Source organism: Streptomyces sp. NBRC 109706 (genome assembly GCF_000974485.1).
Lineage (GTDB): Bacteria > Actinomycetota > Actinomycetes > Streptomycetales > Streptomycetaceae > Streptomyces.
The window spans coordinates 1139962-1197632 of the sequence record NZ_BBOM01000004.1; the positions used below are offsets into that span (position 1 = coordinate 1139962).

Genomic DNA, 57671 nt, shown 5'->3' on the forward strand with positions numbered 1-57671 from the left:
CGGCAGTCCGGCCGGCGCCGGCATCGCGGTCACCGTCGCGCCGCGCAGCCCGAGCGCGGAAGCGCCGGCCGCCGTCGCCGGGGCCACCGCCAGCAGCGTCAACGCGGCCCCCAGCGGCAGCGAACCGCCACCGTTCAACGGACCGGTCGCGGCCCCGTCGAACGGCAACCCGGACAGATCGCCGCGCAGATGCAGAAAGAGCAGCAGGGCCAACGCGCTGCCCAACAGCCCGGCCACCGCCGTGGAGATCGCGGCCAGCACCGGGGTGCGCGCCGGGCCGAGGCCCGCGCTGTCCAGGCCCGACCGGGGCCGTGCCGTCGGATCGGCCCTCGCCACGGCCACCGCCAACTGCGCCGTGGCGGCCAGCGGCACCAGACACCACAGCAGCCGCAGCCCGGCGAGCCGGCCGTCCTCGGGATGAGCCGCGGCCCGCGCCAGGGCGCTGAGCAGCAGAAACCCCACGCCGGCCGCCGCCGAGGCGAGCAGCAGCCGACGGGCGAGCGCCGCCGGGTCGGAACCTCGGGCTAGCCGGAGAGCGAGCATGTGACGTCATCCTCGACGGCTTCGGGGGCGGCGGTGGTGTGGCCGTCGACCAGGCTGAGCGTGCGATCCGCCAGGGTCGCGACCTCCGGGTCGTGGGTGGCCAGCACCACCGTGATGGCATGGGTGCGGCCCGCCGTGGTCAGGGTGCGCAGCACCTGCGCCCGGTCCGCCCGGTGCAGCGGGGCGGTGGGCTCGTCGGCGAAAAGCACCTCCGGCTTGTGCGCCAACGCCCGGGCCAGCGCGACCCGTTGGCGCTGCGCCTGGCGCAGCCCGGCGGGCCGGATCCTGGCGCAGTCGGCGATATCGAGGCGGTCGAGCCATTCGGTGACCGTCTTACGGGCCTGGCGTCCCGGCACGCCCGCCAGCAGCAGCGGCAGCGCGGCGTTCTCCCAGGCGGTCAGCTCGGGCACCAGCTGTGGGCTCTCCCCGACCCAGCCGAAGCGCTCCCGGCGCAGCCGGTCCCGCGAGGTCGGGGACAGCTCGTGCACCGGGACCCCGTTGAACCACACCTCCCCACCCTGTGGGCGGAGTTGGCCGCTCAGGCAGGACAGCAGGGTGGTCTTCCCCGCCCCGCGCGGGCCGGCGACGGCAAGGATCTCGCCCTGGCGCACCCCCAGGGACACGCCGAGCAGGGCGGGTGAGCCACGGTGGGCGTACTCCAGATCGCGCGCCCAGAGCACGTGGTCGTCGGGTGGGGCCATGGATGGGGCACCTTCCGCTGGACTGGCCGGCCGTCGCCCCGCCCGCCGAACGGGAGGGCGTCCGGCCGTTCACGGCACCCCTGCACGCTGACACACCCCCTTCCCCGAAGCCGAACGCGACGCGACCACCGGTGCGAAGAATCCTCCGGACGGTGTACGGGCCGGGGGAGCGGGTGCAAGAAGTTCCTCCGGGGCCATGTTTCGGTGGCGATTTTCCTGGATTGGGCCGCACATGGCGTCGGATCTATGGCCAGTGGCGGTGTTGTACCCGGGGGCCCTGGGCATAGGGTGAGCGTTCCAATCCATCGGACCGGGAAGGCAGGAGGGCTCCGTGAGCACCGAGCCGCGCCGCGTGCGCAACTACATCGACGGGGAGTTCCGGGAGGCTGCCGACGGGCGGGTCAGCGAGGTGGTCGACCCGACCACGGGCACCCCGTACACCACGGCGCCGCTCTCCGGCACCGCCGACGTGGACGCGGCGATGGCCGCGGCCGAGGCGGCCTTCCCCGCCTGGCGGGACGCCACCCCGGCGGACCGCCAGCTGGCACTGCTGCGCATCGCCGACGCGCTGGAGCGGAACGCCGACGAACTGCTGGCCGTCGAATGCCGCGACACCGGCAAGCCCCTGGAGCTGACCAGGGGCGAGGAACTGCCGCAGATGCTGGAGCAGATCCGCTTCTTCGCCGGCGCGGCCCGGATGCTGGAGGGCAAGTCCGCCGGCGAGTACCTGGCGGGTTTCACCTCCTTCGTGCGACGGGAGCCCGTCGGGGTCTGCGCCCAGGTGGTGCCGTGGAACTACCCGCTGCTGATGGCCGTCTGGAAGTTCGCCCCCGCGCTGGCCGCCGGCAACACCGTCGTCCTCAAGCCGTCCGACACCACCCCCGCGTCCCTCTCCTATGTGGCGGGCCTGCTCGGCGAGATCCTGCCCAAGGGCGTCTTCAACGTGGTCTGCGGCGACCGGGACACCGGCCGGCTGATGGTGGAGCACCCCACCCCGGCCATGGTCTCCATCACCGGCTCGGTCCGCGCCGGCACCGAGGTCGCCACCAGCGCGGCGGCCGACCTCAAGCGGGTCCACCTGGAGCTGGGCGGCAAGGCGCCCTGCGTGGTCTTCGGGGACGCCGACCTGTCGGCGGCCGTCGAGGGCATCAGGGACGCCGGCTTCTTCAACGCCGGCCAGGACTGTACGGCCGCCACCCGGGTCCTGGTGCACGCCTCCCGCTACGACGCCTTCGTCCAGGCGCTCACCGAGGCCGCCGCCGTGGTGCGCACCGGCGACGTCGCCGACCCCGACTGCGCCTACGGCCCGCTCAACAACGCCGACCATCTGGCGAAGGTCAGCGGCTTCGTCGAGCGGCTGCCCGCCCACGCCAAGGTGACCACCGGCGGCCACCGGGTGGGCGAGCGCGGCTACTTCTACGCGCCCACGGTCGTCGTCAACTGCGCCCAGGACGACGAGATCGTGCAGAACGAGGTCTTCGGCCCGGTGATCACGGTGCAGTCCTTCACCGACGAGGCCCAGGCGGTGGAGTTCGCCAACGGGGTCGAGTACGGACTGGCCTCGTCGGTCTGGACCAGGGACCACGCGCGGGCCATGCGGATGTCCAAGGCGCTGGACTTCGGCTGCGTCTGGATCAACACGCATATCCCGCTGGTCGGTGAGATGCCGCACGGCGGCTTCAAGAAGTCCGGCTATGGCAAGGACCTCTCCGCGTACGGGCTGGAGGACTACACGCGGGTCAAGCATGTGATGACCTCGCTGTAGCCTTGGCGGCTCGCCTTGAGCCACCGCGGCCGGCCCGGGGGCCTGCGGCCCCCGGGGCCGCCCGCGGACCGGCGCCCTGGGCGGGCGGCCTTGGGCGGTCTTGGGCGGCGTTGCCGGGTTACAGAGTTGCGGAGTTGTGAGCTTGCGGGGTTGCGGAGTTGCGACTCCGGAGCGTTGCCTTTCCGGTGGCCCGGTGGCCCGGTGGCCCGGTGGCCCGGTGGCCCGGTGGCCCGGTGGCCCGGTGGCCCGGTGGCCCGGTGGCCCGGTGGCCCGGTGGCCCGGTGGCCCGGTGGCCCGGTGGCCCGGTGGCCCGGTGGCCCGGTGGCCCGGTGGCCCGGTGGCCCGGTGGCCCGGTGGCCCGGTGGCCCGGTGGCCCGGTGGCCCGGTGGCCCGGTGGCCCGGTGGTGTTCGGACGGGGCGGCGGGTGGGTTCGGGGGCGATCGTGGGGTGCGTGGGCCCGGGGGGAGTCGCCCCGCCCCCGGGCCGGGGGGCGGGGTCAGCGGCGTCGGTGGGGTTCGTCGGCGACGGCGCGCAGGGTGCCGATGCGGTTGGTCATGATCACGGCGACGTCCAGATCGCGGAGTCGGCGCATGGTCCGGCGGCTGTCGACCGTCCAGGCGGCGACCTGGTAGCCGGCGTCCTGGGTCCAGCGGACCCGGGCCTGGTTCACCTGCCCCAGCGGGTAGTTGAGCCAGCGCGGCCGGACCTCGGCGAGCAGCGAGGGGCGCGGCGCGCCCGTCCGCTTCCAGGTGAGGGCGATCTCCGCGTCCGGCTCCGCGCGGCGCACCGCGCGCAGCGCGCCCGGATCGCCGCAGTACCAGACCCGGGCGGTCGAACCGGTGGCCCGCACCTCGTCGACCACCCCACGCGCCTGCTCGGGGGAACGTTCCGGCAGGTCCAGCAGGACCCGCACGCCGAGATCGGCGCAGTGCGCCAACGCCTCGGCCAGCGTGGGCACTCCGCCGCCGGTGAGCCGGCGGACCTCGGCGGCGGACAGCGCCGCGACCGGCGCGTCATGCCCCCACAGCCGGCGGAGCGTCGCGTCGTGCAGCACCACCGGCACACCGTCCGCCGTCGTCCGCACGTCCAACTCGACGGAGTCCGCGCCCGCTTCGGCGGCCGAGGTGAAGGAGGGCAGGGTGTTCTCCCTGACCCGGTAGGGGTCGCCCCGGTGGGCGACCGTGATCACCCCGCCCATGTGGCGAGGTGGTCGTCGATCTCGGCGGTCAGCCGGGCCTTGCCGGCCGGGTCGAGGAACGAGGCGGCCACCGCGTTCCTGGCCAGGTCGGCGACGCCGGCCTCGTCCAGGTCCAACAGCCGCGCCGCGACCAGGTACTCCCGGCACAGGTCGGTGCCGAACATCGGCGGGTCGTCGGAGTTGATCGTCACCGGCACGCCCGCCTCGACCAGACGCGGCAGCGGGTGCTCGGCCAGGGACGAGACGGCGCCCGTCGCCACGTTGGAAGTGGGGCAGACCTCCAACGGGATTTGTTCGCGCGCCAGATGGGCCAGCAGCTCCGGGTCCTGGGCGGAGTTGATGCCGTGTCCGATCCGCTCGGCGCGCAGCGAGGTCAGGGCGTCCCACACGGTCTCGGGCCCTGTCGTCTCGCCGGCGTGCGGCACGCTGCGCAGGCCCGCGGCGATCGCCTGGTCGAAGACCGGCTTGAAGAGGGCGCGCGGCCACCCCTGCTCGGGGCCGCCGAGGCCGAACGAGACCAGGCCGTCCGGCTGTTGGCCCAGCGCACACGCCAGGGTGCCGTCGGCGGCCGGCAGGCCCAGCTCGCCGGGGATGTCGAAGCACCAGCGGAGCACCAGGCCCAGATCCCGCTCCGCCGTCACCCTGGCGTCCTCGATCGCTTCCACGATCGCCTCGTCGGGGATGCCGCGCAGCGCCAACGTGTAGGGCGTGACGGTCAGTTCGGCGTAGCGGATGCGCTGCCTGGCCATGTCCCTGGCCACCTCGTAGGTCAACAGCCGCACATCCTCCGGGGTCTTGATCAGGTTGACCACGGAGATATAGACCTCGATGAAGTGCGCGAAGTCGCGGAAGGTGAAGAACTCGGCCAGTCGCTCCGGGTCCTTGGGCACCGGCGAGTCCGGGTGCCGGGCGGCCAGCTCGGCGACGATCCGGGGCGAGGCGGAGCCCACATGGTGCACATGCAGCTCGGCCTTGGGCAGCCCGGCGACAAACGCGGCGAGATCACCGCCGGTGGCGGGGGGTTCCGGCAGCTGGGACAAGACGCCTCCTCGGATTCGACCTGCGCTCATGGTAGGCGGGGCTTACGGAGCGCCCGCGGGCCCGTAGGGTTAGGGCTCGCAGAATGTGGAGGTGCCGTGCCCGAGGAACAGCATGCCTATCCGACTCGGCCAGCGGCGGAAGAGCCTCCGGCGACCCCGCCGCCCGGCGGACCGACGACCGCCCCCGGCACGCCGGTGCCGGGACAGTTCGCCGGCTGGTCCTCCGGCGCCACCCCGCCGCCCGGCGGCTACCCGGCGCCCCCGGTTTACCCGTCGCCGCCGTACCCCGGCTTCGTGCCGCCGCCACCGGCGCCGATCCGCAACGGGACGGGGCTGGCCGCGCTGATCCTGGGCGTCGTCGCCGCCTCCGTCAGCTGGACCGTGTTCCTCAGCCCGTTGGCCGTCTTCCTCGGCGTTCTCGCCGTGGCCTTCGGCCTGATAGGCGCCGGACGGGTCAAGCGCGGCGCCGCCACCAACCGCCCGGCCGCGCTCGGCGGGCTGTGGACGGGCGTCGGCGGCGCGGTCATAGGCATCGCGCTCACCGTGGTCCTGGTGCTCCGGGTCCTCGTGCCGACCGGGGTGGAGTCCGCGGCCGGCTCCGACTACCTCGCGGAGGCGGGCGACGAGGTCGTCTTCGAGGACGGCCTCATCGTCCGGATCGACCAGCCCCGACGGGAGGACCACGGCTCCGTCGAGCTGACCGTCAACCTGACCAACGGCTCGGACGGGTCCGTCGAGGTCTTCGACGACTCGATCCGGGCCCTGGTGGACGGCACCCGGCTGGAGTCGCATCTGGTGTACCGGATCACCGCCGACGGGGGCGATCTGCCCCCCGGCGAGCAACGCAGCGTCGTCTTCCGGGTCGACGTCGGCAACGACGTCAGGGAACTGGGCATCGACTACGCGCCGGGCGCCGACTACGAGTACGCCTACTGGCAGTTGGCCCTTCCGGCCGACGGCGAGCCGGACGGGCCGCCGGGAGACGACCGGAACACGGACGAGGACCCGCCCGGCACCAGCCTCGACGTCTGAGAACCGCCCGCCCGCCGACCGCCCGCGCCAGAACCTCGCCGAAGTGGCGTAACGATCCACCCGCGCCGCCCTCTCAGCCGGAGAGGGAGAGGACCGGCCCCTCCGGGGCCGGCGGGCAGAAGGGACGCGGGATGCGAGACGAGAACGGCTCCAGGACGGCGCTGGAGTGGCTGGCCGCCGCGGCGCCCAGGCCGGCGACCTGTCGCTGGGAGTGGGAGCGCCAACCGCAGGGAGTGGCGCTGCTACCCGCCGGGCGGCTGTGGGACGTGCTGATCCTGCCGCCGGTGTTGGGCCTGGTCACCCTGGAGGTGCTGGGCCGGATCATCGACCGCCCCGGGCCGGTGCTGACGGACGGACGGCACGGGCGGGTCGGCTTCTTCGTCCCCGCCGGCACCGCGGGACGCTGGCTCGGCACCGGGGTGCGGGCGGCGGGACGCGGCTCCTGGATCGTGGTGCCACGCCCCGACCGGATCGTCCCCGCCGCCCACTGGCTGGTGCCGCCGGACGGCTCCGGGGTGCTGACGGACCCCGCCGTCCTCGAACTGGCGATGCACGAGGCCGCCGCCACCGTGGCCGGGCCCCGCCGCCCCGACCTCGGCGGGTGACCGGGCGACGGGTGACCGGCGGGCGGGGCACGCGGCGGCGCTCAGCTTCCGGCCAGTGCGCTCTCCAGGATGTCCAGGCCCTCGGCGAGCAGATCCTCGCCGATCACCAGGGGCGGCAGGAAACGCACCACATTGCCGTAGGTGCCGGTGGTCAGGACCAGCAGGCCCGCCCGGTGGCAGCGCGCCGCCACGGCGGCGGTGGTCGCCGGGTCGGGCTCCTTGCCGCCGGGCCGCACCAACTCGATCGCCACCATGGCGCCCCGGCCCCTGACATCGCCGATCACCGGGAACCGCTCGGCCAGCGCGCGCAGGCGCGGCAGCATGATCTCCTCGATCCGCCGCGCCCTGGCCGGCAGATCAAGCTCCCGCATGGTCTCGATCGCGCCCAGCGCCGCCGCGCAGGCCACCGGGTTGCCGCCGTAGGTGCCGCCAAGACCGCCCACATGGGCGGCGTCCATGATCTCGGCGCGGCCGGTGACCGCCGCCAGCGGCAGCCCGCCGGCGATGCCCTTGGCCGTGGTGATCAGATCGGGCACCAGACCCTCGTCCTCGGAGGCGAACCACTGTCCGGTGCGACAGAAACCGGACTGGATCTCGTCCGCGACCAGCACGATCCCGTGCTCTCGGGCGAACTCGGCGATCCGCGGCAGGAAGCCACGGGCCGGCACGATGAAACCGCCCTCGCCGAGGATCGGCTCCACCACGACGGCCGCCGTGTTGTCGGCGCCGACCTGCTTGGTGATCTGCTCGATCACCTGCGCCGCCGCCTCCTCCGCGCACCGCTCGGGCCCGGTCAGCCAGCGGTAGGGATAGGCCATCGGCACCCGGTAGATCTCCGGCGCGAACGGGCCGAAGCCGTGCTTGTACGGCATGTCCTTGGCGGTCAGCGCCATGGTGAGGTTGGTGCGGCCGTGGTAGCCGTGCTCGAAGACCACCACCGCCTGCCGCTTGGTGTGGTACCGGGCGATCTTGACCGCGTTCTCCACCGCCTCGGCGCCGGAGTTCAGCAGGATCGACTTCTTGGCGTGGTCGCCCGGGGTGAGCCGGGCCAGCTCCTCGCAGACCTCGACATAGCCCTCGTAGGGCGTGACCATCGCGCAGGTGTGGGTGAACCGCCCCAGCTGTTCGGTGGCGCGCCGCACCACGGCCTCGGCGCTGTTGCCCACCGAGGTGACGGCGATCCCCGAGCCGAAGTCGATCAGCCGGTTGCCGTCCACGTCCTCGACGATCCCGCCGCCGGCCCTGGCGGCGAAGACCGGCATCACGGTGCCGACACCCGCGGCCACCGTGGCCAGCTTCCGCGCCATCAACTCCTGGGACCTGGGCCCCGGGATCTCGGTGACCAGCCTGCGCTCCTGGGGGAGAGCGGGACCTCCGGCCCTTCCGTTCGTGTCGCTCATGAGTGGACTCCTCGTCGCGAAGGGGGTGCGTCGGGCACTTCCTCGCAGGCTAGGGCCGGACCAGCGCCCCGGGCACGCGCCACCACGGAGTCAACGGGGCACGGTTTTGGCCACTTCGGCACCTGGTGTGCCGCCACCCCGACGGCCGGGCACGCGGGGTGCGCTCAGGGCCGCGACACGGTGTCGTGCGGCGGGGCGGGGCAGATCCGCCGGCCGTCCTCGTCGAAGACGTACATCTGGTTCAGATCGACCAGCAGCGGCACCCGCTCGCCCAGCCGGGGCTGCGCCTCGGCGGGGATGCGCACCACCAGACCGTCCGTGATCCGGCCGGCGGCGGTGGCCGGCGGTCCCTCCGCCTCCTGCTGACCGGCCCCGGCCGGCTCCCGGGGGCTGCCGGCCGGTATGCGCCGCCGGCCCAGCAGCCGCCCGAGACCGCCGGCGCCGCCGAGCCGCGAACGGCGCCCGACCCGGGACCGCTTGGCCGGCGGGCGCGGCGACTCAAGCCCCTCGACGCGCGCCGGACGCGCCCCCGTCGACACATGCACCAGCGACTCGTGCCCCTGGAACTCCACATGCTGCACCACGCCGTTGAGCAGCGCCTCGGTGGGCCGCATCTCCTGCGGGGAGGCGATCCTGGCCGCCTCCGAGCGCAGCCCCACCGTGATCTCCCGCCCCATCTGCACCCGCAGCATCTGGTGGTCCACGGACAACGGCTGCGGCAACTCGATACGTTGGGTGCCGAAGTCGATGCCCATCCGGCCGCCGAGCGGCGCGTGCACCGTGGCCCGCAGCAGATTGATCCGCGGCGTGCCGACGAACGCCGCCACGAAGACGTTCTCCGGACGCTGGTAGACCGCCCTGGCGCTGTCCATCTGCTGGATCACGCCGTCGCGCATCACGGCCACCCGGTCGCCGAGCGACATCGCCTCGGCCTGGTCGTGCGTCACATAGACCGTGGTCACCCCGAGATGCCGGGTCAGCGTCGCGATCTCGGCCCGCAGCCGGGTGCGGAGCTTCGCGTCGAGGTTGGAGAGCGGCTCGTCCAACAGGAACGCGGAGGGCCGGCGGACGATGGCACGCCCCATCGCCACCCGCTGGCGCTCGCCGCCGGAGAGCTGCCCGGGATAGCGGTCCAGCAGGTCCTCGATGCCCAGCAGCCGGGCCGCCTCCCGCACCCGGGAGGTGGTGTCCTGCGACGGCGACTCGATGCGCAGCGGGAAGTCGATGTTCTGGCGGCCTGTCATGTTCGGGTAGAGGGCGTAGTGCTGGAAGACCATCGCCAACCGACGTTCACCCGGCGGTACCGCGTTGGACAGCTCGCCGTCGAAGAGCAGTTCCCCCGAGGTGATGTCCTCCAGACCCGCGATCATCCGCAACACCGTTGTCTTGCCGCAGCCGGAGGGACCGAGCAGCACCACGAACTCGCCGGGACGGATGTCCATGGACAGGCGATCCACGGCGACCACGTCCCGTGGGTAGATCTTGGTCACGTCTCGCAGGGAGATGGCGCGTGTCATGGCGTTCCGCCCGTGGATTTCCTTGACTCGGGGATGAGCCAGGAACGTAGCGCACCAGATGTCCCAGGGGAACGCTTTCGTACAACTTGCCCCGCCGCATATTCGAGGACCTGTTCGCGCACCTCACACCGTCCGTTCGACGGGCGGCGCGGGAGGGTGACGGCTGCACTAGATTTGGCCGTGGACGAACGGTCGCCGAATCGGTCGGGCCCCTCCGACGTGACGACAACCGACGTTCGAGGCACGGCGGTTGGCATCATGGGGGACCAATGAACAGCGACGGTACAGCGAAGCCGAGGCGCATGCCCCACGAGACGGCGGACCAGACCCCCGTGGTTCCCCCGCCCCCCGGTGCGCCACCGGCGATCCAGCAGCCACCGGCGGCCGAAGTACCGCCGCTGACCCGCTGGTTGCGCCTGCCCCGACCCGCCACCCGCCCCGGCGTCTGGCGCGCCGGCCATATCGTCAAACCACCCCACGACCCCGACCAACCCAGCGACCGCGAACTCCACGGCGGCGCCCTCCTGGCGTTTCTGACGGGGTTGTTGGTCTGGTCGTTGTGCTGGTACGGGTATATCGACCTGTGGATGTGGCCCCTGGACCGGATCCGGTGGAGCCGCCCCATCCAGCTCGACTCCCGGGCCGGTGCGACGGTGGTCGAGACCGTCATCTGGGCCTACTACGTCCTGTTCGACGTGATGTTGGTCTGGATCTTCGGTCGTCTGGGCAACTTCTCCCAGGTGTGGTACCGCTGGCGGCCGGTATTCCTGCGGTACTGGAGCGGGCGTGCTGATCTCCAGCCGCAGCCGTCCGGGAAGACGCGCCGTGCGGTGGCGGCGCTGGTCGGCTTCGGCTGGGTGTTCGGGCTCAGCTTCGGGCTCTGGACATCCTGGCTCGGCCCCCTCAACGCCGTGGTGCCGGATGCGATGTGGGAGGACGGGGACACCACGGCGTATGTGGTGGTCTACAACCTCTACTACGTGCTGTACACCGTCCTGTTGCTGCTGCTCTTCGGCTGGCTCGGCGGGTGGTGGGCCGTTCTGCGGCGGTATCCGTTGGCGTTGTTGTCGCGTGACCGTGCGCCGGGGAGTGCCGAGGAGCGGGCCGCGATCGCGCGGTTGACGGACTTCACCGAACTGCGCGACGCGGGCGCCGACGCGGCGGCCGAGCGGCTGTTGGCCGAGGTGCGGGAGGGGGCGATGAGCGATCTGGACTACGCCAGGATCGCGCACGCGTGGAGCACGGTGCGGGCCAGGCCGACGGAGCTGCCGGTGTTCGACGAGGCGGTGCGGCGGCACGGTGCCGGCGCGTTCCCGCATCCGTCGGGCGAGCGGGACCTGCCGGTCCGCGCCGCCCGGCACGATCTGCTCACCCGTCAGGTGCGGATCGGTTCGGGCGTGGACGAGGAGCGCAACCCCTACGAGTACCGGGGCGTGGACATCGCGCTCGATCCGGCCGTGCTCGGCACCTCGTTGCTGGCCGTCGGTCCGCCGGGCGCCGGCAAGACGGGGCGGGTGGTGCGCCCGGTGGTGGAGGCGCTGTGCCTGCACGCGCTGACCGGGCAGGCCGCCGTGGTGGCGGTGGGCACGGCGGCCAGCGGCCTCGGCCCCGACCACGCCTTCGACGTGCTGGTGCGGGTGGGAGATCCGTCCAGCACCCACCAGTTGGCGCTCTACGGCGGCGCCGCCGACACCGACGAGGCGGCCGGGCTGCTCGCCGAGGCGCTGCTCGGCGGCACCCAGGCGGAGACCAGGGAGGCCGCCGCGGTGCTGATCCAGCTGATCGGCCCGTACCACGCGGCCTATGGCCGGCTGCCCGGGGTGCCCGAGCTGCGGGCCATGCTGGACGGCGCGCCGGCGTTGCTGGCGACGCTGCGCGACGACCTGGCGCTGGCCGGGGCGCACGACCAGCAGCGGGAGTTGGACTCCCGGCAGCGGCAGGCGCGTCGTCCCGACGACCTCGGCCGGCGGCTCGCCGACCGGTTGGCGGTGCTGGACCGGGCGGGCTTCTCGAACGAGGCCCCGGCGGAGCCCTTCTCGTTGGCCGCGCTCATCCATCCGCTGCGGGTGCGGATCGACCTTCCGGCCGCCGGGCACGCGGAGGCCGGCCGGATCATCACCCGGCTGCTGCTCGCCCAGTTCGCCGCCTCGGTCACCAGCCGCCCCGACCGTTCGCTCTTCGCCGTGCTGGTGCTGGACGACGCGACGGCCGCCGTCACCCCGGGCACGGTGCGCGGGCTCACCCAGCTGCGCGGCGCCAACGCCGGCGCGGTGCTGGCGCTGCGCACCCTGGACGACGTACCGGCCGAGCTGCGCGCCGGGCTGCTGGGCGCGGTCGGCTGTCGGATGGCGTTCTCCGGGCTCACCACCTGGGACGCCGAGCACTTCGCCCGCGCCTGGGGCACGGCCTGGACGGAGGATCAGGACATCACCAGGACGCCCGACCGCACCGGCGGCATCGTGCGGAAGACGGTGCGCGGCGTGCGGAAGCTGTTCACCGGTCGGGAGACCACCACGGACTCGGTGACGGTGCGTCGGGTGGAGCGGGAGCGCTGGTCCGCGTCGGAGCTGGCGCATCGGGTGCCGCCCCGGCACGCGGTGCTGTCGATGACCTCGGTGGACGGGGAGCCCACCCCGCCGGTGCTGCTCCGGCTCGGCTGAGGCCGCCGCCGGGAGGTGGCCGATACCGGCCGTTCCGGTCGCGGGGGCCGCTGGGACGCCATGACCGGCCACGATACGGTTCCTTGGACGTCGATCCCGCTGCCCTAGGTGATATATGCGACCCACTCTCGCCGCCCTCACGCAGCACAGCGCGCTCCGGCTCAGGGTCAGGGCCGGGGAGGATCGGTTGGACGCCGAGGTGCGGTGGGCGCACACCAGTGAGATGACCGATCCGACGCCCTTTCTGGACGGCGGCGAGCTGTTGTTGACCATCGGGCTCAATCTTCCGGTGGACGATCTGGCGGCGATGCGCGGCTATGTGGCGCGGCTGGCCGCCGCCGGGGTGGTGGGGCTCGGCTTCGGTGTCGGGGTCAACCACCCCGAGGTGACCCCCGAGTTGCTGCGGGCGGTGCGCGAGGTGGGGCTGCCGCTGCTGGAGGTGCCGCGGCCCACCCCGTTCATCGCGATCAGCAAGGCGGTCTCCGCCGCGATCGCCGCCGAGCAGTACCGCACGGTGACGGCCGGGTTCGCCGCGCAGCGGGAGTTGACCAGAGCGGCGCTCTCGCCCGAGGGGCCGCAGGCGCTGCTGGCGCGGCTGGCGGCCCAGGTGGACGGCTGGGCCGCGCTCTGCGACCGCTCCGGCGCCGTCACGGCCGTCGCTCCCGGATGGGCGGCCCGCCGGGCGGGGCGGTTGGCCGACGAGGTGCGGCGGTTGGGCGACCGTCCCGCGCCGGCCAGTACCGTCTGTTCGGTGCCGGTCGAGGACGGCGGTCCGGCCGGCGCCGACCGGGTCGAGCTGCAACTGGTCGGCACCGGGCAGCGGGACCGCGCGGTGCTGGCGATCGGCACCGCCGCGCCGCTCGGCACCGCGGCCCGCTACGCGGTGCAGGCGGCGGTGGCGCTGCTCACGCTGGTGACGGAGCGTTCGCTGGCCTACCAGCTGGCGGAGTCCCGGCTGGGCGGCGCCGTGCTGCGGATGTTGCTGAGCGGTGAGCCGGACCATGCCAGGGCGGTGGCGGGACAGCTGTACGGCGGTCTGCTGGACGCGCCGCTGCGGGTGGTGGCGGTCGAGGGCGCCGAGCCGGCGGCGCTGACCGCGTTGGGGCAGGCGATAGAGGGCGCGGCGGCCCGCGCCGGCGAGTCGGTGCTGGCCGCGCCGGACGGCGAGGGGCTGGTGCTGCTGCTGGCCGACGGCGGCGGCGCGGTCGCGGCCTGCCTGGACCACGCGGCGACGGCGGGCGACGGGGTGGTGGTCGGCCTGTCGGCGCCGACCGGCCTGGCCGGCGTCGACGCCGCCTACCAACAGGCCAGGGAGGCGCTGCTGGTGGCCAGGCGGCGGGGCAGATCGCTGGTGGAGCACGACGATGTGGCGGTCGGTTCGGTGCTGCCCCTGCTGGGCGACGACGCGGTACGGGCCTTCGCCGACGGGATGCTGCGTTCGCTGCGCGAGCACGACAAGAGCGGGCGCGGCGATCTGTTGGCCTCGTTGCGCGCCTGGCTCTCCCGGCACGGACAGTGGGACGCGGCGGCGGCCGATCTGGGCGTGCACCGGCACACGTTGCGCTACCGGATGCGGCGGGTGGAGGAGATCCTGGGCCGCTCCCTGGACGATCCGGATCTGCGGATGGAGCTGTGGCTGGCGCTCAAGGCCAGCGGGGTGGCCGCCCGGCGCTACCCCAGGGGCTGAGGCCGGCCGCCGGTTCCCGCCAAAGGGGAGTGTCGGCGCGCCGCGCCGCTACAAACCGGACAAGAAGTCGGGGCGGCCGAGCGCCTACGGTGGGTGCGGGCGAGGGGCGTGCCGCCCCGTTCGCCGCTGGTTTCCCGAGCTTTGGAAGGGCGGACCGCGATGACGACAACGACATCCCCGCAGGCGTTCTGGCTGGCCGGACGCGCGGCGCACGGCGAGCACACCCTGGAGGTCACCTCGCCGTGGGACGGCCGCACCGTGGGGGTGGTGTCGGTGCCCACGGCCGCGCAGACCGAGGAGGCGGTGGCCGCCGCCGCCGCGGTCGCCGAGGAGTTCGCCGCCACCCCGGCCCATATCAGGGCCGCGGCCCTGGACCGGGTTCGGGCCGCCCTTGAGGCGCGCTCGGAAGAGGTGGCGCGGCTGATCTCGGCGGAGAACGGCAAGCCGATCAAATGGGCCAGGGTCGAGGTGGCCCGCTGTCTCTCGGTCTTCCGCTGGGCGTCCGACGAGGCGCGCCGGTTCAACGGCGGCGTCGCGCAGCGGCTGGACGCCGACGCCGGCGGCACCGGCCGGCTGGCGCTGACCCGGCGGGTGCCCTACGGCCCGGTGCTGGGCATCGCCCCGTTCAACTTCCCGCTCAACCTCTGCGCCCACAAGGTGGCCCCGGCGATCGCCGCCGGCGCGCCGATCGTGCTCAAGCCGGCGCCGGCCACCCCGCTCTCCGGGCTGCTGCTGGGCGAGTTGCTGGCCGAGACGGAGCTGCCGGCCGGCGCGGTCAGCGTGCTGCCGGTGGCCAACGACGCGATGCCGGAGCTGGTGGCCGATCCGAGGCTGCCGGTGATCTCGTTCACCGGCTCGGTGCCGGTCGGTTGGTCGATCAGGGACTCGGTGCCGCGCAAGCGGGTCACCCTGGAGCTGGGCGGGAACGGCGCCGCCGTGGTGTTGGCGGACTGGGCCGGTGACGCCGATCTGGACTGGGCGGCCGAGCGGATCGCGACCTTCTCCAACTACCAGGGCGGGCAGTCCTGCATCTCGGTGCAGCGGGTGATCGCGGACGCCTCGGTCTACGACCGGCTGCTGCCCCGGCTGGTCGCCGCAGTCGACGGACTGGTCACCGGTGACCCGTCGGATCCGGCCACCGAGGTCGGCCCGCTGGTCAGCGAGGACGCCGCCCGCCGGGTCGAGGAGTGGGTGAACGAGGCGGTCGCCGGCGGCGCCTCGGTGCTGGCCGGCGGCACCAGGGACGGCGCCGCCTTCGCCCCCACCGTGCTGGCGGACGTCCCCGGCGACGCCCGGATCTCCTGCGACGAGGTCTTCGGCCCGGTGCTCTCGGTGACCCGGGTGGACGGCGAGGCCGCCGCCTTCGCCGCCGCCAACGACTCCACCTTCGGCCTCCAGGCCGGCGTCTTCACCCATGACCTGCGGGCCGCCTTCCGCGCCCACCGGGCGTTGGAGGTGGGCGGCGTGGTGATCGGCGACGTCCCGTCCTACCGGGCCGACCAGATGCCCTACGGCGGCGTCAAGCAGTCGGGGGTGGGCCGGGAGGGCGTCCAGTACGCCATGGAGGACTACACCTACGAGCGGGTGATGGTCCTCACCGGACTCGACCTGTAGGGCCCGGCCGACAGGGCGCCCGAAGGGCAATACAGCTAGACGCCCCGGGCGCCCGTCGGCTTCACGGCCACCACCAGATCACGGACGATCGCCTGGTCGACCCGGTGTTCGAAGCCCAGATAGGGCTCGCTGTCCCGCACCACGAGCCCCTGCGCGGCGAGCACCGCCGTCAGCTCCTCGCGGGCGGCCACCTGAGTGTTCCAGGAGATGCCGATCGCCCCGCCCGGCCGCAGCAGCCGGTTCCACACCGGCAGCGCCTCGGTGAGCAGCGGCAGCGGGCTGCGCGACAGCGCGGGGCCCGCGGTGTCGCGCGCGCGGCTGCCGTGCTGCACCCCGTAGGGGGTGTCGGTGACGATCAGGTCGAAGGAGGCGGCGCGGAAGAAGTCCCCGCTGGCCACGGTGTCCGCCTGCACGGCGTCGACCTCGATGGTCTCGCCCCTGCGGTAGCTCTCCTTGTCGGCGCCCAGGGTCACCGTCAGCCGCCGGCCCACCGTGCGGTGGTTGCGGCGCACCGGGCCGCTCTCGGCGCGGTGCTTGATCCTGGTGTTGCGCAGCCACTGCCGGAAGAAGTTCTGGTACGCGTCGAAGCTCTTGCCGTCCCGCTCCACACCGGCCGCGTCCAGGCCGTACATCACCGCCTGGTTGAGGGTGGTGCCCCGGCCGCAGAGCGGGTCGAGCACCCTCAGCCGGCCGGTCAGCAGCCGCTCCGGACGGGCACAGGACAGCGCGGTGACGTTCAACAGCAGCTTGGTGAAGTCCTCGTTGGTCTTGCCCACGTACTTCTGGATGGTGAGCAGATCGTCGGGGAACCGGTCGAGCCGGCGCACCTCCACCGGGGTCAGGGTGTCGCCGACCCGCTCGAAGAGGGCGTAGAGCCCGGAGAGGTTGGCGAGGTGGGCGAGATCCTCCTCGGTCGGTCGGGGGGCGCGGAACGTCAGATACGGCACGCCGCCCAGCGTGCTCTCCGCGATGTCGGCGAGCCGCCCCCCGAGCACCGTGTCGTTCATCACCAGCAGTTCGGCGCGGGCGAGCCGCGCCGACTGCTGGGCGTAGACCCGGTTGTGCGAGGGCAGCAGCAGAAAGGCGTATGTGTGCGTGGCGTCCATCGCGCCGGATCCTAGACGGTGGCGGGCCCGCGCCCGCAATCCACGCCGTCCGCTCAGTCGAACGCGATCCGCGTCACCCGCACCCCGCCGCGCAGCGTCAGCCGCAACTCCCGCACCCCGGCGACGGGATGGGCCAGATCGACGGTGACCGGCGCGTAGCGGTAGCGGTCGCCGGTGTCCGGCACCGTCCAGGTGGCCAGGACGCCGGCCTCGGCGTCCGCCAGCTCCACGGTGGCCGCCGCGCCGCCGACGCCGGCCACGTGCACCGTGCCGGAGGTGACGCCGGCGCCCAGATCGCAGGCGCGGAAGTGGAGCACCGCCGGACGCGCCGGGTCGGCCGGGGCCACCGCGTCGCCCGAGACGCGGCCGGCGTCGACCAGCTCGGCCCCGGCGATCTCGTCGAAGTCGGCCGCGAGCAGCCCCCGTTCCCGCACCGGTCGAGGCGCCGGCGGTTCCCCCGCGACCCGCCACGGGGCGCGCCGGCGAAGGTCCCGGCTGGAGGCGCCGACGGCCAGCTCGTAGTCGCCCGGCGGCACCGTCCACCGGGAGTGCGCCACGTCCCACATGCCCAGCGCCTCGTCCAGCGGGGCGGTCAGCCGCACCCGGCGCCGTTCGCCGGCGGCCAGGGTCAGCCGCTGGTGTCCGACCAGCCAGCGGTGCGGCCGGGGCAGCGCCGGATCGACGGCCGTCGCGTAGAGCTGCACCACCTCGTCGCCGTCCCTGGGCCCGGTGTTGCTCAACGTCACCTCGGCGACCAGCGTCTCGCCCTCCGCGCGCACCGCGAGCCCGTGGTACTCGAACGAGGTGTAGCCGAGGCCGTGGCCGAACGGGTAGAGCGGATCGCCGTCGTGGTAGAGGTAGGTGGCGCGCGCGGTGATGAGGTCGTAGTCGCGGATGGGCGGCAGTTCGGCGTCGTCGGCGTACCACGTCTGGGGCAGCCGGCCGGCCGGCGAGACATCCCCGCACAGCACCCTGGCCAGCGCGGTGCCCGCCTCCTGTCCGCCGTGCGCGGTCCACAGCAGCGCCGGCAGCGCGGCGTCCGCCTCCGGCACCGCGTACGGATAGGACGAGGAGAGCACCAGCACCGTCGCGGGGTTGGCCTCGTGGGCCGCGCGCCAGAGCGCCTCCTGCCGCTCCGGCAGCCGCAGCGTGGCGCGGTCCTCCGTCTCCCGCCCGTTGATATGCGGGTCGTTGCCCAGCACCAGCACCACGACATCGGCGGCCCGCGCCGCCTCGGCGACCGCGGCGCGCCCGTCGCGGACCGTCTCCACCGTGAAGACCGTGCCGGGTTCGCCCTCGGCGGCAACCTCCAGGCCGTCGGCGGCGACCGACACCGGACGACCGCTCGCCCGATGGACCAGGAGGTGACCAGCCCCGTGCGGTGCCAGCTCGAACACCTCCCGCACCACCCAGCCGCCGGGACGCTCCGCCGAGGCCCGCACCAGGCCGTCGTCGGCGACCGACAGATAGCGCCCGTCCGCCGCCCGCAGGGTCAGCGCGCCGGCGCCCCAGTCGATCAGCCGCAGGACGCCGGCGGAGGCGTCGTCGCCCACCGTCAGCGGCGGCAGATCGGTGCGCCCGGCCAGCAGCGCCGGGTCCAACGCGGCCTGTTCGTCAGGCCCTTCGGCGTCGCCGGCGGCGGCCGGCACGGCGACCCAGCCCGCCTCGGTGCGCAGCCGCACCAGATCGGCGCCGTCGTCGAAGGTGACCGCGCCGACCGCCGGATGGGCGCGCAGCCCGTCCACCGGGCTGACCCGGTAGGGCGGCGAGCCGCTGTACCAGTCGAGCTTGACCTCGTCGGCCAGCGGGCCGAGCACCGCGACCGAACGGCCCGCCGGCAGCGGCAGCAGCCCGTCGTTCTTCAGCAGCACCACGGCCTGTTCGGCGGCCAGCCTCGCCAACTCCCGGTGCTCGGGCGTGTCATGGGCCGCCTCCCGGTCGAACGGGTGCGCCTCGGGATCGAACTCGCCCAGCCGGAAGCGCATGGTCAGCAGCCGCGTCGCCGCGCGGTCGATGTCCGCCTCGGTCAGCAGGCCGCGCTCCAGCGCCTCGGTCAGCGCGGTCACGGTGGGGACCGCGTCCTCGCCGTGGTCGGTGAAGCTGTCGACCCCGGCGCGCAGCGAAGCGGCCAACCCGCTGGCGTGGTCCGGGAGATAGCCCTGCGAGCCGGCGATATTGGACGGCGCGCCCGCGTCGGAGCAGACCACCAGCGGGAGGTCGGTCAGCTCGCGCAACAGGTCGAGCAGCGGCGAGAGATGGTTGGGCCGGCCGTTGACCAGGTTGTACGCCGGCATCACCCCGGCCGCCGCACCGGCCCGCACCGGGCCCGCGAAGGCCGGCAGCTCGTACTCGCGCAGCACCCGGGCGCGCAGCGAGGTGCTGGCCGTGTCCCGGTCCACCTCGTGGTTGTGCGCCAGCCAGTGCTTGAGGACGGGGGCGGTGCGCCAGTACCGCGGATGGTCGCCGACCAGCCCCCGGGTGTAGGCGGCGGCCAGCGTCCCGGTGAGCCCGGCGTCCTCCGCGTAGCCCTCCTCGTTGCGGCCCCACAGCGGATGCCGCAGCGGATTGACGGTGGGGGACCAGACGTTGAGGCCGACCCTCGGATCCCTGGCGCGCATCGCCCGCACCTCGCGCCCGGCTGCCTCGCCGACCCGCCGGACCAGCTCCGGGTTCCAGGTCGCGCCCAGGCCCACGGCCTGGGGGAAGACGGTGGCCCTGCCCATCCAGGCCACCCCGTGCAGCGCCTCCTGCCCGGTGCGGAACGCGGCCAGGCCGAGCCGGGGCACGGCGGGCGCGAACTGGTGCAGCAGGGCGATCCGTTCGTCGAGGGTCAGCCGACCCAGCAGATCGGCGACGCGCTCGGGGACGGTCAGCCCGGGGGCACGGAACGGCGGTGGCTCGACAGTCACGGGAGGCTCCCCAGACGGTGATGGTGGCGGATGCCCCGAGGGTGCGCGGGCAGCCCGGCGACCTGGTTTTTCGAAGCGCTTCGATGCTCGGTTTTCCGTCGGTCCCCTGTCAAGTCCCAGACGGGCGCCGCCGTCCGGGATCATGTGTCTCCATGCTTTCCTGGGCGCCGCCCACGGCCTCAACTTTCTCTGAACCAGGGCTTGTGCACCCCGCTGGTGGGTCTTAACCTCGGCGCAACATCGAAGCGCTTCGACCAGACAGTCCTCCACGGGGTCCCGAAGCGGCCGAACCTTGGAAGGGTTTCCCGCCATGCCGAACTCCCCCTCCGCACCCAGCAGAAGACGGTTCCTCGCCTCCACCGCGGTGGCCGCCGCGGCCACGGCCGGCGGGGTCCCGCTGCTGACCGCCTGCTCATCGGACGGCGCCTCGGGCGGCGGCGGGGGCGAGGGCCGGATCGCGGAGACCGAGTTGGAGAGCATCCTCCCGACGTACCAGGCCTCCGAGGTGGCCTTCGAGCCGGACATCCCGGCGGAGAACGGTTCGAGCCCCGGCTACACCAGCTTCATCGGCACCGACGAGATGGGCGTCACCGTTCCCCAGCCCAAGGGCTCCGGCGGCGAGTTCCGGGTGATGACCCCGCTGTGGGGCACCCCGCCCTCGTCCGGGAACGACTACTGGACGGCGATGGACGAGGCCATCGGGGTGCGGATCAACTGGCAGACCCAGGACGGCAACACCTATGGCGAGAAGTTGGGCGCGGTGCTCGCCGGCAGCGACATCCCCGACCTGGTCTGCGTGCCGGGCTGGGAGCTGCAGGGCCAGATACCGCGCGCCATCAGCAGCCGCTTCGCCGACCTCGGCCCCTTCCTCTCCGGCGACCGGGTGCTGGACTACCCCAACCTCGCGGCCGTGCCGACCGCGGCCTGGGAGTCGTCGATCTTCGGCGGCGCGTTGCGCGGCCTGCCGATGCCGGCCCCGCCCATCGGCGGCGTGATCCCCTTCTACCGCCAGGACATCTTCGAGGCCAACGGCTGGGCACCGCCCACCAGCGCCGAGGACTTCCTCTCCTTCTGCCAGGACATCACCTCCGCCCGCAACCGCGTCTGGGCCTGCGAGGACATGAAGTGGTCCTCGTTCATCATCCACGGCGTGCTCCCCGACAAGCCGCAGTACTGGGAGGAGGTGGACGGCCGCCTGGTCAACCGCTTCGAGACCGATGCCTATCTGGAGGCCCTGGACTGGACCAGACGCCTCTTCGACGCCGGCGTGGTGCACCCGGACGGGGTGGCCAACCAGGGCGACGCGCTGGTCCGCTTCACCTCGGGCGAGTCGCTGATGTTCAACCAGGGCCAGGGCGTCTGGCACAACACCCTCACCGAACAGCGCTCGGCCAACCCGGACTTCCGGATGAACGCCTTCGACTACTTCGGCGTCGGCGGCGAGGACCCGATCCTCTACGCGGGCAACGGCTCCAGCCTGTGGACCTTCGTCAACAAGAACCTCCCCGAGGAACGCGTCCGCGAGGCCCTGGAGATCGCCAACTTCTGCGCCGCGCCCTACGGCACCCGCGAGAACCTGCTGCGCACCTTCGGCGTCGAGGGGGTCCACCACACCGTCGAGGGCGACCAGCGGATCCGCACCCCGCAGGGCGAGGAGGAGGTCGTCCCCGACACCTATGTCTTCATCGCCTCGCCCGGCCACTTCGTCGCCGCCTCCGACGTGCCCACCCTGGTCGAGGACTGGACGGGCTGGATGAAGCGGCAGATGCCGTACGTCAGGGAGACGATCTTCTACGGCCGGCAGATCCAGGAGCCCGACCAGTTCACCAACCTCAACGACCAGTTCGAGGACCTGGAGGACGACGTGGTCCGGGGCCGCCGCTCGATCGGCGACGTCCAGGACGCGGTCGCGGAGTGGCGCCGCAACGGCGGCGACGAACTGCGCGACTGGTACCAGCGGTTGCGCGACGACCAGTCCGCCTGAGGCGCCCGCCACCGCCGACAGCCCCCACCCGGCCGAACAGTCCCCGGCCGGGTGGGTGTCCGGCGTCGAGAACCAAGGAGAAGATCCCCGTGTCCAACAGCACGGTGCCCCGGGCGGCCACCGAACCGGATCGGGAGCCCGAACCGGAACAGGCCCCCGTTCGCGGACGTGGGCCCCGCGCGCGTTCCCGTTCCCGCCGTGGCGATCCGCGGCTGAGGGGCGGCATCACCTTCCGCCATCGGCTGCGGCGGGACCGTGTCCTCATCCTGATGACGCTGCCCTGCGTGGCCGGACTGCTGGTCTTCGCGTACATCCCGATCGCCGGGAACGTCATCGCCTTCCAGTACTTCAGTCCCTACGCGGGCGACGGCTTCTTCGAAAGCATGGCCAACAGCGCCTGGGTGGGCCTGGAACAGTTCGAACGGATGGTCAACGACAGCTACTTCTGGGACGCGCTCCAGAACACGCTGGTCTTCTCCGCGCTCCAACTGGTCTTCTTCTTTCCCGTCCCCATCGCGCTCGCCATCCTGATCAACAGCATCCTGCACAGCAAGGTCAGAGCCTGGGCGCAGGCCGTGCTCTACCTGCCGCACTTCTTCTCCTGGGTGCTGGTCATCACCGTCTTCCAGCAGATCCTCGGCGGCGCGGGGCTGGTCGCCCAGTCGATGCGGGACAACGGCTGGGACGACGGCTTCGACCTGATGACCGACCCCGGCTTCTTCAAGTTCCTGATCACCTTCCAGGTCATCTGGAAGGACGCCGGCTGGGGCATCATCGTCTTCCTCGCCGCGCTCTCCACCATCAACCAGGAGCTGTACGAGTCGGCCGCCGTGGACGGCGCCGGCCGGTGGCGCCGCATCTGGCACATCACCCTGCCCGCGCTCCGCCCGGTGATCGCGCTGCTGCTGGTCCTCCAGGTGGGCAGCATGCTGACCGTCGGCATGGAGCAGTTCATGATCCAACGAACGGCCGTCGGCCCGGGCGCCGCCGAGGTGCTGGACACCTATGTGTGGAACACCGGCATCCAGAACGGCCAGTTCAGCTACGCGGCGGCCATCGGCATCGTCAAGGGCGTCTTCAGCCTGCTCCTGGTCTTCGCCGCCAACCGAGTCGCCCACGCGATGGGTGAGCAGGGGGTGTACAAGCGCGCATGAGCGACACCAGTGTGCTCGTCGAGGACGACGAAGAGATCGGGAAGCGCCGCAGGCCGCCGTGGGAGGAGCAGCCCACCAAGGTGGGGCTCACCGCCAAGGGCGTCATCCTGGGCATCGCGCTGCTGGCGATCCTCTTCCCCCTGTGGATCGTGGTGGTCACCAGCCTCTCGGACGCGGAGACCATCTCCCGCGCCGGCGGCCTGGTGATCTGGCCGGACGGCTTCAGCCTGGCCGCCTACCGGGAGTTGCTGAGCGGCGGACAGGTGGCCCGTTCCATGGTCATCGCCGTCGGCATCACCGTGGTCGGCACGCTCTTCAGCATGACCATCTCGGTGCTGGCCGCCTACGGCCTCTCCCGGATGGGCTCGCTCTGGCACCGGCCGCTGCTGATGACCCTGCTGGCCACCATGTTCTTCGGCGGCGCCGGGCTGATCCCCTCCTATCTGCTGATCCAGACCCTCGGCATGATGAACAGCTATTCCGCGCTGATCCTGCCGATGGCGGTCAACGTCTTCAACATCCTGGTGCTGCGGGCGTTCTTCATGAACGTCGGCCAGGAGATCGTGGACAGCGCCAGGATCGACGGGGCGGGGGAGTTCCGCATCCTCTGGCAGATGGTGCTGCCGCTCTCCCGCGCGGTGCTCGCGGTGATCTCGCTCTTCTACGCGGTGGGCTACTGGAGCAACTGGTTCAACGGCTTCATCTACATCCAGGACCAGGAGAAGCTCCCGCTGCAGAACGTCCTCCAGCAGATCGTGATCGAGGGCGAACGGCCGGCCGGCATGGCCCAGGTGATCGGCACCGGGGCGATCCCCAGCCTGGCGGTGCAGACCGCCGTGATGGTGCTGGCGCTGCTGCCGGTCGCCGTGCTCTCGCCGTTCGTCCAACGGCACTTCAAGAAGGGCATGTTGATCGGCGCGGTGAAGGGCTGACCGAGGCCGCGCCCCCGTCCCCCCTGACTTTCTCCGACCGGCTCACCCCCCACCGAGTGAAGGAGCTACCCATGAGAACCCGAACCCTGCTGCTGGCCCCCGCCATCGCGCTGACCACCGTTGTCGGCCTCTCCGCCGGCACGGCCAACGCCGCCGTCTGGGAGACCTGCGAACAGTGGGGCAACTGGACGACGGACGACGGCTACATCGTCTACAACAACATCTGGGGCGAGGGCGCCGGCACCCAGTGCGTCGAGGCCGACTCCGGCAGCAGCTGGACGGTGACCGCCGACCACCCGAACACCGGCGGCATCAAGTCCTACCCCAACGCGAAGTGGATCGTGAACCAGCCGATCGCCGAGATCGACTCGCTCACCAGCAGCTACGACGTGACCGTCCCCGCCGCCGGCGCCTACAACACGGCGTACGACGTGTGGGACGAGAACTACGACCACGAGATCATGCTGTGGATGAACTGGTACGGCCCGGTGGGCCCGTTGGGCTCCCCGGTCGGCCAGGCCACCCTGGGCGGCCACACCTGGGACGTCTACCACGGCAGCAACGGACACAACAACGTGTACTCGTTCCTGCGCCAGAACGGGAACTCCAGCTCGGGACAGGTCGATCTGCTGCCGATCCTGGACTGGATCACCGAACAGGGCTGGATGAGCCAGGACGAGGTCATCGGCGATGTGCAGTTCGGCTACGAGATCACCTCGTCCGCCGGCGGACTCACCTTCGTCACCAACGACTTCACGGTCAGCGGCGGCTGAGCGGCCCCCCGGGAGCAGCCGACCGACCCGGCGCCCGTGGCTCAGCGAGCCGCGGGCGCCGGGCCCGTGCTGGCCCGGACGGTGAGCGCCGGGGGCAGCAGCTCGATGCGCGGCGGCACGGCGGACGGCCCCTGCCCGGCGGCGCCCGCCCTGGCCATCACCAGCTCCACGGCCAGCCGACCCATCTCCTGGGCCGGGATCGCCACCGAGGTCAGCGCCACCGAGGTGCCGGCGGCGACCTGTTCGGGGCAGACGGCGACCACCGAGATGTCCTCCGGCACCGCCCGGCCCTGCTGCCGCAGCAGGCTGAGCAGCGGCTCGATCGCCGCCTCGTTCTGCACCACGATGCCGCTGGTGGCGGGCCGTTCGTCGAAGATCCTGGCCAGGGTGCCGGCGACCGACTCGTAGGAGCCGTCGCACGGCCGGTGCAGCACCCGCATGCCCAGCTCGTCGGCGCGCTGACGCACGCCCCGCACCGTCCGCTCGGCGAACCCCGTGCGCCGCTCGTAGACGGCCGCGGCCTCGCCCACCACGGCGATGTCCCGATGGCCCAGGGTGGCGAGATGGTCGACGCAGAGCCGGCCGGTGGCCTCGAAGTCCAGGTCCACACAGGTGAGATCGGTGGTGTCGGACGGCAGGCCGATCAGCACGGCGGGGCGGGGCGTCACCCGCACCAGCGGCAGCCGCTGGTCCTCCAGCTCCACGTCCATCAGGATCATGGCGTCCGCGAGGCCGCTGCCGACCACGCGACGGGCCGCGTCCGGGCCCTCCTGGCCGGTGAGCAACAGCACGTCGTGCGCGTGCTCACGCGCGGTGGTCGCCACCGCGATCGCGATCTCCATCATCACCGGCAGGTACATGTCAGTCCGAAGCGGCATCATCAGGGCGATGATGTTGGACCTGCTGCTGGCCAGCGCCCTGGCGCCGGCGTTGGGGTGGTAGCCCAACTCCCTGATGCTGCGCTCCACCCGCTCCCTGGTCGGCAGGGAGATGGTCCGCTTGCCGCTGAGGACGTAGCTCACCGTGCTGGCAGAGACGCCCGCGTGCCGGGCGACCTCGGCGAGGGTGACCATATTCTCTCCAGGAACCGTAGGCGGGGGCGGTGGGGTACGGCGGCGGGGTTTGAAGCGCTTCGACGGCGCCCCTGCGGGCCCACCGCACGTCATGCCGATGACCTTAAACCCGCCACGGAGGGGTGTCCAGGGATCTGTTGAAGCGCTTCAACTCCCGGAACCGCCCCAGGAAATCCCACCGCGAACGGGTGCGATTCACCGCGCAACGGGTACATACGCTCCAGTAGTCCCCCCGCGGTTCCTCCAGCGGCGATCGGCCGCCCTCCGGCGCGTTCCGCCGTGGCCCCGTTCGACCCCGGCGCCCCAGCGGCGCCCACGGGGGTGCGCGACGCCCGACCCCCGATCTCGACGGTGAGGTGACCAGAGGATGACCACCGAACGAGAGGCCCGCCGGATCGCCGAGGCGGCCCGCGACCCGGAGTGGCGCAGGCCGAGCTTCGCCAAGGAGCTGTTCCTCGGTCGGCTGCGCCTCGATCTGATCCACCCCCGTCCCGAGCCCGAGCCGGCGGACGCGGCCGAGGGCGAGCGTTTCCTGGCCCGGCTCGGCGCCTTCGTCGCCGAGCGGGTCGACGGCGCCGCCATCGAACGCGAGGCCCGCGTCCCCGACGAGCTGATCCAGGGGCTGCGCGAGCTCGGCGCCTTCGGCATGCGGATCGCCCCCGAGTACGGCGGCCTCGGCCTGAGCCATCTCGCCTACGGCCGAGCGCTGGCCCTGGTCGGCACCGCCAGCCCCGCGCTGGGCGCGCTGCTCTCCGCGCACCAGTCCATCGGCGTCCCCCAACCCCTCGACCTCTTCGGCACCGAGGAGCAGCGCCGCGCCTATTTGCCCCGCTGCGCCGCCGGCGCCGTCTCCGCCTTCCTGCTGACCGAGCCCGACGTCGGCTCCGACCCGGCCAGGCTGGGCGCCACCGCCACCCCCGACGGCGACGACTACCTGCTGGACGGCGTCAAGCTCTGGACGACCAACGGGGTCATCGCCGAACTGCTGGTGGTGCTGGCCTCGGTGCCCGAGCGGCCCGGGCATCCGGGTGGCATCAGCGCCTTCGTGGTGGAGGCCGACTCGCCGGGCATCACGGTCGAGGCCCGCAACGCCTTCATGGGCCTGCGCGGCATCGAGAACGGCGTGACGCGGCTGCACCGGGTCAGGGTCCCCGCCGCGCAGCGGATCGGCGAGGAGGGGCAGGGGCTGCGGATCGCCCTGACCACGCTCAACACCGGCCGCCTCGCGCTGCCCGCGATGTGCGTCGGCGCGGGGAAGTGGAGCCTGAAGGTGGCGCGCGAATGGTCCACGGCCCGGGTCCAGTGGGGGCGGCCGATCGCCCGACACGAGGCGATCGGCGCCAAGATCGCGTTCATCGCCGCCACCACCTTCGCCCTGGAGGCCATGGTCGAGCTGTCCGGCGAGCTGGCCGACGAGGAGCGCACCGACATCAGGATCGAGGCCGCCGTCGCCAAGCTCTACGGCAGCGAGATGGCCTGGCGGATCGCCGACGAGCTGGTGCAGATCCGTGGCGGGCGCGGCTACGAGACGGCGGACTCGCTGGCCGCCAGGGGCGAACGCGCCGTCCCCGTCGAGCAGTTGCTGCGCGACACCCGGATCAACCGCATCTTCGAGGGCTCCAGCGAGATCATGCGGCTGCTGATCGCCAGGGAGGCGGTGGACGCCCATCTGAAGGTCGCCGGCGCCCTGGTCGACCCCGACGCCAACCTCACCCGCAAGCGCAAGGCGGCCTGGGCCGCCGGCGGCTTCTACGCCCGCTGGCTCCCCTCGCTGGCCACGGGGCGCGGCCATCTCCCCCTCTCCTACGGCGACTTCCGGGTCTCCGACCACCCCGACCTCTCGTCCCATCTGCGGTACGCCGAACGCACCGCCCGCCGGCTGGCCCGCGCCGTGTTCTACGGGATGTCCCGCTGGCAGGGCCGGCTGGAGAGCAAGCAGAGCTTCCTCGGCCGGGTGGTGGACATCGGCGCCGAGCTGTTCGCCATCACCGCCGCCTGTGTGCACGCCGAGCGGCTGCGCGCCAGGGGCGAGAGCGGCGCCGAGGCGTACCAGCTGGCCGACGCCTTCTGCCGGCAGGCGCATCTGCGGATCGAGGAGCTGTTCCCCCGGCTCTGGCACAACTCGGACGGCTCCGACGCGCGGCTGGCCCGGGCCGTGGCCGACGGCCGGCACACCTGGCTGGAGGCCGGCGTCGCGGAGCCGTCCGACGACGGGCCCTGGATCGCCGAGACCCCGAGCGGCCCCTCCCCGCACCCCGATCTGCACCGGCCCGTGCCCCGCGCCCCGTAGCCGCCCGCGCCGGGCGGCCGGAACCGACCCCCGCGCCCCTGGCCGGACCGGGACCCGGCGCGGGGGCGCGGCGCGGCAAGGTGACAATAGGCAGATGACCGAGAGTCCCGACTGTCTCGCCCACCCGCGTCTGAGGTATCAGGACCAGCCGCCGTCCGAGGGCCCGCGCGAGGTGACCATCCTCGGTTCCACCGGGTCCATCGGCACCCAGGCCGTCGACGTGGTGCTGCGCAACCCCGGACTGTTCCGGGTCACCGGGCTGTCCGCCGGCGGCGACCGGCTGGATCTGCTGGCCGGCCAGGCCCACCGGCTCCAGGTGAGCACGGTGGCCGTCGCCCGCCCGGAGCTGGCCACCGAGCTGCGGGAGACACTGCGCGCGCAGTACGGGGTGGGCGAGCCGCTGCCCGAGGTGCTGGCCGGGCCGGACGCCGCCGCCGAGCTGGCGTCCCGCCCCTGCCACACCGTGCTCAACGGCATCACCGGTTCGATCGGGCTGGCCCCCACCCTGGCGGCGCTGAGCGCGGGGCACGTGCTGGCGCTGGCCAACAAGGAGTCGCTGATCGTCGGCGGTCCGCTGGTGCGGGCGGTGGCCGCGCCCGGCCAGATCATCCCGGTGGACTCCGAGCACTCGGCGCTCTTCCAGGCCCTGCTCGGCGGCACGGTGCCCGAGGTCAGGCGGCTGCTGGTGACGGCCAGCGGCGGCCCGTTCCGCGGCCGGACCAGGGCCGAGCTGGCCGAGGTGACGCCGAAGGACGCCCTGGCCCATCCCACCTGGCGGATGGGGCCGGTGATCACCATCAACTCGGCGACCCTGGTCAACAAGGGCCTTGAGGTGATCGAGGCGCATCTGCTCTACGGGATCCCGTTCGAGCGGATCGAGGTGGTCGTCCACCCCCAGTCCTATGTGCACTCGATGGTCGAGTTCGTCGACGGGTCGACGCTGGTCCAGGCCAGCCCGCCGGACATGCGGCTGCCGATCGCCCTGGCGCTCGGCTGGCCGCGGCGGGTGCCGGACGCCACCGCGGGCTGCGACTGGACCACGGCCAGCACCTGGGAGTTCTTCCCGCTGGACCCGGATGCCTTCCCCTCGGTGCCGCTCGCCTGCCGGGTCGGTAGCCTCGGCGGTGTCGCGCCCGCGGTGTTCAACGCGGCCAACGAGGAGTGCGTGGACGCGTTCCTCGCCGGCCGGCTGCCGTTCACCGGGATCGTGGACACCGTCGCGCGGGTGGTCGACGAACGGGGTTCGGAGGCCAGGGGAACCTCCCTCACCCTCTCGGACGTCCTCGAAGCGGAGCGCGCGGCACGGCTGCGCACACGTGAGCTGGTCGGGGCGCACCCGGTCCGGGCCACGGGGGCCGGCCGGTGAGCGAGGCGAGCGCCGCGCGGAGCGGCCGAGGCGGAACGGCGATCCAGGAGATGACGGTATGACGGCCCTGATGTTCATCCTCGGCATACTCATTTTCGTCTTCGGACTGCTGTTCTCCATCGCCTGGCATGAATTCGGCCACTTCTCCACGGCCCGGATGTTCGGCGTGCGCGTTCCGCAGTTCATGGTCGGATTCGGGCCGACGATCTTCTCCCGGCGGCGCGGCGAGACCGAGTTCGGGGTCAAGGCCGTGCCGCTCGGCGGCTATATCCGAATGATCGGCATGTTTCCCCCGGGCCCCGACGGCGCCATCAGGCAGCGTTCCACCTCCCCGTTCCGGGGCATGATCGAGGACGCCAGGGCGGCGGCCTTCGAGGAGTTGCAGCCGGGCGACGAGAAGCGGCTGTTCTACACCCGCAAGCCGTGGAAGCGCGTCATCGTGATGTTCGCCGGGCCGGCGATGAACCTGGTGCTCGCCGTGGCGATCTTCCTCGGCGTGCTGATGGGCTTCGGCATCAACACCCAGACCACCACCGTCGCCACCGTCTCCGAATGCGTGATCGCGCAGAACGAGGAGCCCCGCGAGTGTGCCGCCGGTGACATGCCGGCGCCGGCCGCCGAGGCGGGACTGCTCCCCGGCGACGAGATCGTGGCCTTCCAGGGCCAGCCGGTGGACGAGTGGGGCGACCTCCAGCAGCGCATCAGGGACACCGTCGGCGCCGCCACCATCACGGTGGACCGGGACGGGACGCGGATGGAGCTGCGGGCGAACCTCATCGAGAACCAGGTGGGCAAGACCGACGGCAACGGCGGTCTCGTCGAGGGCGAGTTCATCACCGCCGGCTTCCTCGGCTTCTCCCCGGCCAGCGGCGTGGTCAGGCAGGACTTCCCCCAGGCCGTGGACCGGATGGGCGAGATCATGAGCACCGGCGTGGACGCCATGCTCGCCCTGCCTTCCAAGATCCCCAACCTCTGGCACTCGATCACCGGCCAGGAGGAGCGTGACCAGAACGGGCCGATGGGCGTGGTGGGCGCTGCCAGGGTCGGCGGCGAGATCTTCACCCTGGACATCCCGGCCAGCCAGCAGCTCGCCACCGCCCTCTTCCTGGTCGCCGGCTTCAACCTCTCCCTCTTCCTCTTCAACATGCTGCCGCTGCTGCCGCTGGACGGCGGCCATATCGCGGGCGCCCTCTGGGAGTCGGTGCGCAGGAAGGCGGCCAGGGTCGCCAGGCGGCCCGACCCGGGTCCGTTCGACGTGGCCAAGCTGATGCCGTTGGCCTATGTCGTCGCCGGGGTATTCGTCTGTTTCACCCTGCTGGTGCTGGCCGCGGATATCGTCAGCCCCGTACGGCTGGCCGGGTGAGTGCCGTAGGCTCTGTGGCCGGAGTACGCCCAATTCCGGGACCCGATTCGCACCGGGGGTTGCACACATCCATGACAGCCATCTCGCTGGGAATGCCGTCAGTACCGGCCAAACTGGCCGAACGCCGCGTCAGCCGTCAGATCCAGGTCGGATCCGTCGCGGTAGGGGGTGACGCCCCGGTCTCCGTGCAGTCGATGACCACGACTCGTACCTCGGACATCGGCTCCACCCTGCAACAGATCGCTGAACTCACCGCATCCGGCTGCCAGATCGTCCGCGTGGCGGTCCCCACGCAGGACGACGCCGACGCCCTGGCGACCATCGCCCGCAAGTCGCAGATCCCGGTGATCGCCGACATCCACTTCCAGCCCAAGTACGTCTTCGCCGCCATCGAGGCGGGCTGCGCCGCGGTCCGGGTCAACCCGGGCAACATCAAGCAGTTCGACGACAAGGTCAAGGAGATCGCCAGGGTCGCCGGCGACGCCGGCACCCCGATCCGGATCGGGGTCAACGCCGGCTCCCTGGACAAGCGGTTGCTCGCCAAGTACGGCAAGGCGACCCCCGAGGCTTTGGTGGAGTCCGCGCTCTGGGAGTGTTCGCTCTTCGAGGAGCACGGCTTCCGGGACATCAAGATCTCCGTCAAGCACAACGACCCCGTGGTGATGGTCAACGCGTACCGGCAGCTGGCCGCCCAGTGCGACTACCCGCTGCACCTGGGTGTCACCGAGGCGGGGCCCGCGTTCCAGGGCACCATCAAGTCCGCCGTCGCCTTCGGCGCTCTGCTCAGCGAGGGCATCGGGGACACCATCCGGGTCTCCCTCTCCGCGCCGCCGGCCGAGGAGGTCAAGGTCGGCGCGCAGATCCTGGAATCCCTCGGCCTGCGGCAACGCCGCCTGGAGATCGTCTCCTGCCCGTCCTGCGGTCGGGCCCAGGTCGACGTCTACAAGCTGGCCGAGGAGGTCACCGCCGGTCTCGACGGCATGGAGGTGCCGCTCCGCGTCGCCGTCATGGGCTGTGTCGTCAACGGCCCGGGCGAGGCCAGGGAGGCCGACCTCGGCGTCGCCTCCGGCAACGGCAAGGGGCAGATCTTCGTCAAGGGCGAGGTCATCAAGACCGTGCCCGAGTCCAAGATCGTGGAGACCCTGATCGACGAGGCCATGAAGATCGCCGAGCAGATGGAGCGCGACGGCGTCGCCGCCGGCGAGCCCGAGGTCGCCGTCGGCTGAGCCGCACACGCGTTCCCGCGCTGGCCCCTCCCCGAGGGGCCGGCGCGCGGTACAGTGCCGGCGTCCCGTCGACCCCCATCGAACACTCAACACCGAAGACCGCGACCGCGAGGCCGTCCCGTGCTGATCACTCCCTCTGTCCGGGTCATCGCGCCCGAGGAGCTGAGCCCGGTGCTCGCCCTGCTCGACGAGGACCCGGTGGCCAACGCCTTCGTCACCGCCCGGGTGCTCGACTCCCGCCTCGAACCACCCTTCCTGGGCGGCGAGATGTGGGGGCACTACCGGCGCGGCCGGCTCACCGCCCTCTGCTACGCGGGCGCCAACCTGGTCCCCATCCAGGCCGACGACGAAGCCGTCCGGGCCTTCGCCGCCCGCGCCAGGGCCCAGGGCCGACGCTGCTCCTCCATCGTCGGCCCGGTCCCGGCCACCGCCAGGCTCTGGAGCCTGCTGGAGCCGCACTGGGGCCCCGCCAGGGAGGTACGCGCCCGCCAGCCGCTGCTCGCCACCCGCACCGTCCCCACCGAGGTCGCCCCCGACCCCCGGGTGCGGCGGATGCGCAAGGACGAGATGCCGCTGGTGCTGCCAGCCGCCGTGGACATGTTCACCGAGGAGGTCGGCATCTCCCCGCTGGACGCCGAGGACGGCGGGCTGACCTACCAGGCCAGGGTCGCCGAGATCGTCGGCGCCGGCCGGTGCTTCGCCCGGGTGGAGGACGGCCGGATCGTCTTCAAGGCCGAGATCGGCGCCGTCACCCCCCAGTGCTGCCAGCTCCAGGGCGTCTGGACGGCACCCGACCGCCGCGGCGAGGGCCTGGCCACCCGGGGCCTCGCCACCGTGCTGCGGCACGCCCTGGCCGAGACCGCCCCGCTGGTCAGCCTCTACGCCAACGACTTCAACGCCCCGGCGCTCGCCGTCTACCGGCGGCTCGGTTTCACCGAGGTGGGCGCCCTGATGAGCGTCCTCTTCTGAGGGCGGGCCCCGCGCATGCGGGCCACCGGACGCGACGGGCGTCCGCGCGGCGCGTTAGCCTCCCGGCATGACACGTTCTCCTGGTGAGGCAGCGGTGGACGCCTCCGACGAGGTCACCGTTGGACCGCTCGACCTGGCCGCCCGGGTGGACGAGGCGCTGGCCGTCCAGGCCGAGGCGTTCGGGCTCAGCCGGGAGGAGGTGGAGGTGCGCCGCCATATCGTGCTGCGCCATCTGGCCACCCCGGGCGCCCGCGCCCTCGGCGCCACCCGGCGCGCCGACGACCGCCTGGTCGGCTTCGTCTACGGCATGCCCAACGACCGGGTGCAGTGGTGGTCGACCGTCGTGGAGCCCTATCTGCGCCGCGAGGGCAACGAGGGCTGGCTGGAGGGCTCGTTCACCATCACCGAACTCCATGTGCTGTCGGCCTACCAGCACCGGGGCATAGGCCGCCGCCTGATCACCACGCTCACCGACCAGGCCAGCGAGCCCCGGTCGATCCTCTCCGCGATCGACACCGAGTCACCCGCCCGGGAGCTCTACCGCAAGCTCGGCTACCGCGACCTCGCCCGCCGGGTGCTCTTCCCCGCCGCGCCCAGCCCCTACGCCGTGATGGGCGCGCCCCTGCCGCTGCTGCGTCCCTGACCGGGAACGGGCGCCGCGCCGAGCGGAGTTCACCGCCAGCTGGCTCACAACCAGCTGGCGAACTCGAAAAGAGCCTCGCCGTCCGCCCGCCGCCCGGCGGCCGACTGCCGCACCCCCGAGGCCACCCCCCGGTACAGCGCCCAGCGGCGCAGCCGCTCCGGATCGGCCTCGACCGAATCCGCCAGCCGGTTCACCCGCCGCCGCGCGATGGCGGCGGCACCGGGCGACGCCATCAGATCGTGCAGCCGGTCCCGCACCAGCCGCGCCAGATCGAAGGCCCGCTCACCCACCACCGGACGCGGCCCCACCGTCAGCCACCGGGCGCGCTCCTCGTCCGACGCCAACACCGCGCCCTGCCGGAAGTCCCCGTGCAGCAGCAGCTCCTCGGGCGGCTCGGCCAGCAGCTCGTCCCTGGCCGCCAGCGCCGCCTCGACCAGCGGCCCCACCTCCGAGCCCGCCACCGCCCGCAGCGCCGGCAGCTCCCCGGCCGTGTGCTCGGCCACCGAGGGGAACGGATGCCCCTCGCCCGGCGCCACCCACAGCCGCCGCACCGTCGAGACGGCCTCCAACGTCGCCTTGGCGTCCGGCAGCGAACGCAGCGACGTCTCGCCGTGCAGCCGCTCCAACAGCAGCGCGCCCGCCTCGGGCGCCGCGTCCAGCGCCCGCACAGCGCCCAGACCGTCCCAGCGGCGCAGCGCCGCCAACTCAAGGACGGCCGGCGGGGGTTGCCCGGGAGCGCCGGGGGCGAGCAGCTTCAACGCGGCCCGGGAACCGTCCGCACGGCGCACCAGCACCGCCACGCTGTCGCGCCCACCGGGCTCCACCACCCGCTCGGGCGTCACCCCGAACCGCGCGCACATCTCCTCCACCAGCGCCGGCAGCCCCGCCAACCAGCCGGCCCCGCCCGGGCCCAACGCCTCCGCCAGCCGCCTCGGCGGCGCCAGTCCCCGTGCCGACTCCATGACCTCAGCCATCCCCCTGGCTCTCCTCGCGATACTCCGTCAGACCGGGAAAGGCCTCCACCCGGCCGCCCCAACGGGCCGCCAGCACCGCCGCGTCACGCAGCGCGCCGGCCGCCTCGCGGCGCGCCTTCCCCTCGGCGACCAGCACCAGATCGGCATAGGCGCCCGCCAGCCCGGTCTCCAGCTCGACGGCCAACCGCACCGCCCCCGCCTCGTCGGCGACCTCGAACGGCAGCGCGTAGCCGGCGGCCGAGGCCACCGGGCTCGCGCCCAGCTCCCGCACCGTCCCCTGGAGCGCGTCCCGCCGCGCGCGATGCGCCTCGTACGCCTCCCGCGCCTCGCCGCCGCGCTCCTCGCCGAGCAGCGCGCCGACCACCCCGTAGCCGTAGACGGCGGCGTGTTCGGCGGCCAGCGCGGCCTGCGTCGCCTCCAGCGCCGGCGCCGCCTCCTCGTCGGCGGTCCTCATGCCCGCACCCCTTCCAACAGCTGTGCCTGGGCGGCGCCGGCCGCCGCCAACGAGGCCAGCAGCCTGGCCAGTTCGGGCGGTGCCTCGTCGAGCGCCGCCAACCGTTCGTCCGAGGTCCGCCGCTCGTCCTCGATCAGCGCGCCCACCGCGTCGGCCGGCTCGGCCGGCACCTCGGGGGGCGCCCCGGCCGGGCCGGTCGCCGAACCGTCGCTGAGCGCCCGCAGATGGGCCACGGCCACATCGCGGAACGGCGCCAGCGCCTCGGCCAGCGCCGGATGCGCCTCGGCCGTCGCGTCGTAGCGGGAGACCAGCGCCGTGCTCCGGCGAGCGGTCCTTCGCCGCAGCCCCTGCACGCTGACCGCAGACACCGACTGCCCGCCGGGACGCGCCCCCGCGTCCGTGGAACAGCCGGCGACCGCGCCGGTCAGGGTGAGGGCCGCGCCGGCGGCCAGGAACGAACGTCTGGGCAGGCCCATGGGCATGGTTTCCCCGTTTTCCCGTTTTCCCGCAGTTTTCCGTGTCGGAGTGCCTCGTTGGGGCGGGCCGGCGTCCTCCGGCCCCGGCCGGGAAGATCACCGCCCCGTGAGCGTACCCGTGCCCTCCCGGTAACCCGGTGCCACCCCACCTCCCGGCGTGCCAGGCCCCAGGCCAAGGCGGTCGGCGATCCATCCGGCAGGCGATAGGCTGCTGGGACGAGACCGCCAACACGAGGGCCGTCCCACAACAGCAGACGCGGCCGAGGAGTCACCCGGATGAGCACCCAGATCGACAGGCTGCGGGAGTTGGTCCAGCCGCTGGCCACCCGGCACGAGATGGATCTTGAGGAAGTGAAGATCACCACGGCTGGGCGGCGCCGGGTCCTCGCTGTGGTGGTGGACACCGACGACGGCGTGGGGCTCGACGCCTGCGCCGAGCTGAGCCGCGAGGTGTCGGAGGCGCTGGACACCACCGACATCATGGGCGGCGCCCCCTATGTGCTGGAGGTCACCTCGCCCGGCGCCGAGCGTCCGCTCACGGAGTCCCGGCACTACCGCCGCTCCGTCGGCCGGCTGCTGTGGCTGCGCCCGCACCAGGGCGCGGACCTCACGGCCCGGCTGACCGAGGTGGACGACGAGGGCGTGGTGGTCGAGGTGCCGGGGGAGAAGGGGCGCAAGCCCACGGTCCGCCGGCTCGCCTTCGCCGAGATCGCGAAGGCGCGGGTCGAGCTGGAGTTCAACCGCAAGGCGGACGACAAGCAGTCGGCCGCGTCCGCTGACGAGAGCCTGAAGGAGGCGTAACCGTGGATATCGACATGAGTGCCCTCCGGGGGCTCGTCCGGGAGAAGGAGATCTCCTTCGACCTGCTGGTGGAGGCGATCGAGTCGGCGCTGCTGATCGCCTACCACCGCAGCGAGGGCGGCAGCCGCTCGGCGCGGGTGGTGCTGGACCGCAGGACCGGGCATGTGACGGTCTGGGCCAAGGAGGATCCGGAGGACCTGCCGGAAGGCGACGCCGAGGCGGAGCCCAAGGAGTTCGACGACACCCCGCAGGGCTTTGGCCGGATCGCGGCGACCACGGCCAAGCAGGTCATCCTGCAGCGGCTGCGGGACGCCGAGGAGGACGTCACCTTCGGCGAGTACGCGGGCCGCGAGGGCGATGTGGTGGCCGGCGTCGTGCAGCAGGGCCGGGACCCCAAGAGCGTGCTGGTGGACATCGGCCGTCTGGAGGCCATCCTGCCGCCGCAGGAGCAGGTGCCGGGCGAGGAGTACACCCACGGCGCGCGGGTGCGTTGCTATGTGGTGCGGGTGGTCAAGGGGGCGCGCGGCCCGTCCGTCACGCTCTCCCGCACGCATCCCAGCCTGGTGAAGAAGCTCTTCGAGCTTGAGGTGCCGGAGATCGCCGACGGTTCGGTCGAGATCGCCGCCATCGCCAGGGAGGCCGGCCACCGCACCAAGATCGCGGTGCGCTCGCTGCGTCCCGGGCTCAACGCCAAGGGCGCCTGCATCGGCCCGATGGGCGGCCGGGTGCGCGCCGTGATGGCCGAGCTGCACGGCGAGAAGATCGACATCGTGGACTGGTCGGACGATCCGGCCCAGCTGGTGGCCAACGCGCTCTCGCCGGCCCGCGTCAACAAGGTCGACGTGGTGGACGAGGCGGCCAGGTCCGCCCGGGTCACCGTGCCCGACTACCAGCTCTCGCTGGCCATCGGCAAGGAGGGCCAGAACGCGCGGCTGGCCGCCCGGCTGACCGGCTGGCGGATCGATATCCGACCGGACACCGAACCGGGCGAGAACGCCCGTTAGTCGACCGGCCCGTGGCCCCGGCGGAAGCGCCGGGGCCACGTCCGGAGTCGAGCCGATCGTCGGTGCCCGGCCCGTTCGTTGGGCGGGAGCACGGGGAGGTAGAATCCTTAGTGTCTGGCCGGAGCCATGCACCAGCCTGCCCTGAGCGCACCTGTGTCGGGTGCCGGCAGCGTCTCTTCCGGGACGGACTGCTGCGTGTGGTGGTGATCGAGGATCGTTGTGTCCCCGATCTTCGCGGTACGCTGCCCGGTCGGGGTGCGTATCTGCACCCCACGCCGGCCTGTCTTGAGCAGGCGGTGCGCCGCCGGGCGTTCCCCCGGGCCTTCCGGCTCCAGGGACCGCTCGACGTCGAACCCCTGCGATCGGCGGTCGGCCAGGCGACACCGCAGGAAACGCAAGAACCGTAAGACCGTAATAAGCGCCGTGCGGGTGGTCCGCACGGTAGGTACCTCGCGAGTTGGAAGTAGGTCGAGATTGCGATGAGCACTCGATGAGTACGCGATGAGTACGCCCGTGAAGTAGCGAAGGTCCGGCGGACGACCGACCCCCGGACCGTATAAGGAGCGAAGTGGCTAAGGTCCGGGTATACGAGCTCGCCAAGGAGCTTGGAGTTGAGAGCAAGGTCGTCATGGCCAAACTCCAGGAGCTGGGTGAGTTCGTCCGTTCGGCGTCCTCGACGATCGAGGCGCCGGTTGTACGCAAACTGACTGACGCACTGAGTGCGGGCAACGGCGGCGCCAGCCGTCGGCCCGCGAAGCCGGGAGCCCCCAAGCCGGGTGGCCCCGCCCCCAAGCCGGGCGCGCCCAGGCCGGGTGCCCCGAAGCCGGGCGCGCCGCGCCCCGGCGCCAGCGCCCCCAAGCCGGCCGGCACCGCCCCGAAGCCGGGCGGTCCCGCCCCCAAGCCGGGCCCCGCGGCCCCCGCCGCGCCGCAGCCGCCGGCCCCGTCCACGCCGGCCGCCCCGGCGAACCCCGAGTTCACCGCCCCGCAGGGCGAGGCCGCGCCGGCCAGGCCGGCCGGTCCGCGCCCGGGGCAGCAGTCCCCCAAGCCGGCGCAGCGGCCCACCGGCCCCAAGCCCGGTGGCCAGCAGAAGCCCGCCGGCGGCAAGCCGGCCGGCCCCAAGCCGGGCGGCGGCCGCCCGGCCGGCCCGCGCCCGGGCAACAACCCCTTCTCCACCGGTGGTTCCACCGGCATGGCGCGCCCCCAGCAGGCGCCGCGTCCCGGGCCGCGCCCGGCCGGCCCCGCGCAGGGCGGCGCCCCGCGTCCCGGCGGCCCGTCCCAGGGCGGTCCGCGTCCGCAGGCGCCGGGTGGCGGCCGTGCCACCCCCGGCAATATGCCGCGCCCGCAGGGCGGCAACGCCGGTCCCCGTCCGGGCCCCGGCGGTAACCGTCCCAACCCGGGCATGATGCCGCAGCGGCCCTCGGCCGGCGGTCGTCCCGGCGGCGGCGGTCCCGGCGGTCGCCCCGGTGGCGGCGGCGGTCCCGGTGCCCGTCCCGGTGGCGGTGGCGGCGGCTTCGCCGGTCGGGGCGGCAACCGCCCGGGTGGCGGCGGCGGTGGCGGCGGCTTCGGTGGTCGTCCCGGTGGCGGCGGCGGTCCCGGCGCGCGTCCCGGTGGTGGCGGCGGTTTCGCCGGCCGTCCCGGTGGCTTCGGCGGCCGTCCCGGTGGTCCGGGTGGCCGTGGTGGCACGCAGGGCGCCTTCGGCCGCCCCGGCGGCCCGGCGCGCCGTGGTCGCAAGTCGAAGCGGCAGCGTCGCCAGGAGTACGAGGCCATGCAGGCCCCGTCGATCGGTGGCGTGATGCTGCCGCGCGGCAAGGGCGAGGTCATCCGCCTCTCCCGTGGCGCCTCGCTGACGGACTTCGCCGAGAAGATCAACGCCAACCCGGCGTCCCTGGTCCAGGTGCTGTTCAACCTGGGCGAGATGGTCACGGCGACGCAGTCGGTCTCCGACGCGACGCTGCAGCTCCTCGCCGACGAGATGAACTACACGGTTCAGATCGTCAGCCCCGAGGAGGAGGACCGCGAGCTGCTGGAGTCCTTCGACATCGAGTTCGGCGAGGACGAGGGCGGCGAGGAGGCCCTGACCTCCAGGCCCCCGGTGGTCACCGTCATGGGCCACGTCGACCACGGTAAGACCCGCCTGCTGGACGCGATCCGCAAGACCAACGTCATCGAGGGCGAGGCCGGCGGCATCACCCAGCACATCGGTGCCTACCAGGTCTCCACCGAGGTCAACGGCGAGGACCGGCGGATCACCTTCATCGACACCCCGGGCCACGAGGCGTTCACCGCCATGCGGGCCCGTGGTGCGAAGTCGACCGACATCGCCATCCTGGTGGTCGCGGCCAACGACGGCGTGATGCCGCAGACGGTCGAGGCGCTCAACCACGCCAAGGCCGCCGATGTGCCGATCGTGGTCGCGGTCAACAAGATCGACGTCGAGGGCGCCGACCCGGCGAAGGTGCGCGGTCAGCTCACCGAGTTCGGTCTGGTGGCCGAGGAGTACGGCGGCGACACGATGTTCGTCGACATCTCCGCCAAGCAGGGCGACAACATCGAGGGTCTGCTCGAAGCGGTGATCCTCACCGCGGACGCCACCCTCGACCTGCGGGCCAACCCCCACCAGGCGGCCCAGGGCATCGCGATCGAGGCCCATCTGGACCGTGGCCGGGGCGCCGTGGCGACCGTGCTGGTGCAGCGCGGCACGCTGCGGGTCGGCGACACCATGGTCGCGGGCGACGCGCACGGCCGGGTCCGGGCGATGCTCGACGACGCCGGGCGGAACGTCCAGGAGGCGGGACCGGCCATGCCGGTGCTGGTGCAGGGTCTGACCAACGTGCCGGGCGCCGGGGACAACTTCCTGGTGGTCGGCGAGGACCGCACCGCGCGGCAGATCGCCGAGAAGCGTGCCGCCCGCGAGCGGAACGCGGCCTTCGCCAAGCGCACCCGCAGGGTCTCCCTGGAGGACCTGGACAAGGTGCTCGCGGCCGGTGAGATCCAGCAGCTCAACCTCATCATCAAGGGTGACGCCTCCGGTTCGGTCGAGGCCCTGGAGGCCTCGCTGCTCCAGCTGGACGTCGGCGAGGGTGTCGACCTGCGGATCCTGCACCGGGGGGTCGGCGCGGTCACCGAGACCGACATCGACCTGGCGGCCGGCTCCGACGCGATCGTGATCGGCTTCAACGTCCGCGCCGAGGGGCGGGCCACCCAGGCCGCCGAGCGCGAGGGCGTGGACGTCCGGTACTACTCGGTCATCTACCAGGCGATCGAGGAGATCGAGTCGGCCCTGAAGGGCATGCTCAAGCCGGAGTACGAGGAGGTCGAGCTGGGCACCGCGGAGATCCGCGAGGTCTTCCGCTCCTCCAAGCTGGGCAATATCGCGGGTGTGCTCATCCGCTCCGGCGAGGTCAGGCGGAACACCAAGGCCCGCCTGGTCCGCGACGGCAAGGTGATCGCGGAGAACCTCAACATCGAGGGGCTGCGCCGCTTCAAGGACGATGTGACGGAGATCAGGGAAGGCTTCGAGGGCGGTATCAACCTCGGAAACTTCAACGACATCAAGATCGACGACGTCATCGCCACCTACGAGATGCGCGAGAAGCCGCGCGCCTGACGGGTGGAGGGCCGGGGCCGGCCGACGGGGGAAACCTCGTCGAGCCGCCCCGGCCCTGCCCGTTACGATCTTCGGCATGTATACCGGGACACTGTCCTTCGACCTGCTGCTGGGCGACGTTCACTCGCTCAAGCAGAAGCGTGCGGTGATACGGCCGATCGTGGCCGAACTGCACCGGAGATTCCGAGTGAGCGTCGCCGAGGTGGGCGACCAGGACCTGCACCGCCGGGCGACCATCGGGCTCGCCGCCGTGTCCGGGGAGGCCGGGCATCTGTCCGGCCTGCTGGACGAGTGCGAACGGCTGGTCGCGGGCCGCCCCGAGGTGGAACTGCTGTCCGTGCGGCGGCGGTTCCACGGCGATGACGACGAGTAGCGGCCACCGCACGGCGGTCGCGCAACGAAAGAGCAAGAGCGAGGAGAGGGACCGTGGCGGACAGGGCGCGGGCGAAGCGGCTGGCTGACCTCATCCGGGAGGTGGTGGCCGAGAAGCTGCAACGAGGCATCAAGGACCCCCGCCTCGGCACCCGGGTCACCATCACCGACACCCGGGTCACCGGGGACCTGCGGGAGGCGACCGTCTTCTACACGGTCTACGGCGACGAAGCGGACCGCGAGGAGGTGGCCGCCGGGCTGCGCAGCGCCAAGGGGGCGCTGCGTTCGGCGGTGGGCGCGGCGGCCGGGGTGAAGCACACGCCGAGCCTCACCTTCGTCCCGGACGCGCTCCCCGAGACAGCCCGCAACCTGGACGACCTCTTCGACCGCGCCCGCGAGCGCGACGAGCGGCTGCGCCAGGAGGCCGCCGGCGCCTCCTACGCGGCGGGCGCCGACCCGTATGTCAAGGACGACGAACGGGAGGCCCTTGACGCAGACGCCGACGCGGACGCGCCGGAGACGGAGTCCGGGTCGGTGTCCGGGTCCGACGGCGAAACCGACCGATGAGTCGACGCGGGGCGGCCGAGGGCCCCGACGGGCTGGTCGTCGTCGACAAGCCCGCCGGGTTCACCTCGCACGATGTCGTCGCGGTGGTGCGCGGTATCGCCCACACCCGCCGCGTCGGCCACGCCGGCACGCTCGATCCGATGGCCACCGGCGTGCTGCTGCTCGGCCTGGGACGCGCCACCCGACTGCTGGGGCATCTGGCGCTCCGCGAGAAGGAGTACGAGGCCACCATCCGTCTCGGCCAGTCCACGGTGACCGACGACGCCGAGGGCGAGACCACCGAGGCGCCGGGCGCCACGGGGCTCGACGAGGCGGCGGTGGCCGAGGAGGTCGCCGCGCTCACCGGCGCGCTGATGCAGGTCCCGGCCAAGGTCAGCGCCGTCAAGGTCGACGGAAAGCGCTCCTACCAGCGGATGCGCGAGGGCGAGGACGTCACCCTGCCGCCCCGACCGGTCACCGTGCACGCCTTCGAGACCGGCCCGCCGCGGGAACTGACCGCTTCGGACGGCACCCCCGTCACCGATCTGACCGCACGGGTGGTCTGCTCCTCCGGCACCTATGTCCGCGCGTTGGCGCGGGATCTCGGCGCCGCGCTCGGCTGCGGCGGCCATCTCACCGCGCTGCGGCGCACCCGGGTCGGCCCCTACGAGCTGACGGACGCCCGCACCCTGGACCAACTCCGCGCCGAGCTGGCCGTGTTGCCGCTGGCCGAGGCGGCCGCCGCCGCGTTCCCCCGGTGGGACGTGGACCAGCGGCAGGCCACCCTGCTGGGCAACGGCGCCAGGATCGCGACCCCCGAGCTGCCCCCGGGACCGGTCGCGGTCTTCGACCCGGACGGCCGTTTCCTGGCCCTGGTCGAGACCGACGGGGAGCGCAGCAGAAGCCTCGCGGTCTTCGTCTGACGCCCCGCTCCGGGGCCCGGGCGGACGGGGTGAGGCGGACGTCCCCCGCAACAACGGTCCGGGTACCGTGGACAGGCAGGACACACAAGAGGCGGCGAGGAGCGAAACGGTGCAGCGCTGGCGTGACATGGCGGATGTCCCCGGGGACTGGGGGCGCAGCGTCGTCACCATCGGTTCGTACGACGGTGTGCACCGAGGACATCAGTTGATCATCGGACAGGCGGTGGAACAGGCCCGGAAGTTGGGGCTGCCCAACGTGGTCGTGACGTTCAGCCCGCACCCCAAGGAAGTCACCCGGCCCGGCACCCATCCGCCGCTGCTCGCCCCGCACGACCGGCGCGCCGAGCTGATGGCGGGGCTCGGCGTTGACGCGGTGCTGGTGCTCCCGTTCACCAAGGAGTTCTCCCAGCTGTCGCCCGCCGAGTTCGTGGTGAAGGTGCTGGTGGAGCGGCTGCGGGCACGGCTGGTCGTCGAGGGGCCCAACTTCCGTTTCGGCCATCGTGCCGCCGGCACCGTGGACACCCTCGCGGAGCTGGGGGAGACCTATGGCTTCGAGGTGCAGGTCGTCGACCTCTTCGCCCGTGGCTCGGCCGGCGGCGGCGAGCCGTTCTCCTCCTCCCTCGCCCGGCGGTTGATCGCCGAGGGCGAGGTGGCCAGCGCGGCCGAGGTGCTCGGCCGCCCGCACCGGGTCGAGGGCGAGGTGGTGCACGGCGCCCGGCGCGGCCGTGACCTGGGCATCCCCACCGCCAACCTGGACCTGGTACCGCATTCGGCCGTGCCGGCCGACGGGGTCTACGCGGGCTGGCTGCTGGCCGACGGCGAACGGCTGCCGGCCGCCGTCTCCGTCGGCACCAACCCGCACTTCCACGGCACCGCCCGCACCGTCGAGGCCTATGCGCTGGACCGCACCGACCTGGAGCTGTACGGGCAGTGGGTGGCCGTGGAGTTCGGCGCCTTCGTGCGTGGCCAGGAGACCTTCGACTCGCTGGATGCCTTTCTGGCGCAGATCCACCAGGACATCGAGCGGGTGCGCGTGCTGACCCGCGCCGACTGAACCCGCAGGCCCGGCCGGCGCGGAGCGCGCGCCGTCAGTTGCCCGGCGGCTGCGGCGGATTCCACCCGCCCGGCTGTTGTTGCGGCTGCTGTGGCTGTTGCTGGGGGAAGCCGTAGCCCGGCTGCTGCTGATGCGGTTGCGGATAGCCGTAGCCCGGCTGCTGCCCCGGCTGCGGATAGCCGTAGCCGGCCTGGTGCGGCGGCGGGTGCTGACCCGGCAACGGGGGAGCGGCCAACGGCGGCATGCTGCCGTCCGGCGTCCACAGCCCCTGCTCCTGCTGCATCCGGGCGAAGTCCTCCGTGATCAACGCGGCCAGGTCGAAGTAGGCCTGCCGGGTCTTGGGCCGCATCAGATCCAGATCCAGCTCGGCGCCCGCCGCCAGATGCTCGTCGAACGGGGCCACCACCACGCCCCGGCAACGGGTCTGGAAGTGCGCCACGATGTCCTCGACCTTGACCAGCCGGCCCGTCTCCCTGACTCCGGAGATCACGGTGACGCTGCGCCGCACCAGATCCCCGTAGCCGTGCGCGGCCAGCCAGTCGAGGGTGGTGCTGGCGCTGCTGGCGCCGTCGACCGAGGGGGTGGAGACGATGATCAGCTGGTGCGCCAGATCCAGCACCCCGCGCATCGCGCTGTAGAGCAGCCCGGTGCCGGAGTCCGTGAGGATCAGCGGATACTGCTGCCCCAGCACGTCGATGACGCGGCGGTAGTCCTCGTCGTTGAACGTGGTGGAGACCGCCGGATCCACGTCGTTGGCGAGGATCTCCAGGCCCGAGGGCGCCTGCGAGGTGAAGCGGCGGATGTCCATGTAGTTGTTGAGATGAGGCAGGGCCGCCACCAGATCGCGGATGGTGGCGCCCGTCTCGCGTCGCACCCGGCGGCCCAGCGTGCCGGCGTCCGGGTTGGCGTCGATCGCGATGACCTTGTCCTGCCGTTCGCTGGCGAGCGTCGCGCCCAGCGCCGTGGTGGTCGTGGTCTTGCCGACGCCGCCCTTGAGGCTGATCACCGCGATCCGGTAGCACGACAGCACCGGGGTCCTGATGATGTTCAGCTTGCGCTGCCGCTCGGCCTCGGCCGCCTTGCCACCGATCCTGAACCGCGAACCCGGCTTGGAGGCCGGCTGGGAACGCTGCTTGTTGTTGCGCTTGTTTTGGATCAGCCGGTCGGACGACAGCTCGACGGAGGCGGTGTAGCCCAGCGCGCCGGGCTGCACCTGGTTCGGGTACTGCTCGGGGCCGGCCCCCGGGAACGGCTGCTGCCCGGGCGGCAACGCGGCCGGGGCGTGGCCCTGTTGCTGCCCCTGGGCCGCGGGCTGGCCCGGGTAGGGGCCCTGCCCCGGCGGCTGTCCCGGGTACTGCCCCGGGTAGGGCTGTTGCGGCTGGGGCCCGGGATAGCCCGGCTGGGCTGGCTGCCCTGGGCCGCCCGGCTGCTGCTGCGCTGGCGGGAGGGCCGGCTGGCCGCCCGGCTGGGGGCCGCCCGGGTAGGCGGGCGCGCCGGGCTGGCCGGCGTGCGGCTGCGGCGCGGCGGGCGGGGTCGGCTGGTTGGGGGCGGCCGGATGCGGCGGCTGCGCCTGCCCCGGCTGGCCGGGGGGCGTGCCCCAACCACCGGGCGCGAGCGGCGGGTTGCCGCCCGGGCGCTGCCCCGGCTGGTCGCCGCCTGGCGCGGGCGGCGCGCCCCAGGGCGCCAGCTCCGAGCCCGGCTGCTTCGGCGGCTCGGCCGGGCCGCCGCCCGGCGCGTCGGCGCCGGACTGCGCCAGCGCCGGCCAGCTGCCGATCGCGGTGGGCGGCTGCGCCACCAGCCCGCCTGAGGTGGGGTCGGGCGGCGTCGGCCAGCCGTCGGCCGCGCTCGGCACCCGGGGCGCCGGCTCGGCGGGCCCGCCGGTCGGCGGCTTCGGCTGCGCCCAGGGGTCGGGGGTGTTACCGGTGGCGCCGCCCGGGTTCGACGGGGCGGGGAACGGGGAGGCGGGCGCGCCGCCCTGCCAGGCGTCCCCATGCGATGCCGGCTTCTGGTTGTCCTGGCGGTCCTGTCCCGGGGGCTTGGGCGGCAGCGGCACCGGCATACCCAGGGGCGGCGAGCTGGGGCCCGAATCCTCGGGCGTCTTCCCGGCGTTCAACGGGGGCTCCTCCGGCGGCTTGGTGAACTCCACCTCGATGTCCGGCGGTTCGGACGAACCACCGGTGGGCCTGCCCTCCGCGCCGCCGCCCGGTACGGGCGACGGCGGCGGAGGCGAGTCGGGGGTCGGCGGTCTGAGCTGGAAGTCCGGAGGCAGCGGCGGCAGCCCGCCGGGCAGCCCGCCGGAAGGAGACGGCGGGGCCGGCCGGCCCGTGACGGGCGGCCGTTCGGGCGCCGGCGGCGAGGCGGGCGCCGGCTCCTCGTCCCTCCGCTGCCCGGGGGGCGAAGCGGAATCGCCGAGGGCCTTGCGGATGGCGGCGGCCGAGATCTGCATCGTGGCCCCGCTCTCCACATCCTCCGCGCCCTCGTCGGCCGGCTCCTCGCTCCGCGCCGTGGCCGGCGCGGCGGGAGCCGGCGGCGGTCCGGGGAAGGCGGGGGACCCGACCGGCTCGGGACCGCCGGCGGAGGCGGCCGGCGCCGGGGACGAGCCGCCGGCACCGGCGTCGGGGGCGGACGCATCGCCCGCGCGCGCCCCGGCGTTCCCCTGACTCGCGCCGCCTCCCGCGTACCAGGCGGGCGGGGTGTAGTCGATGGTGAACTGCCCGGTGTGCTCGGACTCCTCCTCAAGGAGTTCGTCATCGGGCTGTTCGGCGCCTGGGGTCTCCTCCCCGGGCTTGCGAACCTGGTCCCGATCGCTGTTCACGACGCCTCCCGCTACTGTGTTGCCGCTCTGCTCCCCACCCATGGGGCCACTATGCGGAGGACGGGCCGAAACTCCCCCGCGGTTCCGCCGGACGCCGGTCCTGGAGCGGTGTCCCACGCCGTTCCACGGCGCCCACCCTCACCCTAATCGTCCCGGTCCAACTCCCCTAGTCCTCCCCTGCCCCGCCGGCGCCCCGGTGGGTGGGGAAAGCATCCCCGGGCGGCCAAGGCGAAATGCGGATGCGCGAGTTGAGGGGCCCGTGGCACAGTCCCCCGCATGTCCGCACCCTGGCTGCTCGACGAGCTGACCCATGCAGGCCCCGAACATCTCGACGAGGAGTTCGTCGCCAACTTCGACCGGAAGCAGGGCTTCCCCGACCCGGGCGACGACATCGAGGCGCTGCGCCGGCACGGCGTCGAGACCACCGGGACGGTGCTCGACCTGGGCGCGGGCACCGGACGGTTCACGTTCGCGGCCGCGGCCGTCTTCCGCCGGGTGATCGCGGTCGACATCTCGCCGGCGATGGTCCGCGCGCTGTCGCGCCGTGCCGAGGAGGGGGAGTTCGACGGAGTCGACGTGGTACGCGCCGGCTTCCTCAGCTACGGCCACGAGGGAGGGGCGCCGGACGCGATCCACACCCGGCACGCGCTGCACCAGCTGCCCGACTTCTGGAAGACGATCGCCCTGCGGCGGATGGCCGAACTGCTGCGCCCCGGCGGGGTGCTGCGCGTCCGCGACCTGGTCTACGACTTCGCTCCGGCGGAGGCCGACACGGTCTTCGCCGACTGGCTGGCCGGCGCCTCCGACGACGCCCACCTGGGATACACCGCCGAGGACTACGCCGAGCACATCCGCACCGAACACAGCACCTACCGTTGGCTTTTCGAACCGATGCTGGACGCCGCCGGGTTCGAGATCGCGGAGGCCCACTACGAGGGCCGGCTCTTCGGCACCTACACCTGCGTCAGGCGCTGACCGGCCGGGCGGCCGAGCCACCGCGCGCCGGCCGCACCGTCAGTCGATGTCGAACTCGCCGTCCCTGGCGCCGAGCACGAACGCCTCCCATTCGGCGGCGGTGAAGCGGAGCACCGTGTCGGGGTCCTTGGAGTTGCGCATCCCCACGCCGCCGCCCGGCAGATAGGCGATCTCCACCTTCTCGTCCTCGGGCCCCCCGGGGGCGCTGAGCCATTCGACCCCCGAGATGTCGAGCGCGTACAACTCGTTCTTCTCGCGCTCCTTGCGCGCGGCGATCTCTTCCGGCGTCTCGGTCGCGGCCATTCAGGCAACTCCCCACTTCTACACGCGTATGCACGCGGGCGTCTGGCGATCGGCCTCGCGCCGAACCCGTAGGTGATCGTAACGCAGCGCACTGTCACGCACCCGGGGATCGCAAGGGCGGCAACCCGCCCGCACGGCGGGCCGTTGCCGCGAGGATCCGAACGACGTATCTAGATGGCCGGCAGATACCAGTCGGCGCCCAGCACCAGTACGAAGCCGGTGACCAGCACGGCCATGCCCAGCCTGGTGCGCCCTCGGCGGCTCATCTCGATCACGGCGCCGCTGAGGACGAACGCGGCGCCGTAGAGCCCTATGGACTGCAGGGACGAACCGTCGCCCAGCCGCACGACCAGCACGATCGCCATCGCGACCATCGCCACCCCGGCGATGGCCATCCGCAACCGGCGGGCCTGTCTGGGCGTGAGCCCCTGCCGTGTCCCCTGCTGTGTCGAAGTCACCCGAGCAGCATAAGCCGTGTCCATCCGGCACCGAATGGGCAGCAACGGGGAGCCCGCGCCTCCCAGTTGCCGGTACGCGAGCCCCGGCGCGGCAGCCGTCGCACGCGCTCGCCGGCGGCCCCGACGCCCAGGGGCGCACGCCGGCGGGCCCACCCGCGCGCGCCGGCGCGGGTATGATCATCACGTCGAGTTCGCGCATCGGCGCCCAGCCACCGCGCACACCCGTGGCGGAGACCCGCACCGGACCCGCACGGGACGCACACCGGCTCCCCGTCGCCCCGGCGTTTCCCCGGTGTCGCGGGAGCCGCCCCCCGCCGAAGCCCGGCCGGGCGGACGGGCGCCGAGGGTGCCCGAGTGTGCTCAGCGTGCCAACCTGTTGTAGCCTGCTTAGCGGCCGTTTGCGTACGCGCCCCCGGATTCTTTCTGGAGGAAGCGCTCAGCGGACCCCGCCTCCCGAGTTACGGAAGCTTCCCTGTGGTTCAGACCAGGGAACACTCGGTGGCTAGTGATCAACCACCCCGAGGAGTACGTGTGTCGTCTCTTGACGCCGCCACGAAGCAGAAGATCATCGCCGAGTTCGCCACCAAGGAGGGCGACACCGGCTCCCCCGAGGTCCAGGTCGCGCTGCTGTCCCGGCGCATCTCCGACCTCACCGAGCACCTGAAGGTGCACAAGCACGACCACCACTCCCGCCGCGGTCTGCTGCTGCTGGTCGGCCAGCGCCGCCGCCTGCTGCAGTACCTGGCGGGCAAGGACATCCAGCGCTTCCGTGCGCTGGTGGAGCGGCTCGGCATCCGTCGCGGCGCGGCGGGCGCGAGGTAAGACGCCCCAGAGGGAGCGGTCACCCACGCGGGGCCGCTCCCTTCGCCGTATCCGGGCTTCCCCCGGAAACGGCCGAGAAGAGGCTGGGCAACGGTCGGCTTTGTAGGCTGGTGCCCAGCGGACCACAAGCAGCACGAAGCACCACGTACGTATCAGGCGGAGCGCCTTCATACCGCCGCCGGTCTTCGGTAGTGGCCCCCGGGCGGTGTCCCGGGAGCTTCGATCGATGGCCGGCCAGTCGGGAGGTGCTCCACCCGCCCGCTCCGCCGACGAAGGCGGGAGCGGAGAAGAGGAGATTCAACAAGGTGGAGAACGAGACTCACTACGCCGAAGCCGTGATCGACAACGGCACCTTCGGCACCCGCACCATCCGCTTCGAGACGGGCCGGCTGGCCAGGCAGGCCGCCGGCTCCGCCGTCGCCTACCTGGACGACGACACCATGGTCCTCTCCGCGACCACGGCCTCGAAGAACCCCAAGGACCAGCTGGACTTCTTCCCCCTCACCGTCGACGTCGAGGAGCGGATGTACGCCGCGGGCAAGATCCCCGGCTCGTTCTTCCGTCGCGAGGGCCGCCCGTCCGAGGACGCCATCCTCACCTGCCGGCTGATCGACCGGCCGCTGCGCCCGTCGTTCCGCAAGGGCCTGCGCAACGAGATCCAGATCGTCGAGACGATCATGGCGCTCAACCCCGACCACCTCTACGACGTGGTCGCCATCAACGCCGCCTCCTGCTCCACCCAGCTCGCCGGGCTGCCGTTCTCCGGCCCCATCGGCGGCACCCGGGTGGCGCTGATCCGCGGCCAGTGGGTGGCCTTCCCCACGCACTCCGAGCTGGAGGACGCCGTCTTCGACATGGTCGTGGCCGGCCGGGTGCTGCCCGACGGCGATGTCGCGATCATGATGGTCGAGGCCGAGGCCACCGAGAAGACCATCGAGCTGGTCAAGGGCGGTGCCCAGGCCCCCACCGAGGAGGTCGTCGCGGCCGGCCTGGACGCGGCCAAGCCGTTCATCAAGGTCCTCTGCCGCGCCCAGTCGGATCTGGCGGCCAAGGCCGCCAAGCCCACCGGCGAGTTCCCGATCTTCCTGGACTACCAGGACGACGTGTTCGAGGCGCTGAGCAACGCCGTCCGCGACGAGCTGGCCCGGGCGCTGACCATCGCCGGCAAGCAGGAGCGCGAGGCCGAGCTGGACCGGCTCAAGGCGGTCGCCGCCGAGAAGCTGCTCTCCCAGTTCGAGGGCCGGGAGAAGGAGATCTCCGCCGCCTACCGCTCGCTGACCAAGCAGGTCGTACGGGAGCGCGTGATCCGCGACAAGGTCCGCATCGACGGCCGCGGCGTCACCGACATCCGCACCCTGGCCGCCGAGGTCGAGGCGATCCCGCGGGTGCACGGCTCGGCGCTCTTCGAGCGGGGCGAGACGCAGATCCTCGGCGTCACCACGCTGAACATGCTGCGCATGGAGCAGCAGCTGGACACCCTCTCGCCGGTGACCCGCAAGCGTTACATGCACAACTACAACTTCCCGCCCTACTCCACCGGTGAGACCGGTCGGGTCGGCTCGCCCAAGCGGCGTGAGATCGGCCATGGCGCGCTGGCCGAGCGCGCGCTGGTCCCGGTGCTGCCCACCCGCGAGGAGTTCCCCTACGCCATCCGGCAGGTCTCCGAGGCGCTGGGCTCCAACGGCTCCACGTCGATGGGCTCGGTCTGCGCCTCCACCATGTCGCTGCTGAACGCGGGTGTCCCGCTGAAGGCGCCGGTCGCCGGCATCGCCATGGGCCTGATCTCCCAGGAGATCGAGGGCGAGACGCACTATGTGACGCTGACCGACATCCTCGGCGCCGAGGACGCGTTCGGCGACATGGACTTCAAGGTGGCCGGCACCAAGCAGTTCGTCACCGCGCTCCAGCTGGACACCAAGCTCGACGGCATCCCGGCCTCGGTGCTGGCCGCCGCGCTCAAGCAGGCGCGGGACGCCCGGCTGCACATCCTGGACGTGATGAGCGAGGCCATCGACGTCCCGGACGAGATGTCCCCCAACGCCCCCAGGATCATCACCGTGAAGATCCCGGTGGACAAGATCGGCGAGGTCATCGGCCCCAAGGGCAAGATGATCAACCAGATCCAGGAGGACACCGGCGCCGACATCACCATCGAGGACGACGGCACCATCTACATCGGTGCCGCCGACGGCCCCGCCGCCGAGGCCGCCCGCACCACGATCAACGGCATCGCCAACCCGACGATGCCCGAGGTCGGTGAGCGGTACCTGGGCACCGTGGTCAAGACCACCACCTTCGGCGCCTTCGTCTCGCTCCTGCCGGGCAAGGACGGTCTGCTGCACATCTCGCAGATCCGCAAGCTCGCCGGCGGCAAGCGGGTGGAGAACGTCGACGACGTGCTCGGTGTCGGCCAGAAGGTCCAGGTCGAGATCGCCGAGATCGACCAGCGCGGCAAGCTGTCGCTGATCCCCGTCCTCGACGAGGCCGAGGGCTCGGACGGCGACGCCGACAACGAGAAGGACGCCACCGAGAAGTGACCCGTTCACCTCGTCACGCGACGGCCCGCCCCACCGCCACGGTGGGGCGGGCCGTGCCCCGTCCGCGTCGCTCCCGCCCCACCCTGCCGCACGGTGTCGGCGGCGCCGGCACGGTGCGCAAGACGGTGCTGCCCGGTGGCCTGCGGGTGGTCACCGAGGCGGTCCCCTCCGTCCGTTCCGCCTCCTTCGGGATCTGGGCCGCCGTCGGCTCCAGGGACGAGACCCCGGAGCTGAACGGCGCCACCCACTATCTGGAACACCTGCTCTTCAAGGGCACGACCACGCGCAGCGCGCTGGAGATCTCCTCGGTGATCGAGGAGGTGGGCGGCGAGATGAACGCCTTCACCACCAAGGAGTTCACCTGCTACTACGCGCGGGTGCTGGACACCGACCTGCCGTTGGCCATCGATGTCGTCTGCGACATGCTCACCGACTCGCTGATCGCGCCGGAGGAGGTGGAGGCCGAGCGCGGGGTCATCCTCGAGGAGATCGCGATGACCGACGACGATCCGAGCGACGGCGTGCACGACCTCTTCGCGCACACCCTGCTGGGCGACAGCCCGCTCGGCCGCCCGGTCCTCGGCACCGTGGAGACGGTCAACGGACTCAGCAGGGACGGCATCGCCGACTTCTACCGCGCCCACTACGACCCGACCCGGCTGGTGGTCACCGCCGCCGGCAACGTGGACCACGAGACGGTGGTCGAGCGGGTGCGGAAGGCGTTCGAACGGGGCGGAGCCCTGTCGGGCGCCGCCTCGGCCGAGCCGGCCGCGCCGCGCTCGGGTCGCCACGGCATCACCACGGCCGGCCGGCTCGACATCGTCGACCGGCGCACCGAACAGGTCCATCTGGTGCTCGGCATGCCGGGCGTCTCCCGGCACGACGAGCGCCGCTGGGCCCTGTCGGTGCTCTCCACCGCCCTGGGCGGCGGCATGAGTTCGCGGCTCTTCCAGGAGATCCGCGAGAAGCGCGGCCTCGCCTACAGCGTCTACAGCCACACCTCCGGCTATGCCGACTGCGGACTCTTCGGCATCTACGCCGGCTGCCGGCCGGCCCAGGTCGGAGACGTGCTGGCGCTCTGCCGCGAGCAGCTGACGGAGATCGCCCGGCACGGCATCGACGAGGACGAGACCCGTCGGGCGATCGGCCAGCTGGCCGGCTCCACGGTGCTGGGCCTTGAGGACACCGGCTCGCTGATGCACCGGCTGGGGAAGAGCGAGATCTGCTGGGGCGAACAGCTCTCGGTGGACGATCTGCTGACCCGGATCGCCGCCGTCACCCCGGACGACGTACGCGCGGTGGCAGCCGAGGTGCTGGGGCAGCAGCCCTCGCTCTCCGTCATCGGCCGCCTCACCGACCGCCAGGCCGCCAGGCTGCCGGCCGCCGTGGCCGTCTGACCCGGAGCCGGTCGCCGGCCCGGGAGCAACCGAAGAGAACGAGAGGCCAGAGACGATGGGCAAGCTGCGGGTCGCCGTGATCGGCGCCCAGGGACGAATGGGCACCGAGGCCGTACGTGCGGTGTCGGATGCCCCGGACCTGGAGCTGGTCGCCGCGCTGGGCCGGGACGACCGGCTGGAGACCCTGACCGAGGCCGGCGCCGAGGTGGCCGTCGAACTGACCCACCCGGAGGCGGTGCTGGAGAACCTGGAGTTCTGCGTCCGGCACGGCATCCACGGCGTGGTCGGCACCTCGGGCTGGAACGACGAGCGGCTTGCCACGGTCCGCGGCTGGCTGGCCGACTCCCCGGCCACGGGTGTGCTGATCGCGCCGAACTTCGGCATCGGCGCGGTGCTCAGCATGCGGTTCGCCCAGCAGGCGGCCCGCTTCTTCGAGTCGGTGGAGATCGTCGAGTCCCACCATCCGGGCAAGGCCGACGCGCCCAGCGGCACGGCGGTGCGCACGGCCGAGCTGGTCGGTGAGGCCCGCCGCGCGGCGGGCCTCACCGACCAGCCGGACGCCACCAGCACCGCGCTGGACGGCGCGCGCGGCGCGACGGTCGACGGCGTCCCGGTGCACTCGGTGCGACTGCGCGGACTGGTCGCCCACCAGGAGGTGGTCTTCGGGGACGCCGGGGAGGTGCTCACCATCCGGCACGACTCGATGAACCGGGCCTCGTTCATGCCGGGCGTGCTGCTGGGCGTCCGCCGAGTGGCCCAGGCCCCCGGGCTGACCCTGGGGCTGGAGCACTTCCTGGACCTGGACGGCTAGCCATGGCGGCCAAGGCGGGCTACTTCCTGGTCAGCGCCCTGCTGATCGGCTACTTCGGGTTGACCGGGCACCGCGCCGTGCTGCTGCTGCGCGAAGGCACCTGGCCGACGGTGACGCTGGGCCTCGCCGTCCTCGTCCTGCCGCTGATCGGCGGCTGGTTCCTCTGGCGCAGCCTCCACTTCGTGCTGCGCGCCAACCGGCTGAGCCGGGAGCTGGACGCGGAGGGCGGGCTGCCGGTCGACGATCTGCCCCGCACGCCCGGCGGCAGGATCGACCGGGCGGCGGCCGACGCGGCCTTCGCCGAGCGGCGGGCCGAGGTGGAGGCAGGCCCGGGGGACTGGCGCTGCTGGTTCCGGCTGGCGCTGGCCTACCACGACGCCGGGGACACCCCCAGGGCCCGCCGGACCATGACCCGCGCCATCGCCCTGCACGCCGGGCGCACGCCGCCGCGCGCGAAGCGCGTCGCCGGCGCGACCGAACGCGGCTGACCGGGACGGGCCGCTGCTTCCCGGCGGATGCCGGAACGTTTCGGCTGGGAGCCCGTCAGCCGACGGTTCAGCGGTACTCGTCGGCCCAGGCCTCCAGCACGTCCGCGGCGCGCTCGAAGGCCTCGGGCCGGGTCAGGAAGTCGGCGTTGTGGTCCGTCAACAACGTGCGCAGCGGTCCACCCCTGCGTCGTTCGACCTCCACCGCCTGACCCTGCACGCTGCGGGGCAGCCCCAGCCACTTCACCGGCTGCTGCACCGTGCGCACGGCGGTCACCTCGCGCCAGCGCAGCGTCCGGGTGGTGAACATGCCCACCCGGCGCACTCCCCGGGAGCTGACCCAGATCCCGATCCGCAGCAGCCGGAGCGCGAAGACGATCCCCAGCAGCGCGATCACCGCGGTGGCCAGCGCTCCCCTGGGGGTTCCGGCAACCGCGATGATCACCGCGGAGATCAGCACATAGGCGGCGAGCAACAGGGCGATGGCGGCACCACCCACCCGCCAGGGACCCGGCCGGTAGGGGCGCCTCCAGTAGTCCTGCTGCCCGTGGGGCAGGGGCGATTCAGTGGCATCGGCCTGTGCGTCGTGCTCGGCCGAGAGAAAAGTCAGGGGCACGGCTGGTCCTCGTTCGTATCACAAGCGCATCACAGTGGAGATGATGAAGTGCTGCGAACGGTGAGGCTATCGCGCTCAGCGGGTCTCGGCCGCCTCCGGCGCCTCCGGTATCCCACGATCCCGCGTGTCCAGCGCGGGCGTGGCCAGGAGCAAGGCTCCCACCAGGCCCGATATCACCACAAGGGCGACCAGGACACTGCCGACCAGCCGCACGCCCGAGGGGCGACGCCGCGTCGGGGCGGGCAGCATCCCGTAGTCGTCATGCCAGGGACCGCCCTGAACGTACGAGCCCATGGACTCCGGTGCGTCTGACATCGCGCTGCTCCCTTCCCCTGATTGGCCTAGAAACAAAAATATCAGGCGAAGAGTCCGACTCGGCATTCTGAGTCCGTTATGTCATCGATCTCAGGGGGTTGTCAGTGGTCCCCCTTAGGGTGGGGTCGCCCCACTCGCACGGCCCCCGGAAGGACCCCAAGCAGATGCCCGAGACACCCAGTTTTCGCAGCGACATGACCGTGGAGCTGGTCAAACACGCGGCCTCGGACACGGACGTGCTGCTGGCGGCGCGCGTCTCCACGCTGGGGGAGCGGTCCCTCGACGAGATCGGGAAGGACCCCGAGCGCTCCAAGGGGTTGATCAACTACCTGCTGCGGGACCGCCATGGCAGCCCGTTCGAACACAACTCGATGACCTTCTTCATCAGCGCCCCGATCTTTGTCTTCCGGGAGTTCCACCGCCACCGCGTCGGCTGGTCCTACAACGAGGAGAGCGGCCGCTACCGCCAGCTCGCCCCCGTGTTCTATGTGCCGGACGAGGAGCGCCGGCTGGTCCAGCGGGGCCGCCCGGGGAAGTACGAGTTCGTTCCCGGCTCGCCCGAGCAGCACGCGCTGGTCGGCAAGACGCTGGAGGATTCGTACCGCCACTCCTACGCCGCCTACCAGGAGCTGCTGGAGGCCGGGGTGGCCCGCGAGGTGGCCAGGGCGGCCCTTCCCGTCGGCCTCTTCTCCACGATGTACGCCACCTGCAACGCCCGCTCCCTGATGCACTTCCTCGGCCTGCGCACCAAGGACGAGCGGGCCCGCACCCCGTCCTTCCCGCAGCGGGAGATCGAGATGGTGGCCGAGCTGATGGAGGCGGAGTGGGCCCGGCTGATGCCGTTGACCTACGAGGCGTTCAACGCCAACGGCCGAGTGGCGCCCTGAGGCCGCCGCCGGCCGGCGGGCGGGCAGTCGAGGTGTCCGTATTGCGACATTTCGCGAAGTTCATCTAGGGTGATTGAACGGACCCGGCGCTGTTTGAACCCCCGAGCAGACAGTGCCGGGTTCCACAGGTTGACCCGCCCCGATGGGCCACCGCACGCTGAGCTACGAGTAGCGTGGAACCTATGGCTCCGACCTCCACACCGCAGATCCCCTTCGGGCGGATTCTGACCGCCATGGTCTCCCCTTTCACGGGAGACGGATCGCTCGACCTCGACGGCGCCCAGCGCCTCGCCGTCCACCTCGTGGACGCGGGCAACGACGGGCTGATCGTCAACGGCACCACGGGTGAGTCCCCCACCACCAGCGACGAGGAGAAATCCGCGCTGGTGCGGGCCGTGGTCGAGGCCGTCGGCGATCGCGCCCATGTGGTGGCCGGAGTCGGCACCAACGACACCAGGCACAGCGTGGAGCTGGCCCGCGCCGCGGCACAGGCCGGCGCCCACGGGCTGCTCACGGTGACCCCGTACTACAACAAGCCCCCGCAGGAGGGCTTGTACCAGCACTTCACCGCCGTCGCCGACGCCACCGAACTGCCCGTGATGCTCTACGACATCCCCGGCCGCAGCGGTGTGCCGATCGACACGGAGACGATGGTCCGTCTCGCCGAACACCCCAGGATCGTGGCCAACAAGGACGCCAAGGGCGATCTGGGCCGCGCCAGCTGGGCCATCGCCACCACCGGCCTCGCCTGGTACTCGGGCGACGACATGCTCAACCTGCCCCTCCTGTCCGTGGGAGCGGTGGGCCTGGTCTCCGTCGTGGGCCATGTGGTGACCCCCGAGCTGCGCGCGCTGGTCGAGGCGTACACCGGGGGAGACGTGGCCAAGGCCACGGAGATCCACCAGCGGCTGCTGCCGGTCTTCACCGGCATGTTCCGCACCCAGGGCGTGATCACCTCCAAGGCGGCCCTCACCCTGCTCGAACTGCCGGGCGGCCCCCTGCGGCTGCCCCTGGTGGGGCTCACCACCCAGGAGACGGAGCAGCTGCGCAGGGATCTGACCGCCGGCGGGGTACAGCTCTAGAACACGGACATGACAGACGTCGCGCATCGCCGCGCACATTGGTGATAACTGAATACCGATCCATGCACACAGTCACGCGCGCCAGGGACCCCCATCACCGGGTCATGGCGCGCGTGGTCAGGAGAGTCTCTTGAGTCATCCCCATCCAGAACTCGGCCCGCCGCCGAAGCTTCCTGAGGGTGGCCTCCGCGTTACCCCGCTCGGCGGTCTCGGCGAGATCGGCCGCAACATGACCGTCCTCGAATACGGCGGACGGCTGCTCATCGTCGACTGCGGCGTGCTCTTCCCCGAGGAGGAGCAGCCCGGCATCGACCTGATTCTGCCGGACTTCAGCTCGATCCGGGACCGCCTCGACGACATCGAGGGAATCGTGCTCACCCATGGGCACGAGGACCACATCGGCGGCG

The 57671-nt window shown here is 72.6% G+C and carries 50 protein-coding genes (2 of these 50 only partly in view); 33 read left to right on the forward strand and 17 right to left on the reverse strand.

What is annotated here, in order from left to right; translation table 11 throughout:
• On the reverse strand, positions 1-543 hold the beginning of the coding sequence (locus AOM46_RS04775; RefSeq protein WP_062205985.1) for a hypothetical protein. The gene continues 588 nt to the left of window position 1, outside the view; the window shows 543 of its 1131 coding nt (coding positions 1-543); its start codon is at positions 541-543; its stop codon lies beyond the left edge, outside the window.
• Positions 525-1244 (reverse strand): ABC transporter ATP-binding protein, encoded by a 720-nt coding sequence (locus AOM46_RS04780; RefSeq protein ID WP_062205989.1) that lies wholly within the window; start codon positions 1242-1244, stop codon positions 525-527. Before AOM46_RS04780 ends, AOM46_RS04775 begins: the two co-directional genes overlap by 19 nt.
• 331 nt (positions 1245-1575) lie before the next feature.
• Between AOM46_RS04780 and AOM46_RS04785 the strand changes: the two genes are divergently transcribed.
• Positions 1576-3009, forward strand: coding sequence for a gamma-aminobutyraldehyde dehydrogenase (locus AOM46_RS04785; protein ID WP_062205992.1), 1434 nt, complete (start codon positions 1576-1578; stop codon positions 3007-3009).
• 496 nt (positions 3010-3505) lie between these two features.
• Here AOM46_RS04785 and AOM46_RS04790 read toward each other — a convergent pair whose 3' ends face one another.
• Positions 3506-4207 (reverse strand): glycerophosphodiester phosphodiesterase, encoded by a 702-nt coding sequence (locus tag AOM46_RS04790; protein WP_062205995.1) that lies wholly within the window; start codon positions 4205-4207, stop codon positions 3506-3508.
• Entirely contained in the window at positions 4195-5277 is a 1083-nt protein-coding gene (locus AOM46_RS04795; RefSeq protein WP_078856463.1) for an adenosine deaminase, read from the reverse strand. The genes AOM46_RS04790 and AOM46_RS04795 overlap by 13 nt, the downstream gene beginning before the upstream one ends.
• A gap of 66 nt (positions 5278-5343) precedes the next feature.
• Between AOM46_RS04795 and AOM46_RS04800 the strand changes: the two genes are divergently transcribed.
• Positions 5344-6279, forward strand: a complete 936-nt coding sequence (locus tag AOM46_RS04800; RefSeq protein ID WP_158920241.1) for a hypothetical protein — start codon at positions 5344-5346, stop codon at positions 6277-6279.
• A gap of 131 nt (positions 6280-6410) precedes the next feature.
• Complete coding sequence (locus AOM46_RS04805; RefSeq protein ID WP_062206001.1) at positions 6411-6884, forward strand: hypothetical protein; 474 nt, start codon at positions 6411-6413, stop codon at positions 6882-6884.
• A 41-nt stretch (positions 6885-6925) separates the two neighbouring features.
• On the opposite strand, the gene gabT is transcribed toward AOM46_RS04805, so the two are convergent.
• Both gabT and AOM46_RS04815 read right to left on the reverse strand, forming a co-directional pair.
• Positions 6926-8284: a 4-aminobutyrate--2-oxoglutarate transaminase gene (gene gabT / locus AOM46_RS04810; RefSeq protein ID WP_062206004.1), complete on the reverse strand. Its 1359-nt coding sequence runs from the start codon at positions 8282-8284 to the stop codon at positions 6926-6928.
• Positions 8285-8448: 164 nt separating this feature from the next.
• Positions 8449-9801 carry an ABC transporter ATP-binding protein gene (locus AOM46_RS04815; RefSeq protein ID WP_062206007.1) on the reverse strand — a complete coding sequence of 451 codons (1353 nt, stop codon included), beginning with the start codon at positions 9799-9801 and terminating at the stop codon, positions 8449-8451.
• Between the two features lie 302 nt (positions 9802-10103).
• Here AOM46_RS04815 and AOM46_RS04820 point away from each other — a divergent pair, with 302 nt between their 5' ends.
• The 3 genes from AOM46_RS04820 (at position 10104) to AOM46_RS04830 (ending at position 15762) form a co-directional block, all read left to right on the forward strand.
• Positions 10104-12461, forward strand: a complete 2358-nt coding sequence (locus AOM46_RS04820) for an ATP-binding protein (protein WP_234313625.1) — start codon at positions 10104-10106, stop codon at positions 12459-12461.
• A 115-nt stretch (positions 12462-12576) separates the two neighbouring features.
• Positions 12577-14148 carry a PucR family transcriptional regulator ligand-binding domain-containing protein gene (locus tag AOM46_RS04825; RefSeq protein ID WP_062206010.1) on the forward strand — a complete coding sequence of 524 codons (1572 nt, stop codon included), beginning with the start codon at positions 12577-12579 and terminating at the stop codon, positions 14146-14148.
• 159 nt (positions 14149-14307) lie between these two features.
• The gene (locus AOM46_RS04830) at positions 14308-15762 is read left to right on the forward strand and encodes an aldehyde dehydrogenase family protein (RefSeq protein ID WP_062206013.1); all 1455 of its coding nucleotides are present in this window, start codon (positions 14308-14310) and stop codon (positions 15760-15762) included.
• 35 nt (positions 15763-15797) lie between these two features.
• Here AOM46_RS04830 and AOM46_RS04835 read toward each other — a convergent pair whose 3' ends face one another.
• The gene (locus tag AOM46_RS04835) at positions 15798-16868 is read right to left on the reverse strand and encodes a TRM11 family methyltransferase (protein ID WP_062206015.1); all 1071 of its coding nucleotides are present in this window, start codon (positions 16866-16868) and stop codon (positions 15798-15800) included.
• 53 nt (positions 16869-16921) lie between these two features.
• Positions 16922-19777 (reverse strand): glycoside hydrolase family 3 C-terminal domain-containing protein, encoded by a 2856-nt coding sequence (locus tag AOM46_RS04840; protein WP_062206018.1) that lies wholly within the window; start codon positions 19775-19777, stop codon positions 16922-16924.
• A gap of 310 nt (positions 19778-20087) precedes the next feature.
• Here AOM46_RS04840 and AOM46_RS04845 point away from each other — a divergent pair, with 310 nt between their 5' ends.
• The 4 genes from AOM46_RS04845 to AOM46_RS04860 all read left to right on the forward strand — a co-directional run bounded on the left by AOM46_RS04845 (position 20088) and on the right by AOM46_RS04860 (position 24620).
• The gene (locus AOM46_RS04845) at positions 20088-21761 is read left to right on the forward strand and encodes an extracellular solute-binding protein (protein WP_062206027.1); all 1674 of its coding nucleotides are present in this window, start codon (positions 20088-20090) and stop codon (positions 21759-21761) included.
• An 89-nt stretch (positions 21762-21850) separates the two neighbouring features.
• Positions 21851-22915 carry a sugar ABC transporter permease gene (locus AOM46_RS04850; protein WP_062206029.1) on the forward strand — a complete coding sequence of 355 codons (1065 nt, stop codon included), beginning with the start codon at positions 21851-21853 and terminating at the stop codon, positions 22913-22915.
• Positions 22912-23847, forward strand: coding sequence for a carbohydrate ABC transporter permease (locus tag AOM46_RS04855; RefSeq protein ID WP_062206032.1), 936 nt, complete (start codon positions 22912-22914; stop codon positions 23845-23847). Before AOM46_RS04850 ends, AOM46_RS04855 begins: the two co-directional genes overlap by 4 nt.
• Positions 23848-23918: 71 nt before the next feature.
• Positions 23919-24620 carry a hypothetical protein gene (locus AOM46_RS04860; protein WP_062206035.1) on the forward strand — a complete coding sequence of 234 codons (702 nt, stop codon included), beginning with the start codon at positions 23919-23921 and terminating at the stop codon, positions 24618-24620.
• Positions 24621-24661: 41 nt separating this feature from the next.
• Here the strand turns inward: AOM46_RS04860 and AOM46_RS04865 are convergent, their stop codons facing one another.
• Positions 24662-25693, reverse strand: coding sequence for a LacI family DNA-binding transcriptional regulator (locus AOM46_RS04865; protein ID WP_062206038.1), 1032 nt, complete (start codon positions 25691-25693; stop codon positions 24662-24664).
• Between the two features lie 367 nt (positions 25694-26060).
• Here AOM46_RS04865 and AOM46_RS04870 point away from each other — a divergent pair, with 367 nt between their 5' ends.
• The 6 genes from AOM46_RS04870 to AOM46_RS04895 all read left to right on the forward strand — a co-directional run bounded on the left by AOM46_RS04870 (position 26061) and on the right by AOM46_RS04895 (position 33550).
• Entirely contained in the window at positions 26061-27983 is a 1923-nt protein-coding gene (locus tag AOM46_RS04870) for an acyl-CoA dehydrogenase family protein (RefSeq protein ID WP_062206041.1), read from the forward strand.
• A gap of 94 nt (positions 27984-28077) precedes the next feature.
• Positions 28078-29349 carry a 1-deoxy-D-xylulose-5-phosphate reductoisomerase gene (gene dxr / locus AOM46_RS04875; RefSeq protein WP_062206043.1) on the forward strand — a complete coding sequence of 424 codons (1272 nt, stop codon included), beginning with the start codon at positions 28078-28080 and terminating at the stop codon, positions 29347-29349.
• A gap of 58 nt (positions 29350-29407) precedes the next feature.
• Positions 29408-30712, forward strand: coding sequence for an RIP metalloprotease (locus AOM46_RS04880; RefSeq protein WP_062206045.1), 1305 nt, complete (start codon positions 29408-29410; stop codon positions 30710-30712).
• A gap of 71 nt (positions 30713-30783) precedes the next feature.
• The gene (ispG, locus tag AOM46_RS04885; protein ID WP_062206048.1) at positions 30784-31938 is read left to right on the forward strand and encodes a flavodoxin-dependent (E)-4-hydroxy-3-methylbut-2-enyl-diphosphate synthase; all 1155 of its coding nucleotides are present in this window, start codon (positions 30784-30786) and stop codon (positions 31936-31938) included.
• Positions 31939-32061: 123 nt separating this feature from the next.
• Positions 32062-32907 (forward strand): GNAT family N-acetyltransferase, encoded by an 846-nt coding sequence (locus AOM46_RS04890; RefSeq protein WP_370592639.1) that lies wholly within the window; start codon positions 32062-32064, stop codon positions 32905-32907.
• Positions 32908-32974: 67 nt separating this feature from the next.
• Positions 32975-33550, forward strand: coding sequence for a GNAT family N-acetyltransferase (locus AOM46_RS04895; protein ID WP_062206054.1), 576 nt, complete (start codon positions 32975-32977; stop codon positions 33548-33550).
• A 44-nt stretch (positions 33551-33594) separates the two neighbouring features.
• On the opposite strand, the gene AOM46_RS04900 is transcribed toward AOM46_RS04895, so the two are convergent.
• The 3 genes from AOM46_RS04900 to AOM46_RS33015 are packed head-to-tail and all read right to left on the reverse strand — an operon-like array spanning position 33595 to position 35454.
• Positions 33595-34524, reverse strand: coding sequence for an aminoglycoside phosphotransferase family protein (locus AOM46_RS04900; RefSeq protein ID WP_234313626.1), 930 nt, complete (start codon positions 34522-34524; stop codon positions 33595-33597).
• Positions 34517-34978, reverse strand: a complete 462-nt coding sequence (locus tag AOM46_RS04905; protein ID WP_062206056.1) for a ferritin-like domain-containing protein — start codon at positions 34976-34978, stop codon at positions 34517-34519. Before AOM46_RS04905 ends, AOM46_RS04900 begins: the two co-directional genes overlap by 8 nt.
• The gene (locus tag AOM46_RS33015; RefSeq protein WP_062206059.1) at positions 34975-35454 is read right to left on the reverse strand and encodes a hypothetical protein; all 480 of its coding nucleotides are present in this window, start codon (positions 35452-35454) and stop codon (positions 34975-34977) included. The genes AOM46_RS04905 and AOM46_RS33015 overlap by 4 nt, the downstream gene beginning before the upstream one ends.
• A 276-nt stretch (positions 35455-35730) precedes the next feature.
• Between AOM46_RS33015 and rimP the strand changes: the two genes are divergently transcribed.
• From rimP to AOM46_RS04950, 8 genes are all read left to right on the forward strand, one after another.
• Positions 35731-36255: a ribosome maturation factor RimP gene (gene rimP, locus AOM46_RS04915; protein WP_062206062.1), complete on the forward strand. Its 525-nt coding sequence runs from the start codon at positions 35731-35733 to the stop codon at positions 36253-36255.
• A gap of 2 nt (positions 36256-36257) precedes the next feature.
• The gene (nusA, locus tag AOM46_RS04920) at positions 36258-37259 is read left to right on the forward strand and encodes a transcription termination factor NusA (protein ID WP_062206065.1); all 1002 of its coding nucleotides are present in this window, start codon (positions 36258-36260) and stop codon (positions 37257-37259) included.
• 110 nt (positions 37260-37369) lie between these two features.
• Positions 37370-37666 (forward strand): YlxR family protein, encoded by a 297-nt coding sequence (locus tag AOM46_RS31610; protein WP_078856464.1) that lies wholly within the window; start codon positions 37370-37372, stop codon positions 37664-37666.
• A 161-nt stretch (positions 37667-37827) separates the two neighbouring features.
• A complete protein-coding gene (gene infB / locus AOM46_RS04930) occupies positions 37828-40866 on the forward strand; it encodes a translation initiation factor IF-2 (RefSeq protein WP_062206071.1) in 3039 nt (1012 codons plus the stop codon).
• Positions 40867-40942: 76 nt separating this feature from the next.
• Positions 40943-41239: a DUF503 domain-containing protein gene (locus AOM46_RS04935; protein ID WP_062206074.1), complete on the forward strand. Its 297-nt coding sequence runs from the start codon at positions 40943-40945 to the stop codon at positions 41237-41239.
• A gap of 53 nt (positions 41240-41292) precedes the next feature.
• A complete protein-coding gene (gene rbfA / locus AOM46_RS04940) occupies positions 41293-41805 on the forward strand; it encodes a 30S ribosome-binding factor RbfA (protein WP_062206077.1) in 513 nt (170 codons plus the stop codon).
• The gene (gene truB, locus AOM46_RS04945) at positions 41802-42707 is read left to right on the forward strand and encodes a tRNA pseudouridine(55) synthase TruB (protein ID WP_062206081.1); all 906 of its coding nucleotides are present in this window, start codon (positions 41802-41804) and stop codon (positions 42705-42707) included. Before rbfA ends, truB begins: the two co-directional genes overlap by 4 nt.
• 109 nt (positions 42708-42816) lie before the next feature.
• Entirely contained in the window at positions 42817-43761 is a 945-nt protein-coding gene (locus AOM46_RS04950) for a bifunctional riboflavin kinase/FAD synthetase (RefSeq protein WP_062206084.1), read from the forward strand.
• 34 nt (positions 43762-43795) lie between these two features.
• On the opposite strand, the gene AOM46_RS04955 is transcribed toward AOM46_RS04950, so the two are convergent.
• Entirely contained in the window at positions 43796-46576 is a 2781-nt protein-coding gene (locus AOM46_RS04955) for an SCO5717 family growth-regulating ATPase (RefSeq protein WP_062206087.1), read from the reverse strand.
• A gap of 276 nt (positions 46577-46852) precedes the next feature.
• Here AOM46_RS04955 and AOM46_RS04960 point away from each other — a divergent pair, with 276 nt between their 5' ends.
• Entirely contained in the window at positions 46853-47551 is a 699-nt protein-coding gene (locus AOM46_RS04960) for a class I SAM-dependent methyltransferase (protein ID WP_062206100.1), read from the forward strand.
• Positions 47552-47590: 39 nt separating this feature from the next.
• Here AOM46_RS04960 and AOM46_RS04965 read toward each other — a convergent pair whose 3' ends face one another.
• Complete coding sequence (locus AOM46_RS04965; protein ID WP_062206103.1) at positions 47591-47854, reverse strand: DUF397 domain-containing protein; 264 nt, start codon at positions 47852-47854, stop codon at positions 47591-47593.
• A gap of 170 nt (positions 47855-48024) precedes the next feature.
• Entirely contained in the window at positions 48025-48312 is a 288-nt protein-coding gene (locus AOM46_RS04970) for a hypothetical protein (protein WP_234313627.1), read from the reverse strand.
• Between the two features lie 531 nt (positions 48313-48843).
• Here AOM46_RS04970 and rpsO point away from each other — a divergent pair.
• The 5 genes from rpsO (at position 48844) to AOM46_RS04995 (ending at position 54367) form a co-directional block, all read left to right on the forward strand.
• Positions 48844-49134, forward strand: a complete 291-nt coding sequence (gene rpsO / locus AOM46_RS04975; RefSeq protein ID WP_062206108.1) for a 30S ribosomal protein S15 — start codon at positions 48844-48846, stop codon at positions 49132-49134.
• Between the two features lie 305 nt (positions 49135-49439).
• Positions 49440-51671, forward strand: coding sequence for a polyribonucleotide nucleotidyltransferase (locus AOM46_RS04980; RefSeq protein WP_062206111.1), 2232 nt, complete (start codon positions 49440-49442; stop codon positions 51669-51671).
• Positions 51668-53068, forward strand: coding sequence for a pitrilysin family protein (locus AOM46_RS04985; protein WP_062206114.1), 1401 nt, complete (start codon positions 51668-51670; stop codon positions 53066-53068). Before AOM46_RS04980 ends, AOM46_RS04985 begins: the two co-directional genes overlap by 4 nt.
• Before the next feature lie 55 nt (positions 53069-53123).
• Positions 53124-53879 carry a 4-hydroxy-tetrahydrodipicolinate reductase gene (gene dapB, locus AOM46_RS04990; protein ID WP_062206117.1) on the forward strand — a complete coding sequence of 252 codons (756 nt, stop codon included), beginning with the start codon at positions 53124-53126 and terminating at the stop codon, positions 53877-53879.
• A gap of 2 nt (positions 53880-53881) precedes the next feature.
• Positions 53882-54367, forward strand: coding sequence for a hypothetical protein (locus AOM46_RS04995; protein ID WP_062206120.1), 486 nt, complete (start codon positions 53882-53884; stop codon positions 54365-54367).
• A 67-nt stretch (positions 54368-54434) separates the two neighbouring features.
• Here AOM46_RS04995 and AOM46_RS05000 read toward each other — a convergent pair whose 3' ends face one another.
• Together AOM46_RS05000 and AOM46_RS05005 are read right to left on the reverse strand one after the other, a co-directional pair.
• Positions 54435-54980, reverse strand: a complete 546-nt coding sequence (locus tag AOM46_RS05000) for a hypothetical protein (RefSeq protein ID WP_062206123.1) — start codon at positions 54978-54980, stop codon at positions 54435-54437.
• Positions 54981-55055: 75 nt separating this feature from the next.
• The gene (locus AOM46_RS05005) at positions 55056-55295 is read right to left on the reverse strand and encodes a hypothetical protein (protein WP_158920243.1); all 240 of its coding nucleotides are present in this window, start codon (positions 55293-55295) and stop codon (positions 55056-55058) included.
• A 164-nt stretch (positions 55296-55459) separates the two neighbouring features.
• Between AOM46_RS05005 and thyX the strand changes: the two genes are divergently transcribed.
• The 3 genes from thyX to AOM46_RS05020 form a co-directional block, all read left to right on the forward strand.
• Positions 55460-56182 carry an FAD-dependent thymidylate synthase gene (gene thyX, locus AOM46_RS05010; protein WP_062206130.1) on the forward strand — a complete coding sequence of 241 codons (723 nt, stop codon included), beginning with the start codon at positions 55460-55462 and terminating at the stop codon, positions 56180-56182.
• A gap of 182 nt (positions 56183-56364) precedes the next feature.
• Positions 56365-57264: a 4-hydroxy-tetrahydrodipicolinate synthase gene (gene dapA, locus AOM46_RS05015; protein WP_062206133.1), complete on the forward strand. Its 900-nt coding sequence runs from the start codon at positions 56365-56367 to the stop codon at positions 57262-57264.
• Between the two features lie 130 nt (positions 57265-57394).
• On the forward strand, positions 57395-57671 hold the beginning of the coding sequence (locus AOM46_RS05020; protein WP_062206136.1) for a ribonuclease J. 1409 nt of this gene lie beyond the right edge of the window; the window shows 277 of its 1686 coding nt (coding positions 1-277); its start codon is at positions 57395-57397; its stop codon lies off the right edge, out of view.

Bases quoted from the DNA above. Each gene is read 5' to 3' on its own strand.
- AOM46_RS04900 (WP_234313626.1), bottom strand. From the start codon at position 34,524: ATGGCTGAGGTCATGGAGTCGGCACGGGGACTGGCGCCGCCGAGGCGG.
- AOM46_RS04780 (WP_062205989.1), bottom strand. From the start codon at position 1,244: ATGGCCCCACCCGACGACCACGTGCTCTGGGCGCGCGATCTGGAGTAC.
- AOM46_RS33015 (WP_062206059.1), bottom strand. From the start codon at position 35,454: ATGGGCCTGCCCAGACGTTCGTTCCTGGCCGCCGGCGCGGCCCTCACC.
- truB (WP_062206081.1), top strand. From the start codon at position 41,802: ATGAGTCGACGCGGGGCGGCCGAGGGCCCCGACGGGCTGGTCGTCGTC.
- AOM46_RS04880 (WP_062206045.1), top strand. From the start codon at position 29,408: ATGACGGCCCTGATGTTCATCCTCGGCATACTCATTTTCGTCTTCGGA.
- AOM46_RS04790 (WP_062205995.1), bottom strand. From the start codon at position 4,207: ATGGGCGGGGTGATCACGGTCGCCCACCGGGGCGACCCCTACCGGGTC.
- AOM46_RS04825 (WP_062206010.1), top strand. From the start codon at position 12,577: ATGCGACCCACTCTCGCCGCCCTCACGCAGCACAGCGCGCTCCGGCTC.
- AOM46_RS04995 (WP_062206120.1), top strand. From the start codon at position 53,882: ATGGCGGCCAAGGCGGGCTACTTCCTGGTCAGCGCCCTGCTGATCGGC.
- AOM46_RS05005 (WP_158920243.1), bottom strand. From the start codon at position 55,295: ATGTCAGACGCACCGGAGTCCATGGGCTCGTACGTTCAGGGCGGTCCC.
- dxr (WP_062206043.1), top strand. From the start codon at position 28,078: ATGACCGAGAGTCCCGACTGTCTCGCCCACCCGCGTCTGAGGTATCAG.
- AOM46_RS04815 (WP_062206007.1), bottom strand. From the start codon at position 9,801: ATGACACGCGCCATCTCCCTGCGAGACGTGACCAAGATCTACCCACGG.
- AOM46_RS04935 (WP_062206074.1), top strand. From the start codon at position 40,943: ATGTATACCGGGACACTGTCCTTCGACCTGCTGCTGGGCGACGTTCAC.
- AOM46_RS04830 (WP_062206013.1), top strand. From the start codon at position 14,308: ATGACGACAACGACATCCCCGCAGGCGTTCTGGCTGGCCGGACGCGCG.
- AOM46_RS04835 (WP_062206015.1), bottom strand. From the start codon at position 16,868: ATGGACGCCACGCACACATACGCCTTTCTGCTGCTGCCCTCGCACAAC.
- gabT (WP_062206004.1), bottom strand. From the start codon at position 8,284: ATGAGCGACACGAACGGAAGGGCCGGAGGTCCCGCTCTCCCCCAGGAG.
- AOM46_RS04820 (WP_234313625.1), top strand. From the start codon at position 10,104: ATGCCCCACGAGACGGCGGACCAGACCCCCGTGGTTCCCCCGCCCCCC.
- AOM46_RS04870 (WP_062206041.1), top strand. From the start codon at position 26,061: ATGACCACCGAACGAGAGGCCCGCCGGATCGCCGAGGCGGCCCGCGAC.
- AOM46_RS04855 (WP_062206032.1), top strand. From the start codon at position 22,912: ATGAGCGACACCAGTGTGCTCGTCGAGGACGACGAAGAGATCGGGAAG.
- AOM46_RS04795 (WP_078856463.1), bottom strand. From the start codon at position 5,277: ATGAGCGCAGGTCGAATCCGAGGAGGCGTCTTGTCCCAGCTGCCGGAA.
- AOM46_RS04965 (WP_062206103.1), bottom strand. From the start codon at position 47,854: ATGGCCGCGACCGAGACGCCGGAAGAGATCGCCGCGCGCAAGGAGCGC.
- AOM46_RS04895 (WP_062206054.1), top strand. From the start codon at position 32,975: ATGACACGTTCTCCTGGTGAGGCAGCGGTGGACGCCTCCGACGAGGTC.
- dapB (WP_062206117.1), top strand. From the start codon at position 53,124: ATGGGCAAGCTGCGGGTCGCCGTGATCGGCGCCCAGGGACGAATGGGC.
- thyX (WP_062206130.1), top strand. From the start codon at position 55,460: ATGCCCGAGACACCCAGTTTTCGCAGCGACATGACCGTGGAGCTGGTC.
- AOM46_RS04865 (WP_062206038.1), bottom strand. From the start codon at position 25,693: ATGGTCACCCTCGCCGAGGTCGCCCGGCACGCGGGCGTCTCTGCCAGC.
- ispG (WP_062206048.1), top strand. From the start codon at position 30,784: ATGACAGCCATCTCGCTGGGAATGCCGTCAGTACCGGCCAAACTGGCC.
- dapA (WP_062206133.1), top strand. From the start codon at position 56,365: ATGGCTCCGACCTCCACACCGCAGATCCCCTTCGGGCGGATTCTGACC.
- rimP (WP_062206062.1), top strand. From the start codon at position 35,731: ATGAGCACCCAGATCGACAGGCTGCGGGAGTTGGTCCAGCCGCTGGCC.
- AOM46_RS04805 (WP_062206001.1), top strand. From the start codon at position 6,411: ATGCGAGACGAGAACGGCTCCAGGACGGCGCTGGAGTGGCTGGCCGCC.
- AOM46_RS04960 (WP_062206100.1), top strand. From the start codon at position 46,853: ATGTCCGCACCCTGGCTGCTCGACGAGCTGACCCATGCAGGCCCCGAA.
- AOM46_RS04905 (WP_062206056.1), bottom strand. From the start codon at position 34,978: ATGAGGACCGCCGACGAGGAGGCGGCGCCGGCGCTGGAGGCGACGCAG.
- AOM46_RS04860 (WP_062206035.1), top strand. From the start codon at position 23,919: ATGAGAACCCGAACCCTGCTGCTGGCCCCCGCCATCGCGCTGACCACC.
- AOM46_RS04845 (WP_062206027.1), top strand. From the start codon at position 20,088: ATGCCGAACTCCCCCTCCGCACCCAGCAGAAGACGGTTCCTCGCCTCC.